A 56,200-nucleotide genomic window follows, 5' to 3' on the forward strand; every position below is an offset into this window, starting at 1 on the left:
CGCTCAGATCGCCCTGGCGTGGCTGCTGGCACAGAAACCGTGGATCGCACCGATTCCGGGGACGACCAAAGTGCATCGTCTCGACGAAAACCTCGGCGCCGACCGAATCGAACTGACCCGCGAGGACCAGCAGCAGATCGAGTCTGCGGTTGCCGAGATCCAGATCCAGGGTGCGCGGTACACGGCGCAGCAGGAAGAAGCCATCAATCGGTAGTGGCCGTTGTCCATCCAAAGAAGTAAGGGAATGTCATGCGCTACAGGGTCCTGGGTAAGTCTGGCGTGCGGATTTCGGAGGTGGCGCTGGGCACGATGACCTTCGGCGACGACTGGGGCTGGGGGGCGTCCCCAGATGTCAGCGCGAGGATGCTGGACTTGTTCTCCGACGCTGGCGGCAATGTCATCGACACCGCCGACGTCTACACCAATGGGACGTCAGAGACCATCCTCGGCGAGCTTCTCAAAGGGCGCCGCGACCGGTTCGTGCTCGCCACCAAGTTCACCAACCAAACCGACCCTGCTGACCCGAATAGTGCCGGCAACCACCGCAAGAAGATAGCCACCTCGATCGAGGCGAGCCTGCGTCGACTGCAGACCGACCATATCGACCTGTATTGGGTGCACGCCCGTGACCTCCTCACTTCAGTCGAGGAGCTTATGCGCGCCCTGGATGACCAGGTCCGCCTCGGCAAGGTCCTCTACCCAGCAGTGTCGGACTGGGCGGCATGGGAGATCGCGGAGGCCAACACCGCCGCTCGGTTGCGTGATTGGTCACCGTTCACCGCGGTCCAGCTGCGGTACAACCTGCTTGACCGTTCCCCGGAGCGCGAACTGTTGCCCATGGCCGACGCATTTGGCCTGCCGGTGTTTGCCTGGGGCCCGCTTGCCGAAGGACGGCTCACCGGCAAATACCTCAGCGGCCACACCGGCCGACTGACCGAGGGTGGAAGGGCCTACAGCCGCGTCGGCAGCGACGACATCGTCCGCGAGGTCCTCGCCATCTCCCAGGAAATCGGCTGCTCACCCGCCCAGGTGGCCATTTCATGGGTGCGCCAGCAGCCCGGCTCGGTCATCCCGCTGATCGCGGCCCGCACCGAAGAACAGTTCCGCGACAACCTTGCCGCCACCGACGTGCACCTCAGCCAGCAGCACCTGGATCGTCTCGATGCACTCAGCCGCCCCACGCTCGGGTTCCCCGCGGATGTCATGCGGGAGGCCTCCGTTGTTGCCGGGGTTTACGGCGCGCAACTACCCGACATCGACGACCCCCGCGCGGAGGCCGTACGCCGCACCACCACCCACGACTAGTGATCTACCTGCACCCTCTGCACCGGACGTGCGGTGCCGGGCCTCGGCATCCCTGGCCAAAGGAGCGACAAGCACCGTGGACTACGTGAAACTGGGCTCAACAGGACTCGATGTCTCGAGGATCTGCCTTGGCGCGATGAGCTTCGGCCTTCCCGGGCCGGGCCACCACGACTGGTATCTCGACGAGGCCGCCTCCCGCCCGCTCATCCGCCGCGCGCTGGAAGCGGGCGTCAACTTCTTCGACACCGCCAACGTCTACTCGGGAGGTACCAGCGAGGAGATCCTCGGCCGCGCCTTGGCGGAGTACGCCGACCGCGCCGATTTCGTGCTGGCGACCAAGGTCAACCACCGGATGCGACCGGGGCCGAACGGAGCCGGCCTGTCGCGCAAGGCCGTCATGACCGAGATCGACGACAGCCTGCGCCGACTCGGGACCGACTACGTCGACCTCTACCAGATCCACTCCTGGGACCCGACCACCCCGATCGAGGTCACCATGGAGGCGCTGCACGACATCGTCAAGGCAGGCAAGGCGCTCCACATCGGCGCGTCGACGATGTGGGCCTGGCAGTTCGCGAAGGCGCAGCACACCGCCGACCTGGGCAACTGGACCCGGTTCTCCACGATGCAGAACCACTACAACCTCCTCTACCGCGAGGAGGAGCGCGAGATGCTCCCACTCTGCGCCGACCAAGACGTCGCGGTCATCCCGTGGAGCCCACTCGCCCGCGGCCGGCTCACCAGGGACTGGGACGCCACCACCGCACGCAGCGAGACCGACATGTGGGGCAACCTCTACCAGGAGACCGACCGCGTCATCGTCGAGCGCGTAGCCGAGGTCGCCGAGAAGCGCAGCGTCCCCCGCGCGCAAGTCGCACTGGCCTGGCTGCTGAGCAACCCAACCGTCACGGCCCCGATCGTCGGCGCCACCAAGATCGGCCACCTCGACGACGCCGTCGCCGCCGTCTACCTGCACCTCGACGACGCCGAGATAGCCCTGCTCGAGGAGCCCTACCAGCCGCACACCGTAGGACGCTACCTTCCCGAACCGCGCCGCTGACGCACATGGTCAGTCCATCGTCGTGTCGACTGCGAACGGATCACCCACCGCCGCCCGACGCTGGCCCGTCGGGACTTCGGGAGTTCACGTCAGCGAAGGACCACTAAGGACAGTGGGAAGCCGCCCGGTACCCGCACGACCCGCTACTCTGCTCCGGCGAACTGTCCTTCCAGGACAACGACTTCCGTACCTGGTGGGCCGCGCAACGAGTGACTGGTACAGTCGGCGCGACCAAGCACTGCCGCCATGCACTGGTGGGCGAGCTCGTCTTGGACTGCGACACCACGGTCAGCCCCGAGGGACCCGGACCAGCGCATCCTCATCCTGGCAGCGAAACCCGGGCCGGACAGTCCAAGAACTAATACTAATACGACATGACATCCTTCAGTTCTGCAATCACAGACGACAGTGCTCGATCTATTTGACTTGCAAGCTCGGTGAATTCCGGGACACCGAGCGGACGCAGCCACACGCGCAACTTCGGCGGGCTCCACAGCGCCTCGGCCGTGTGGTCGACGGTCAGCGTGACCGTTTCGCCCGCGAACCACGGACCGCTCGGCCCGGTTAAGGTCACCTGCTCGACGTCGGCGGGTACCCGGGTCGTGAAGGCACCCTCCATTGTGTACAGCTCGAACAAGGCGCCCGGATCCGCGCGCTTCAGGATGATGTACCCACCCATGATCCGCATCCCCCGAACGGCGAACCCGTCTTGGGGCACCTGAAGCTGGACGTCGGCAGCCTTGCTCATATCGTCGTTGTAGACCGAGACGGTGAACGGGCTCTAGCCGGGTTTCGTCGGGGCTGCGAGGATGTGGACCTTGCCGTCGGGATCGACGTCGTAGGCGTCTCGAAGCTGACCCTGGGGTGTGACACCCGAGAGCGGCCACAGCTGCTTCCCGGTGAGGTCCGCCACCGAGAAGCAGCCCGAGGGCCACGCCGTGTAGATCCGGCCACGGCTCTCCGAGATGCGCATCGTGGCCGCGTCACCGGTATCCCCGCTGCCGGACCCGATACCGGTCGCGCCGAGGCCGGGCAGCGGAATGGCGCCGACGATGCCGGTGCTGTTGAGCCGGACCACCCGCGGCACATGCTGGTCCAGTGCGTAGAAGTCGCTGCTCACGTCACCGACCACGACACTGCACGGCGCGTTGTTCCCGGTGCGTTCGTCCGCCGCCGGGGTGAAGGCATCGACGTGGGTCAGCAAGGTGAAGTCAGAGCGGAGGACATTCACCCGGCAGCCGTGCAGCTTCGGGTGCCCCTCCGCGGTGGCCATGACACCCTTGTCGTTCCCGGTCATGTCCAAGGTCCACGCGGTGACGGGTCCCGAGCTCGGCCCGGTCCCGTCCAGTGCGACCCGCAGCGCGCTGCTACCCGATACCGTGTGGCTGATCAGGTAGACCTCGCCGCGCGCGACCCCGAGATGTGCGCTCTCCACGTCGAATTGCGGGCCACACCGTCGTCGTCCTTGCGATTGTCTGGTCCGGCTCGGTCATCGCGGTCCCCTCCCCTGTCACGTCGACCGATCGTGACAGACCTCCGCGCCCCGGCTCCAGCCCGAAAGGGCGCGCAATGGGGCCGTGCTGCCGGCGGTGGAACTGGTGATGGGGTCAGTCGAAGCACGCTGCCTTCGCCCTTCGCCGACTGGAGCAGAGCCCCGTCGGGAGTGGCGGTGAGGTCGGCGAAGTGGTGTCGGCGTCCTGGTGTGGCGCCTGTGCCTGGGCAGTCGGCCTGCTCGATTCCTGGTGGCAGCGCGGCGACCGCGCCCGGGACGTAGATGCGCAACCGGACATCGGGAGCACCATCCGGGCCGGGCACGATCTCGCGTGGACGGTGACCCCGGTGGTGTCGCACTCGCCGATCTGGGCGGCGCCCAGCTCCGCCATCCGCCGGTGTTGGGCGGGCAGGGCGGAGAGGTCGATCGCGGGGAGCGTGGGTATCGCGGCGGCGAATTCGGGATCGAACGGATAGGTCATAGCCAGACCGATCGCAGCCGGGGTTCGTCACGGCACATCCTGACAAGTTCCCGCATGGCTCACGACGCTGACCTGGGTCGAACGCAACTTCGGCTACGGCATCGCCCGCGCCTACGCAGGACACACTGCCCCTGCCGATGGCGCCAGCCGTAACGACGGCTCGTCGCCCTACCCGTCTTCCTCGGCTGCCCGCGCCAGGTTCCGTTCGATCATGGAGAGACACTCTCTCGCGTGCGATCGCTCGTCGTCGGTGAAACCCCTCGTGCAGAGTTCCTCCAGACGCGGCCAGATCGCCTCGACCTGAACGCGAAGTGCCTGGCTCGCCTGGGTTGGTTCGATGATGATCGCGCGCCGGTCGGTCGGGTACGGGCTGCGGCGGACGAATCCGGCGCGTTCGAGACGCTGCACGGACCGCGTCACGGTCGCCGCGTCCGAGCCGAGTAGCCGGGTCAGGTCGGCGGGACGCTGCGGACCGTCAGCCCACAGCCGCATCATGATCAGCTCCTGGCCGGGGTGCAGGCCGGCCGCGCGCAGCAGTTGCGAGGTGAGCAGGTGGTGCAGCCGCGCCGCCCGGAACAGCGCCTGGCTGACCGAGTTCGCTCCCGCGGCCGGGTCGGGCCAGCAGCCGCAGTCCTCGCCGGGGGGCCCGGAGCGGCCCCGATGGTCGTGCATTACGCGCCTCCTTCACCGTCTACCGAGATACCAGACAGATACCTGTCCGGCCAGCATACTGGCGTATTCCACCAGATCGCTCGACACCCAGACCATCCGCACAGTTCAAACTGTTGTTACCTCAACCACAATCTAACTATCCCTGCATGGTGTGTGCTATTTACTTGTCCGAACAGGTAACTGCATCTGAACGCAGTGATTACCTGACCGTCGCCGTCGACAGAGGAGTGGAGAACATGAAGGCTGTTGTGTACAACGAATTCGGTGGTCCCGAAGTACTGCACGTCGCCGAGGTGGACAAGCCGGTCCCCGGGCCGGGGCAGGTCCTGCTCGCCGTGCGCAGGGCAGGGGTGAACCCCCTCGACTACAAGTTCCGCTCGGGCGAGTTTCAGATCCACTCGCCCCGCCCACTGCCCGCGACACCTGGTCTTGAGGCCGCCGGTGTCATCGAGGCGGTGGGCCCGGACATGCACGGCTTCGCCGTCGGCGACGAGGTGCTCGGCTGGCCCCTGACCGGATCGTATGCCCAGTATGCGCTGGCCAGCTTGCTGATCGCCAAGCCCGCCACGCTCGACTGGGACCGGGCCGCGGCGTTGCCCGTTGTCGGTGAGACCGCGCTGCGTGTGCTCGCCCTGCTCGGCCTGCGCAGCGGCGAAACCCTGCTCATCCACGGCGCGACCGGGGCGACCGGCGCGATCGCCACCCAGTTGGCCGTCGCTCAGGGCGTGACCGTGATCGGCACCGGCAGCGCCACCAACAGCGACTACATCGCCTCCCTCGGCGCGACTCCGACGACCTACGGCGAGGGCTTGGTCGAGCGCGTGCGCGCGCTCGCGCCGAACGGTATCGACGCGGTGCTCGACGCCGTCGGCCACGGCACGCTGCCCGACTCGATCGAGCTGCGCGGCGGCACCGAGCGGATCGTCACCATCGCCGACCCGCCCGCGGCGGCCGCCCTCGGCGTCACCTTCTCCGCCGGCAACGTGCAAGACAGCGACCTTCCTGAACTGGCCAAGCTCGCCGAGCAGGTGGCCAATGGTCAGATCACCATCGCGCTCTCGCGCACCTTCGCGCTCGCCGACGCGGCCGCAGCGCACGAACTGGTCGAATCCGGCCACCCTGGCGGCAAGATCCTCATCGACCCCAACTGACCGGCGAGAACATCAACCGAGAGAGGAAACATCGTCACTGCAGGTCGGCAGGCATCACGACGTCAAGTCCAATGTCGATCGCCGGAGCGGAATGGGTGATAGCCCCGACGGATACGGAGTCCACCCCCGTGCGCGCGACCTGGCGGGCCTCGCCGAGGACAAAGCCGCCGCTAGCCTCGAGTCGCACGTCGCGCGAGCATCTGCGCGCGCGTTCCACGGCGACACGCATGTCGTTCACGGCGAAGTTGTCCAACAGGATCTGACCGGCGCCGTGAGCGAGCGCCTCGTCGAACTGGTCCAGCGAGTCCACCTCGATCTGCACAGGAACTGCACCACGGGGGTGAGCGGCGGCGACGCGATCAAGTGCTCTCCCGATCCCTCCGGCGACAGCGACGTGGTTGTCCTTGACGAGGATCTCGTCGAACAACCCGCGACGATAGTTGGCGCCTCCGCCGCACCGCACTGCGTACTTCTCGAGGTCGCGGAGCAACGGCGTGGTCTTGCGGGTGTCGCGCACCGAGACGCCGGTACCTTCGAGCGCGTCGACCCAGGTTCGGGTCGCGGTCGCGATTCCGCTCAGGTGAGAAAGCAGGTTCAGCGCTGTCCGTTCCACCGCCAACACGGCTCGCGCGGGAGCGCTCAGAGTCGCTAGGTGTTGACCAGGAGCGATTCGGTCTCCGTCCGCCACCAAAGCCCTGAACCTCACTGACGGGCCGATACTGTCCTCGCACAGCAAGGCCACCACCCGAAGTCCACAGGCCACACCGACCTCGCGAGAGGTGAAGCTGACCTCAAGGTCTACGTCGGCGGGAACCACCGCCAACGACGTGAGGTCCCCGGCCTCGGAGAGATCTTCGGTCATTGCCGCTCGAACTAGCCTGAGCACCTCGTCCGGATCTAGGTTCGCGAGCTGCAACGCCTCACGGGCGCTGCCTGCATTATCGAGCGCGCGCACGCTGTCGAAGGTGGGGGCGTTCGGCTCGAGCGGAACTCCAGCGGCGTTCGCAGCGAAGGAGATCGCGTGGTACCAGCCGCAGAGCAGAAGGATGTCGAGCAGCTCCGCCTCGTTGAACTCGACCGAGAGCAGTTCCCACAGCGGCTCTGAGATCGTCGAGTCGTCGTGGAGTGCGTCAGCCGCACGAACCAGGAGGCGGTCCCGCGGCGAGGACCAGCAAGGGTCACTGGGGCTTCCGTGCGTCAGGGATGTGACTTGCTCCGAAGAGAAGCCGACCCGCTGTGCGAAGAAGTTGATGTGAACTCCCCACTCGTACTCGCAACCGCAGCGGGCGCACGTGCGGTCGATGAGGATCTCGCGGTCGCGCATGCTGATGGAGAGCTCGCGGCTCAACTCGTACGAGCCCCAGCCGTGCATCGCCTTGGTCATCGACAGGTTCTTGGCAAACGTGCGGAAGAGCGCGATCGGGGGGGACACCAGGCGGCATCATCGGGGCGAGCGCATCTGCCACCCCCGGGACGAACGGGGCCTCCAGCGGAGTGATTCGCACGGCCAGTTCCTCATTTCGTAAATCGAAATCCTTGATGTGTAAGCTAGCATTTCTGAATCCGAAATCTCCAGGAGGATGTGTGAGGTCACCCACTCCGGCGCCCGGTCATCCGGTTCGTGGTTCGTCGACCGGGCGCCCGGTCATGGCTGCCATGGACCTTCTTGGCCGGAGGTGGGCGTTGCGCGTTCTGTGGGAGCTTTCCCATGAGCCGATGCGGGCGCTCGAGCTCAAGGACCGCTGTGACGACATGTCGTCGAGCGTCCTGTACCAACGGCTGCGGGAGCTGACGGAGGCGGGACTGGTCGTCCAGGACGGCGAGGGCCGGTTTGCCATCACGCCGCTGGGTGGAGACCTGCGCAGCGCGCTCGAACCCCTCGACGCATGGTCGCGTCGCTGGGCCGAGCGCGCCTGATCTCAGGCTCGCGCCGCGATCGTCTGAGCGAGCGTCTCCGTGAACTCGCGCGAGGCGCCCACGCGTGACTCGTGACGGATCTCTGCGCCGCGGATCTCCAGCGTGACGGACCTCTCCAGACACAAGACCCCCGCCATCAAAGCCTGGCTGGCTCAGCATCCCCGCTTCCACATGCACTTCACCCCCACCGGGTCCTCGTGGCTCAACCAGGTCGAGCGCTTCTTCGGGTACCTCACCGACCAGAAGCTGCGCCGCGGAGTCCACAAAAGTGTTGCCGCGCTAGAGAAAGGCATCCGCGAATGGATCGCAGGCTGGAACGAGAACCCCCAGCCGTTCGTCTGGGTCAAGACCGCCGAGGAGATCCTCCACTCCCTCGCCCGATATATCTCACGAATTTCAGACGCAGGACACTAGGCGTCCAGAAGAGGCAGAGGAGCGAAGTCGTGATCGGCCCACAGTCCCAGCGACGTCTTCTCGGGGTAGGGCGTGACGCTGAACGAGCTGTCGAAGAGTGCGACCATGCGTTGTTCGCGGTTGTAGGCCGGCCAGCCCGGGTCCCCGGAGCGGGCGAAAGCCGCCCACGCGGTGCGGAACTGCCGCGAGACCACTTCAGTTTCGGCGGGCGGCTCGGCGCCGAGCAGCACGTCGAGCAGGCCCCCGCGGCTGTTGCCGAACACCAACGGCACGTCCAGGCTGTGGCACGCGCCGAGCACGCCGTCCAGGCCCGGAGCCGGCCAGGTCAGCTCGTACGCGTAGGCGCGGCCGCCGCCGGTCACCTGCGCCTGGGCCAGCCGGTGGCTGGGCATCCGGAACAGCCAGTCGGAATTGACGAGCTCGTACAGACTCTCGGCGGTCGCGTCCGGGTAGGCCCGACGGTAGCGATCCGCGTCCGGCGCGAGGATCCGCAGCGCCGTCGCGGCCTCCTCGTCGGTGATCTTTCCCAGGCGGCCCTCGGTCGCCACGAACAAGCGGCACTCGTCGCGGTTGTGACCGGCGATCAGGTCGATCTCGCGGCCGGCGCCGGCGGCCAGTGCCTCGAACGGCGTGCGGGGCAGCACGTCGCCGTCGACGACAGGCGAGAACGGGATCGCGGTGTGGGCGACCGCGCCCCAGCGCCCGGCATGCGGGAGCATCGCGGCGCTCACCGCGTCGCTCGCGCCGACGATCTCGGCCGTCGAAAGCCCGCGCAGGTCCTCGGCGGTTGGCTTGCGCCCCACGCGGGCGGCGATCTCTGCCATGATGTCGCCGGCAAGCTGCGCCGAGAAGAACGTCCCGGAGGCGCTCTGCGCGATGGCCCGGCGGAACAGGCCGGCCGCCCGGGGCATCGCCAACAGCGAGGCGACCGAGCCGCCGCCCGCCGACTGCCCGAACACCGTGACCTTGGCCGGGTCGCCGCCGAACGCGGCGATGTTCTCGCGCACCCACTCCAGCGCGGCGACCTGGTCGAGCAAGCCCCGGTTGGCCGGGGCTCCTTGCAACAACCCGAATCCGTCGACGCCGGCCCGGTAGTTGAGCGTCACCAGGACGACGCCGGCCTCGCCGGCCAGCCGTGCGCCGTTGTAGGCCGGATCCCCGGCATGCCCGAACTGGAAGGCGCCGCCGTAGATCCACACCATCACCGGGAGTGCGGCGCCGGTCTCGGGCTGCGGCGACCAGACGTTCACCGTCAGCCAGTCGTCGCCGGTCGCCCTGCCCGACGGCGGCCCGGCCAGCAGGGACAACGGCGGCGGCGGTCCGAACGAGACAGTCTCGCGAACGCCGTCCCACGCCTTGACCGGCTGCGGCGCGGCGAACCGCAACTCGCCCACCGGCGGTTGAGCGAACGGGATTCCGCGGAACACCGCCAGACCGTCCTCGGTGCGACCTCGCACCAGTCCGGCGGTCGTGCGGATCTCCGGGGCAACCTCGGTCATCGTCGGCTTCCTTTCCTTGCTGTTCTCGGTCGTTGGTCATCAACGACAGTAGAAAGTCCACTTCCCGTGTTGTGCGGTCCGGGCGACCGATCCGCCCTACGTCAATTGTCTCGAAGGCGGCGGCGTCCGATCGAATGTCGTCATGACGGCACGTTTTGCGCGTTGCGCCACCATTCGCGGATCTGCGAATTCACCTCGTGAGGCAGTTCGATCTGCAGCCAGTGCCCGGCATTCGGCAGTACCACCGCACGAGAGTCGGAATGCCGGAACGTCGCCCGCTCGAACTCAGCGTGCGCCGGGTTCGTGTGCAGCACGAGCACAGGACATGTCCTCCTGGACAAGTAGTCGCCGGCCTGGGGCTGGTAGGCGATCTCCTCGCCGTCCCACAACGACGTGAAATCAGCATGGAGTGCGACGGCGGACAACTTCTCGATCCGGCGGTGGATCAAGGCTCGCATCCAGGCTTGATCACGCGCCGGTGAGATCATGCCCTCGATCAGGGACCACACGGTCCGGCGGGCCTTGTCGTCGTCCCCGTCCAGCGCGGCCTCGCCGAGGGTGGTCAGCATCTGCGCCATCACCGGCCGCACGGCGTCCGGCGCTGCATACGGGGCGTCCAACACGACAATGCCATGGGTGAGCTCGGGGTATTCGACGGCCGTGGCCGAAACGATGACCACGCCCTGCGAGTGTCCGACCAGCAGCGCGGAACCGCCTGCCACGTGGGTGATCACCGCCGCCAGGTCCGCCGCCTGCCGGCTCAGGTCAAGGGCTTGTCCGGTGGAGTCATCCACTATTCGACGGTCGTAGGCGATGACCCGGAAGTTCTCTTCCAGCAACGGCATGAGCCAAACCCAGTCCGTCCAGTCACAGGTCCAGCCGTGCACGAGCACCAGTGGCGGCCCCGATCCGGATTCCGTGTAGAACAAGTCCGATCCGTCGACTTTCAGCTGAGGCAATGGGACCATTTCCTTTTGTTGAGGCGCACATCGTTGGCCATCAACGACAGCACGAGACCGCCATGAGGCCGACAGTCGCTGCGTGCGGTAGGCGAACTCCCGGCCCGCCCACTTCGTCACCTGTTCGCTCGACCCGTCCACGAACAGCCCGACCGGGCCGGTACTGCCCGTGCACGCCAGGACGAAAGGCGCCACAGTGCCCACGATGTCGGTCTCGTCCTTGCCCGAACAACCGTGCGCCGGCCAGGTTGACCTGCACGAACCGCCCGCGGGCATCGACCAGCGCGAGCCCGTCGGGAGCGTCGTCCCACGCGGTCTTGGTTTCCCCGGCGTGCGGACCGGCCATCGCGGAGCCTTCTTTCACGCGGCGGAGCGCTCGGTGACCGTTCGGCGACGCACGCTCACCTCGGTGACGGCCGGCGGCTTGTAGGCGCCATGGTCGGTCTGCAGGCGGCGCAGCGAGTTCTCCACCTCGGTGAGGATCCACCGCCGCGAGTTGCCGCTGTGGTTGGGGCCCTCGCTCATTGGGTAGAACACCTTCGTCGCGAGCACGACGTCGTCCCGGCGGCCTTTGATCGCCTTGCCGACGATCTCCTCAGACTCGCCGGAGGAGTACCCGTCGGCGGTGTCGACGAAGTTGATGCCCGCGTCCAGTGCCCTGTGGATGATCCGGATCGAGGCGTCGTGGTCGGGGTTTCCCATGGCCCCGAACATCATGGCGCCCAGGGCGTACGGGCTGACCTGAATTCCGGTCCGGCCGAGCGTGCGGTACTTCATCTCTGTTTCTCTCCTCGGAAAACGTTCGGTCTGCAACCTGTCGCCGACAAGCCGGTCACGCCATCACCGAGCGCGGTTCGAGACACCCTCGAGGCCGTAGGCGCCGTATTCCCGCCCGATGCCCGACTGCTTGAATCCGCCGAACGGAGACACCCTGTCGTAACCGCCGTTGATCGCCACCCGGCCCGCCTCCAGCCGCGACGCGATGGGCTCGCGCGGAGTCCGACGAGTAGACGTAGGCGTGCAGGCCGTAGTCCGTGGCGAGACATCGTGGTCGTACTCGCAGATCCGCACACCATCGATGGCAGTGGCCGAATCCGGAACCGCATGCCGTGCCAGCAGTTCGCGAAGCTTGTCCAGAGACATATCAGGATCAAAGCACGAGAACCGCACTGAATTGCCGGCGGAGAGAGGATCATGCAACGACTTGAGAGCTTTGTTCAAGCGCCTGCCGAGTGTCGCTGACGAAGCGAGCCCGGGTGCCGTCTTGTCGATCAGCTCTCGGTCGGGATCTCCTTGCTCTGGGCCTGCATCTGGGCGAAGACGCCGTCGCTCTACTGGCCGGCGAAGTACGCCTCGCGGAACGGCTCGATGGCGTCCTGCAGGCCGCGCCGTTGGAAGTCGGGGGGATAGAGGATCTTGTCCTTGAGCATGTCGGTGGACGTCGACAGGTCGATGCCCTGCGCCTTGAGCGCCGCAGGCCGCGGCGTCCATCGAGGCCGGGATCGACCCAAGGAACCACAGAGGGTCAGATTTGAAGAAGCGTTGACAAACGGTGAGGCGCGCGCATGAGGCACCTCCCAGCTTCAGTTCATGGAACTACGTCGCACCGAACCGCCAGGTGGTGTCAACACTTCCCCGTTGGCTCGATCCTCGCCGCCCTGGACTCCGCAGGGCCTCTGCTGGAGCCCTCGAGCCGCGCTACGACCGGGACGTCTCGCCGCTGCCGGGCGCCGCGGTCAAGATCGTCCAGCCGGGCACGGAGGACTTCGCCGCCCACGGGGAGACCGGCGAGCTCTGCACCCGCGGCTACCACGTGATGGCCGGCCATTTCGACGATCCCGGGCAGACGGCCGCCGCCATCGACGAGGACGGCTGGCTGCGCACCGGCGACCTCGCGAGCATGGACGAGCAGGGCTACTGCCGGATCGACGGCAGGCTCAAGGACCTCATCATCCGGGGCGGCGAAAACATCTACCCGCGCGAAATCGAACAGGTGCTGTTCGGTCACCCCGATGTCGCCGAGGCCGTCGTGCTGGGCGTACCCGATCCGAGGTGGGGCGAACAAGTCGCGGCCTTCGTGAAGCTCGTCCCGGGTGCCCCCGTGGACGAGGACGCGCTGTTCGGCCATGTGCGCCGGCACCTGGCCCCGCACAAGGCCCCGCCAGTCTGGCGCTTCGTCGACACGTTCCCGCTGACGGCGTCCGGCAAGATCCGGAAGTTCGTCCTGCGAAACCGGCTCGTGGCGGAGTCTCGGGGAGCAATAGTCGGCACTCCTGTGCCGAAAGCGGTGGCAGCAACACGCTGCTGATCACTCAGCGCCACGCCCTCCGCGCGGTCGGCCTGCACACCGTCGGCATCCCCCCACTCGCCGCGAGCGCCGGACACTACGGCCCGGGTAGCCCGGTCACCCCTGAGCGACAGCCGCGCCGCCGTTGTGCCGCTGGCGGTAGGTCGCGGAGCTGGCCTTCTCGCCGCACGCGGCCATCGCACACCAGCGGCGGGAACCGGGCCGGGACCGATCGACGAAGAACAGCGAGCAGTCGTGGCCGATACAGGCCCGGATCCGGTGCCCGTAGCGGCCGGTGAACAGGTCGATCGCGTCCCTGGCGACGATCGCTAGGACGGAAGCGAGCGAAGCTGCTGTCGGTGGCAGCAGCGTTTCGCCGTCGAGCGCCATCGACGCCGACGGGGTGCCCATCTGCGCGGCGCGGTTGACCCGCTGGATCGCCTTACGCGGCAAGGGACGTTCGTCGACCCTAGCGCGCGTCAACGCGTGGATCGCCTCACGCAGTTCGATCACGCCCAGCACGTCTTCGGCGGAGACCGGTTCATGCACGGCGGGGAGTTCAGCCGCGCGGAGCCAGGTCGCGAACGCGGCCGGGCCGCCGATGAGCTCGCGGTCCCCCATGCCGCGTTTGGCGAGGGTGGCGACGAAGTCCAGGCACGGCGTGCCGGAGCGGAACGGGAATCCCGCCCGCCGCAGGTCCTTGGTCGCGACCAGCGGATCGAGTACCGCGCTCGCACCACCAGCTCGTCGGGTCGTCGCCGGCACCGTCCACCCCTTGTCTTGAGAGTCACTGCCCGACTGCTGTGGGCCAACCATCGATCTGTACCTCACGTGATCCGCGTTGTCCAGGCTCCTCGCTCACTATCCCACCTCGCGTGAGGGGTTTGACAACTCACTTTAGCCCAGCGAGTCTCGAATCCGTCAGGGCGGACCGATGCGCTCTGTTGCTCCCGAAGCCCCTGCACCAGCGGGGAAACACGACCCCCGACGGTAAGAAGGACCCTCCGATGACCACGAACGCCCCGCTCGCCTGGAGCGAACCGGCCGGATTGGCGGCTCGCGGCACCCTGGTCGTGCTGCCCGGCCGCGGGGAACGCCCCGGCCTGTACGAGCGCTTCGGCAGGCGGCTCGCCGCCGATGCCTACCGGGTGCACGTCGTCGAAGACCCGACCGGCGGCGACGAAGGTATCGAGGGCGTGAGCGCGCAGGTCAAATCCCTGCTCGAGGCCCACGAACGGCCGGGCCCGGCCATCCTGGCGGGCTCGGACACCGGCGCCCTCCTCGCCTTGCGGCTGGCGGCGCTCGGCTCGGTGACGGTCGACGCGCTCGTCCTCGCGGGTCTACCCGACACCACGCTGGACACTTCGGTCGATCCGGACTCGGAAGCCGACCAACGCGCTTCCTGCCCCGGCCACCAACGGCTGCTGCGAGACAGCGGGCTCCTGACAGCGGGCGCGTTGACCCGCGAGCGGATCCCCGAGGCCCTGCGGGAGCCGCTCGACCTCGCCGCGGTCACGGTTCCCGTACTCGGCCTGCACGGCGACAACGACTTCATCAGCCCGATCGACCGGATCCGGTCCGTCTACTCCGGACTCCCCCACGCGAAGCTGCTGACCGTCGACGACGGCAGGCACGACGTGCTCAACGCCTCGCACCACCGCAGTGTCGCCGCGAGCGTGGTGCTCTTCCTCGAGCGGCTCCGCCTGGGCTCGGACCTCCCCCTGATCGTCGGGCAGACCAGCGGTAAGGAGCAGCCGGCATGACGAGGTACGTGGTCATCGGCGCCGGCGCTGTCGGCGCCACAGTCGCCGCGGAACTGCACGAGGCCGGCCGCCGCGTGGTCCTGATCGCCCGAGGCGCTCATCTCGACGCCCTGCGCGCACACGGTCTGCGGTACCTCCGCCCGGACGGTGAACGCCGCGTACACGTGCCCGTCGCCGGCGGACCCGACGAGGTCGAACTCGATCACCACGACATCCTCTTGCTGGCGACGAAGTCCCAAGACACTGAAGACGTCCTGCGCAGGTGGGCCTGGCGCCCGGTGAAGACCGCGGACGGCGTGCGTACCGCAGCCACTGCCCTGCCGGTGGTCACGCTGCAGAACGGGCTTGACAACGAGCGCGCGGCCCTGCGCCGCTTCGCGACCGTGTTCGGCGGGGTGGTCTGGATCGCGACGACCTACCTCGATCCGGGCGTGGTCGTTTCGCCCGCGACACCCTCGGTCGGCGCGGTGTGGCTCGGCGCCTACCCCGGCGGACAAGACGCGCGCCTGGCCGAGATCTCCGAACACCTTCGGGCCGCGAACTTCGTCACCAGAGTCGTACCGGACATCGCCGGTTGGAAGGCGGGCAAGCTGCTCGTCAACGTCGCGATCGCGCTCGACGCGCTCTACCCGCCCAGCGAACTGCGGTCCGTCGCCGCGAGCGCCATCCGCGCCGAAGCACGCGAAACACTCGAAGCCGCGGGGTCCTCGATCGCCGAGCTCGACCCGGGTGAGCTGGCCGAACCGTGGTGAGGCGGCCGATTCCCGGCCACGAGCGCGGCGGCAGTTCGACGTGGCAGAGCCTCACGCGGTCGTCTTCACTCGAAACCGACTACCTCTACGGCGAAATCGCGCTGCAGGCGAGACTGCTCGGCCGGACCGCGCCCTGGAACGCAGCGCTCGCCGAACGTGTCCAGCAGGCGGCCGCCGAAGGCATCGAGCCCGGCACGCTGGACGACGCCGACCTCCTGACCACCTTGCCCGAGCTGTCCCGGCGCGCGGTGCTGATCGACGCCACCGGGCTGCACCGGCAGCTCGCGGGCGATCGGCCACCGGTGCTGCTCGACGTGCGCTGGGCGCTCGGCGACACCGGCGGCCGCGAGCACTACCTGGCCGGACACCTCCCGGGCGCGGTCTACGTCGACCTCGACACCGAACTCGCCGCGCCGGCCGAACCGCTATCCGGTCGGCATCCGCTGCCCGAGATCGCCGCCCTGCAGATCTCGGCCCGGCGCTGGGGAATCACCGCCGGACGTCCGGTCGTGGTCTACGACGACAACGGCGGCACCGCGGCGGCCCGGGCCTGGTGGCTCCTGCGGTGGGCCGGGCTCACCGACGTCCGCATCCTCGACGGCGCGCTGGGCGCGTGGCGCGCGCGGGACTTCGCACTGTCCACAGGGGACGAAACCCCACCCGAGGGCGACATCGAACTCGGCGTGGGACACCTGCCGACGCTGACCGCCGACGAAGCCGCCGCGCTCGCCGCCGACGGCGTCCTGCTCGACGCCCGGTCCGGTGAGCGCTACCGCGGTGAGGTCGAACCCGTCGACCCAAGGGCCGGGCACATCCCCGGCGCGTTGTCGGCCCCGACCGGCGACAACCTCGCTTCGGACGGCGTTTTCCGGCCCACCGCGGAACTACGGGAACAGTTCAGTCAGCTGAGCGGCACGAAGGTGGGCGTCTACTGCGGATCAGGCGTCACCGCCGCACACCAAGTCGCCGCGCTCGCCATCGCGGGAATAGACGCGGCACTGTTCCCCGGCTCGTGGTCCGCCTGGTCGTCCGACCCCGCCCGTCCCGCCGCCACCGGCGAGGAGGCCCGATGACCACCACCCAGCAACGAGTCAGCCGCCGCACCGTGTCGAAAACAGTGGCGAAGACGGACCTCGTGACGATCGAGCCGGTCCGGGCGTCCCGTCGCTGGAGCCCGCCCCGCCCGGTGCGCCGGGCCGCGGGACCGGTCGGCACGCTCCTGCTCTGGTACCTCCTCAGCGCCACCGGCGTGCTCTCGCCGGACGTGCTCGCCGGACCGGGTGTCGTCTTCGGCAAGTTGGTGAGCATGATCGGCGACGGCGAGCTGCCGGCCGCGATCGCGGTGTCGGCCCAGCGGGTGCTCTACGGGTTCGTGATCGGCGCGGCCGTCGGACTGGCGCTCGCGCTGGTCGCCGGGCTGTTCCGGATCGGCGAAGACCTTGTCGACTCGACCGTCGGCATGTTCCGGACACTGCCCTGGGTCGGGCTGATCCCGCTGTTCATCATCTGGTTCGGCATCAACGAGGAACCGAAGATCGCCCTGGTCGCGCTGGGAGTCACCTTTCCCATCTACTTCAACGTCTACGCCGGGATCCGGGGCGTCGACGCGCAGCTCGTCGAAGCCGGCCGGGTGCTCGGGCTCGGCCGCTGGGGGCTCATCCGCCACGTCGTCCTGCCGGGTTCGCTGCCCGGAGCGCTCGTCGGGCTGCGGTACGCGCTCGGCACCGCGTGGCTCGCGCTGGTCTGGGCCGAGCAGGTCAACGCGTCGCAGGGCATCGGGTACCTGATGAACAACGCGCAGCAGTTCTTCCAGACCGACGTGATCGTGGTCTGCCTGGTCACCTACGCCGTGCTCGGCCTGGTCTGCGACCTCGTCGTCCGGCTCGGCACGAAGTATCTGCTCGCCTGGCGTTCGTCGTTCGAAGGGGCGTGAGGATGACCACCACCGAGACCTCCGCCGTGCACATCCGGGGCCTGTCCAAGACCTTCGGCGAACGCACGGTCCTCGACCACCTCGACCTCGACGTCCGGCCCGGCGAGTTCGTCGCCCTGCTCGGCCGCAGCGGCTGCGGGAAGAGCACACTGCTGCGGATCCTCGCGGGCCTCGACGCCGAAATCGACGGGCTCGTCACCGTTCCCCGCAGGCACGCGGTGGCGTTCCAGGCGCCGCGGCTGATGCCATGGAAACGTGTGTGGCAGAACGTCGTCCTCGGCCTGCCGGGCCGTCCCGACCGCGAACTCGCACAGCGGTATCTCGACGAGGTCGGGCTGTCGGCGAAGACGAAGGTCTGGCCGAAGACGCTGTCCGGCGGTGAGGCGCAGCGTGTGTCGCTGGCGCGGGCGCTGGTCCGGGAGCCGGACCTGCTGCTGCTCGACGAGCCGTTCGGCGCCCTCGACGCGCTGACCCGCGTCAAGGCGCAACAGCTGGTCGCCGAGCTGTGGACCCGGCACGAATGCGCCGTCCTGCTCGTCACCCACGACGTCGAAGAAGCGCTGCTGCTGGCCGACCGTGTCCTCGTGATGGACAACGGCGTCATCGCGCACGAGGTGTCCGTCGACCTGCCCCGGCCGCGTGAGGTCGGCCATCCGGCGCTCGTCGGGCTGCGCACCGAACTGCTCGGCCGCCTCGGCGTCCACGCCTGAAGACCCAACACCTTCTAGGAGTTCCATGTTCAGCAGACGGATTTCCGCGGTACTCGCCACGGCGGCGGCAGCGGTGCTCCTGGCCGCCTGCGGCAGTTCCGCCACGGCCTCCTCCGGCGGTCAGGTCACGCTCACCCTCGGCGATCAGGCCAACGGCTTGCAAACACTCATGAAAGCCGCCGGCGCCCTCGACGGGACGTCGTACCAGGTGAAATGGGCCGAGTTCCAAGGCGCCGCGCCACTGTTCCAGGCGATGCAGGGCGGCGCGGTGGACACCGGGTCCGCCGCCGACCTGCCCACCCTGGCCGCGATCAGCGGCAAGCTCCCGATCAAGCTCGTCGAGGCTTTGCAGACCTCCGGCGCGGGGACGGTCATCCTGGTGCGCGGGGATTCGGCGGTCAAGACGGTCGCCGACCTCAAGGGCAAGACGGTCGTGGTGTCCTCCGCCCGCGGCAGCATCGCCGAGTACCTGCTCGCGGCGGCGTTGCAACAGGCCGGGTTGAAGTACTCCGACGTCACCGTGCAGTATGTGCTGCCGGCAGCGGCGCAGGCCGCGTTCAACTCGGGCCAGACCCCGATCTGGGCGACCTTCGACCCGTACGGTTCGATCTCGCTGAAGTCCGGCGCGCGCGTCCTCGTCGACGGCCAAAACGGCCGGGTCAGCGGCATCGGCTTCATCTCGGCCGCGGAGTCCTCGCTGAGCGATCCCGGCAAGAAGGCGGCGATCGCGGACTTCCTCAACCGGCTCGCGAAAGCCGAAGCGTGGGCGAGCGCCAACCAAGCCGCGTACGCGAAGGTCTACGCCCAGACCAACAAGGTCGACCCCGAGGTCGCCACACAGGTCGTCGCGCACGGCGCTTCCGTGGCCGGCCCGGTCTCGCCAGACGTAGTGACGAAGGTCCAGGCCGTCTCGGACCTGATGCACCAGATCGGTTCGCTACCCGCTGACGTCCAAGTCGCCTCGGTGACCGACACCAGCGTCTACCAGCCGGGAAAGAGCTGACCATGCCCGTCGAATTCATCAGTGCGGTCAACGCAAATCAGGCTTCGGACGTCAACCCGGCCGGAACGGGCTTCGACGTCGAGTACGCCCGCAAGTACGCCCACGCGCTCGACGACGGCGGTTTCGACTACACGCTCGTCGCCTACCACTCGTCCTGGGTGGACTCCAACCAGCTGGCGCAGTTCGTCGCGGCGAACACCGAGCGGATCAAGCCGATGCTCGCCCACCGGCCCGGCGTGGTCTTCCCGACCAACGCCGCACGCACGTTCGCCACGCTCGACCAGATCAGCGCCGGGCGCTTGGCGATCCACATCATCTCCGGCGGCAACGACAGCGAGCAGCACCGTGAAGGCGACTACCTGACCAAGACCGAGCGCTACGAGCGGTCCGACGAGTACATCCAGATCCTGCGCCGTGCCTGGCACGAGCCGGAACCGTTCTCCCACGAGGGAAAGCACTACCGGTTCGAGGACTTCCGCTCCGACGTCCGCCCGTTCCAGCCGACCATCCCGATCTCCGTCGGCGGCTCGTCCGCGGACGCCTACCGGGTCGGCGGGCAGCAGGGTGACATCTTCGGCCTGTGGGGCGAGCCGCTCGCCGAGACCGCCGAGCAGATCGCCTCGGTCAACACCATCGCCGACGCCGCGGGCCGCCCGCGGCCGAGGATCTGGGTGTCGTTCCGGCCGATCATCGCCGAGACCGACGAGCTCGCCTGGGAAAAGGCCTACCGGACGCTGGACCGGGTCCAAGCCGTCCGGCCCACGCGGGTGCGTTCCTCGCACTACCCGGCGGGCACCCGGCCGGCCAACGTCGGCTCGCAGCGACTGCTCGACGTCGCCGCCCGTGGCGAGCTGCACGACCGTGCACTGTGGACACCGCTGGTCACCGCGACCAACGCGGCGGGCAGCTCGACCGCGTTGGTCGGCAGCTACGAAACCGTCGCGGCGGCCTTGCTGGACTACGTCGACATCGGCTGCGAACTGCTGTCCGTCCGCGGCTACGACCCGCTCAACGACGCCATCGACCTCGGGCGCAACGTCCTGCCGCTGGTCCGCCAGGAACTAGCCCACCGCGCCCAAGCCGCCTAAGAAGAAGGGAGAACCCGATGACGGTCGAATTCGTCGGCATGATCGGCGCCAGCTACTACAGCGAGGACAAGGCGCACAGCGGTCCCGCGATCGATCAGGCCTACCTCAAGAAGTTCGCGCGCGCCTACGACGAGGGCGGCTTCGACTGGACACTGGTCCCCTACGGCTCGGCGTCGCCGGAGTCCAACCAGCTCGCGGCGGCGGTGCTCAGCCGTACCGAGCGCCTGAAGGTGATGCTCGCGCACCGGCCGGGCGTGACGTTCCCGACGAACACCGCCCGCGCGTTCGCGACGCTGGACCAGCTCTCCGAGGGCCGCCTCGGCATCCACTTCCTCGCCGGCGGGAACGACGCTGAGCAACGTCGTGAGGGCGACTACCTGGGCAAGGACGAACGCTACGAGCGGGCCGGCGAGTACATCCGCATCCTGCGTCGCGCGTGGGCCAGCTCGGAGCCCTTCAGCCACGAAGGGAAGTACTACCAGTTCGAGAACTACTCCTCCTCGGTACTCCCGGTCGATCGCGGGCTCACTGTGTCGGTCGGTGGTTCGTCGGACGCCGCGTACCAGTTGGGTGGAGCCGAAGGCGACGTGTTCGGCCTGTGGGGCGAGCCGCTCGCCGAAACCGCCGAGCAGATCGCGTCCGTCAACGGCTACGCCGATACCGCGGGCCGCCCGCGGCCGCGGATCTGGGTGTCGTTCCGGCCGATCATCGCCGCCACCGACGAACTCGCCTGGGAACGTGCCGAGCGGATCCTCGGCGGTATCAAGGACAACTTCACCGCGCGGACGCCGGTGGCCGCGGGACCGCAGAACGTCGGCTCCCAGCGACTTCTCGCCGTCGCCGAGAAAGGCGAACGGCACGACCGTGCATTGTGGACACCTACCGCGTCGGCCACCGGCGGCGCCGGGAGCTCCACGGCACTGGTCGGCAGCTACGAAACCGTCGCGGCGGCGCTGCTCGACTACGTCGACATCGGCTGCGAACTGCTGTCCGTCCGCGGCTACGACCCGCTCAACGACGCCATCGACCTCGGCCGGTACGTCCTGCCGCTGGTCCGCCAAGAACTCGCCCACCGCACCCAAGCCGCCTGAGGGGCCTCCGATGTCCAGAGCTCGCGTCCGTGTCCTGCTCGCCGTCGCCGCGTTGATCGCGACCGCGTCGGCGTGTAGCGCCCAGTCCGACGCGAGCCCGACCACCGGCGATCTCTCGTCCGTCACGCTGCGGGTGGGCGCGACCGGCTGGGCGACCGCGCAGGCCGCTTTGCAGGTCGCCGGTCTGGACAAGACGCCGTACCAGGTCCAGTGGCCGGTGTTCTCCGGCGGTGACAAGCAACTGCAGGCCCTGCAGGGCGGCGCGCTCGACCTCACCGAGAGCAGTGAGATCCCGCCGATCTTCGCCGCCGCGGCCGGCAACGCGAAGTTCAAGGTCGTCGCCGTGCAGCAGGCCAACACCCTGCTGCAGGAGGTCGTCGTCGGCCCCGGTTCGGCGCTCACCTCCGTCGCGCAGCTCAAGGGCAAGAAGGTCGGGTACGTCCAGAACACCACCGCGCAGTACTTCCTCGACAAGCTCCTGATCCAGTCCGGTCTCAAGTGGACGGACATCACCGCGGCGCCGCTGAGCCCGAGCGACGGGGTCACCGCACTGCACAGCGGCGCGATCGACGCTCTGGCCAGCTACGGGAACTCGATCATCGCGGTGCGCCAGAACGGCGGCCGGACCATCGGCGACGGTAAGGACATCCTGTCCGGGAACTTCCCGTGGGAGGCGTCGACCGCGACCATCGCCGACCCGGCGAAACGGGCCGCGACGGTCGATCTGCTGGCTCGGATCAACCAGTCGTACGCCTTCATCCGCAACGGCCACGAGCAGCAGTTCGCCCAGAAAACGGCCACCGCCACCCACGAATCGGTGGACCAGGCGCTGAGCCAGCTTCAGTCAGGCGAGGCGCAACGCCCCACCACGCTGGTGGCGACCAGCCCGTCGGCGATCTCCTCGCAGCAGGCCGTCGCGGACGTGTTCACCGAGCTCAAGGTCCTGCCCGGCAAGCTCGATGTCGCCACGTTCTGGACCGACGCCCTCAACACCGACCTAGCCACCGCGCTGGCGAAGCAGGAGCGCTCATGACACCCGACGACGTGTTCTTCTCAGCGGAGGAGAAATGACCCAGCTCACCGCGCTGCGCCCGCCGCGGCTGGCGTCCTTGGCCGACGTCACGGCGACCCTGGCCAGGACAGCGCCGCACTACGACCGCACCGGGGACTTCCCGGCCGCCGCGATCGCGGCCGTGCACGAGGCCAGCTTGCTCACCGCGTCGATCGGCACCGGGTTCGGGGGCGCGGGAATCGGCATCGCCGACCAGTCCCGCGTGCTCGCGGCACTCGGCGAGGGTGACCCGTCGGTGGCGCTGATCAGCGCGATGACCCTGCTCACTCACGCCAGGCAGGCGCGGAACCCGTCCTGGCCGGCCGAGCTGTACGCCGCTGTGCTCGCGGAGTCCGCGGAGCACCCGACTCTGCTCAACGCGGTCCGAGTGGAACCGGAACTCGGATCGCCCGCCCGAGGCGGACTGCCCGCGACACGGGCTCGCCGCACGTCGACCGGTTGGTCGATCACCGGCCACAAACGGTTCGCCACCGGCGCGGAGGGGCTGAGCTACTTCCTCGTGTGGGCCGCCACCGACGAGCCCGTACCCCGCGTGGGCACCTTCGCCGTGCCAGGTGGGAGCCCGGGCATCGAGGTCCGACGGGCGTGGAACCAGCTGGGCATGCGGGCCAGCGGCAGCCACGACGTGCTCTTCACCGACGTCGAAATCCCCGACACCCACCTCATCGAGGCGACGGAAAAGGGCGCGAAGGCCGAGCAGGACAACCTGGCCATCGGGGCAATCGCGCTGCCGCTGGCGTCGCTGTATCTCGGAGTCGGCCGAGCCGCGCAGAAGTACTTCCACCGCTTCGCCCACGAGCGCGTCCCGGCGAACCTCGGCCGGCCTGTGTCCACCACCGACCGGTTCCAGCAGGCCGCCGGGGAGATCGAGGTGCTCCTTTCCGGCTCCGAGGAGCTGCTGTTCGGCCTGGCCGAACGGTTCGACCGCGGCGAGCCCGTCGGTGCGACGCGGGCGCTCGGCGCTCGAACGCTGTCCGACCGCCACGTGCTCGACGCGGTCCGGATCGCGCTGCGCCTGCTCGGCAATCCCGGGCTGAGCCAGGACAACCCCCTCGAACGCCACTTCCGCGACATCCAGTCCGCCGGGGTCCACGCGCCGCAGGAGGACACCGCGCTGCTGACGATCGGCCGTGCCGTCCTCGGAACCCGCCGATGACCGACGAGCTCGTCGCGCGGCTCGGCCGGGTGCTCGCGGCCGACCAAGTGCGTACGGACCCCGACTTCCTGCGCGGCCATCGGCACGACCGGTCCGGCTGGGAGCCCGACGGCCTCCCGTCGGTAGTGGTGTTCCCCGCGACCACCGCCGAGGTCCAAGCCGTCCTGCGGATCGCGGACGGGCTGAGGGCCCCGGTGGTCGTCCGCGGGGCAGGCACCGGACTCGCCGGAGCGGCGACCGCGACCAGCGGGGAACTCGTGCTGTCCACCACGCGCCTGGACGCCATCACGGACATCTCACCGATCGACCAGACGGCGGTCGTGCAGCCCGGTGTGCTCACCGCGGACCTCGACCGTGCGGCGGCCGCCCACGGGCTTCGCTACGCACCTGACCCGGGCAGCGTCGAGATCTCGACTATCGGCGGGAACATCGCGACCAACGCCGGCGGTCTGCGGTGCGCCAAGTACGGCGTCACCCGGGACTCCGTGTTCGGGCTGGAAGTCGTCCTCGCCGACGGATCGCTGATCACCACGGGACAGCGAACTGTCAAGGGCGTCACCGGGTACGACCTGACCGGGCTGTTCGTCGGCTCGGAAGGCACGCTCGGCGTGGTCACGAGCGCGACCGTGCGGCTGCGCCCGATCCCGGTCGCCACCGCCACCGTCGCCGCCTTCTTCGACTCTGTCGAACTCGCCGCCGAGGCGAGCATCGCGATCACTCGCGCCCGGATCCAGCCCGCGGTGGCCGAACTGCTCGACGCCACCGTGCTCGCCGCCGTCGACGCCGCACAGGGCACCGACCTGCGGGTCCGCGGCGCCGCGCTCCTGTTGACGCAGACCGACGGCACCGGCGCGATGGCCGAGGCCGAAGCGGTCCGTGCGGCCATCGCGGACCTCGCGAGCACGGTGTCGATCACCGACGACCCGGTTGTCGCCGATGAACTGGTGGCGGTGCGGCGGCTCGCCCTGCCGTCGCTGGAGAAGCAGGGCCGGGTGCTCATCGAGGACATCGCCGTACCCCGGTCACGGCTCGCCGAAGCGGTCGCCGCCGTCACCAAGATCGCCGACCGCCACCAAGTCACCGTCGCCACCCTCGCGCACGCCGGAGACGGCAACCTGCACCCGATCTTCGTGTTCGACCGCGCCGAGCGCGCCGTGCCCGCACCCGTGTGGGCCGCCGCCGGTGAGGTGTTCGCCCTGGCCTTGCGCTTGGGCGGCACTCTCACCGGCGAGCACGGTGTCGGCGTCCTCAAGCGGCAGTGGGTCGCCGAGGAACTCGGCGAGGACAACCTGGCGCTACAGCACGGCCTCAAGCGCCTGTTCGACCCGCACGGAACACTCAACCCGGGCAAGGCGCTGTGAAAAATTCCCCACCTAGCCGAGCCGCACGGTGCCCGGGCCGACGACGAGGCGAAGGCAATCGTTCGGTAAAAACTTAGCCTTACCTATCTGAGGCTGCACATCGACACGGCCGAGACCTCGACCACCGCCTACGACACCTGACGATCAACCCGTCCACCGGGCTGATCACCGGAAGCCCGGACGAAGAAGGCGTTGGTATTGCCTGGGTGGCGGTGCTCAGGTACAGCAGGCCCTTGACGTTGGGGTTGTCGGCGGGATTGAGAGTGAACGTGGTGCCATTGGCGATCAAGCTGTGCTTGACCGTACCGAAAGCGCCGTTCAGGACCGGGTTGGTCGCGTCGGAGATGCCGAGCAGTTCGGTCGCCGACGGGTGTACCGGGATGATCCGGAACCCGTGTGCCTGCAATACCGCGGGCACCCCGTGGGCGGCCTTGTCCGGGTCGCGGCTCAGTCCCACGACGGCAATGGTCTTGGCCCCGGCGAGTATCTCTTCGGCGGTCCTGCTCATTCCGTGTCCAACACCTGCGTCAGCGGCGGATACCTGGTGCGCGGGGTGGACGAGCCGCTCGAGCATGTCGCGGCAGGCCGGGGCATCTGGTTCCTGGCCCGTTCGGCGACCGTGTTCTACTCACATCCGGACGTCAGCTATGTGCCCGTCACGGATCTGGCGCCCGCCCAGGTATGCCTCGCGGTGGCGGCATCGCGCACGTCGCCGGTGGTCGACGACTTCCTCTCCGCGGCTCAGGAGACGGCCGAGATCACGGCAGAATGCGGAAACTATAAGATGTGCGCCTCTTGAAGCCGTCAAAGACATTGTCGATCAATTCCGCCATACAATTCCGCTTTTCGATCCGGCTGCACAAATACAACGTCGCCGCACAGACGTTCGTCCGGCAGACCATCCCCTCGGACACAGACTTGACACAAGAGACAGCGGCTACCCTAGCCTCGATCTTTCATGGGGTTGTGGGGTTGGCTGGAAGTTCGCGCTGTGGCTCCGTTGTGGGCGGAAACCGTGGTGTGGGCGTGGTTGTGGGCCGGCTGTCGCGTCGGCGGGCGGGTTCCGAGGGTCCTTGGTCGTGGGGGCAGAAGGTGCGGGTCAGTCTGGCCAGGGCGCTGTGCGCAGCCGGGTGAAGGCGTTCGCGAGGTGTTCGGCCCAGGGCCAGTCGCGGTCGAGGTGCAGGGTGTGTTTGCGTATACCTCAGCCCGATCGATCTGGACCGACTCGGGCAAGTGCTCGCACCCACTCCGCGCCGCCTGACACGCAGGGTGCGCGACGTTGATCGCATCGACCAGAGCAACCCGATCCACTCCCGCCTCGATCGCAGCCTGAAGCCGCCTCACTTCGACTCGGCATCCTTCAACCGCTTCTGCGCCGCCGAGCGACGATCGTCCGAGCGACCGGGCAAAGCCACTCGCGAAGCCTCGGCATCACGACGCCCTCACGCAGATTGACCGTCTTCGAGTGCCCACCCAACAGCGCAGATCGTGACTCCAGTGTCCGCGCGATACACCGGTAATAGACCCCCATCCCCTTTCCGGAAACCTGCCCTTCAGCGAACTACCGCGCGAGCCACAGATTCGCTGTCGGACGCGACCACCGGCCAACGCCGCGATCTCCTTCTAAAGTCGTGCGTTGCCTGACAGGACGCCGTCCATGGCTTGAAAGGTTCCGGTAAGGAACCACCGGTCACGATCTCGCCAGGTGACAAACCCCCAGACACGAAGGACATCATGACGAAACGGATAAGTCCGCTGCGCATGCTCGCTCTGGCAACGGGCGCGGTGGCGATGACGCTGATGGTCGCCGCGTGCGGGTCGGGCTCCACCACGGCCGCCGGCGGAACGCCGGCGGCCATACCCTCCAGCCACGACATGTCCGCCCCGCCGGCCCCGGCGGCGCAACCGCTCCGGCCCGGCGAGCGGTTCCTCAACCTGAGCGTGCCGCAGCCCTACACGCCGTCCGCGCCCAGCGGTGGCACCGACGAGTATCGCTGCCTGATCGTCGATCCACACCTGACCAAGACAGCGTTCCTGACCGGAACCCAGTTCCAGCCCCAGAACGCGCCCATCGTGCACCACGCCATCGTCTTCGCGATCCCGCCCGAGCAGGCGGCAGCGGCCCGCGCGAAAGATGCCGCGTCGCCGGGTCAAGGCTGGACCTGCTTCGGCAACGACGGCTTGGGCGGCAACCAGCGGTCGGCGTGGGTCGACACCTGGACCCCGGGTAACTCCGAGACAATCCTCAGCCAGGACGTCGGATTCCCCTTGCAGCAGGGCAGCCTGCTGATCCTTCAGGTGCACTACAACCTGCTCGCCACCGACGGCCACTCTGCCGGGTCGGACCAGTCCAGTGTCCGGTTGCGCCTGACCGACGGCACACCGGCCACCAAGCCGCTGGACACCTTGCCGTTGCAGGGACCGATCGAACTGCCCTGCGCCAGTGGCGAGACCGGTCCGCTGTGCGACCGCGCCACCGCGGTGGCCGACGTCGCTCATCGCTTCGGCCCCGAAGTCGGCGCCACAGAAGCGAAGCTGGTGAACGAATGTGGAAATGGCACACCGGTGCCCGGAAACACCCAGCACTGCGACGTACCGGTACCGGCACCCATGACGGTGTATGCGGCGATGGGACACATGCACCTGCTCGGACGCTCGATCAAGGTGGAACTCAACCCCGGCACCGCCAAGGCCACCACCCTGCTCGATGTCCCGGCATTCAACTTCGACGATCAGAAGGTCCGGCCGCTGCCCGCCCCCATCGACGTCAATCCCGGAGACATGCTACGGGTCACCTGCACCCACGACGCCACCCTGCGCGGACAACTCCCGGAACTGAAGAAGCTCCCGCCGCGCTACGTGGTCTGGGGAGACGGCACCAGTGACGAAATGTGCCTCGGCCTGTTGACCGTGTCAGCCAGGAAGTAACGCGGGCGATTGCGAGGGCTTCGGGTCGTGTGGAGGCTCGGCGAATGAGCTCGCCGAGCCTCCATCCGGTCCTTTTTCTTTTCGTACCAGGGAAAGGGTGTTCTTCGTGATGTCTTCCACCGCCTTCGGCCGTAGAGTCGCCCAGTTGTGGTCGCCTGCGTTGGCACTGCTGCCGCTACGCGCTTTTCTCGGTATCACCTTTGTGTACGCCGGGCTCTCCAAGATCCTCGATCCGCACTATCTGGACGACGCCTCGCCGCTCGGCGTCCACGCCCAGATGCTGCACGCCGCCTCGACCTCCCCGATCGGCGCTCTGGTGTCGACAAGTGCCGACTATTCGACCGTCACGGGGCTGGCTATCGCCTTCGGTGAGGTGGCGGTCGGGCTGGGCGCGCTGCTGGGACTGTTCACCCGGGTAGCGGCCCTCGGCGGCATCATGCTCGCGCTCAGCTTCTTCCTGACGGTGAGCTGGACGACCAGGCCGTACTACTACGGGGCTGACCTCGGTTTCGCCTTCGCCTGGACCCCGCTGTTGATCGCGGGCGATGGCGGGGTGTTCTCGGTGACGACCCGGCTGCGTGCGGCAGTGCGCCGTCGGCTGGATCTCACGCTCGATGAAGGCGCGACCGGACAGGACGAAGTCGAGCGACGCACCCTGCTTCGGGCGGGCCTCATCTCGGCGGCGGTCGCCGCGGTCGGTGTCGCCGCGGGCAGCGCTCTGGCGCTCGCGCGGCGCCCGAGGAACGCCAGCCACCCGCCGGCTGCCACGCCGGGCGCCGCGACCGTGATCGCTGCCGCCGCCGACGTCGCCGTCGGATCATCAAAAAGCTTCACCGCGCCGAACGGCACCCCCGCCTATCTGCTGCACCCGGCGGCAGACACCTTCATGGCGTTCAACGCCGCCTGCACCCACCAGGGCTGCCCGGTCTCCTACACCGGGCCTGGTTTTCGGTGCCCCTGTCATGGCTCGACCTTTGACCAGAACGGCCAGGTGACCGGAGGGCCGGCGAACGCACCGCTGAAGAAGGTCCCGGTGAAGGTCGTCAACGGACAGGTCACCATCACCTGATTTGCCGGTTCCACCTCGAATACATGCGCTGACCACTTGCGTAAGCGGGGCGAAAGCGGGGTTTTCCTACGCTTCGCGCTGACCTGATGGACAAGGCCTAGGAGAACGCCGTGGAGTTGCTGAATAGATGGGTGGCCAGGCACCGGGTGCTGGTCGGGCTGATGTGGTTGGCGATCACGATCGTGGGGGTGGTGCTGGCGCCATCCGTTTCGGGACGGTTGGTGAGCGGCACCAGCCTCAGCAGTCCGGCATACACGGCCAACCAGCAGATCGCGGCACAATACGGTGGTGCCGCGTCGAATCCGGCCGTGGTGGTGATCGATCTTCCCGCTGGAACGACCGTCGACTCGCCGGGAGTGCATGCTCAACTGCAGGGCCTCGACGCGGGCATCGCGAAGGCCGTGCCCCAGCTGCGGGAGATCTCCTACGCCGCGACAGCCAATCCCGCCCTGATCGGGAAGGGCGGTACGAGCACGATCCTGCTGGCGTATCCGCCGAAAGCAGGCGCTGAGGTCCCGCCAGAGGTACTGGACCAGCTCAACAGTGCCGCCACTACCGCTGTTCCCGGCGCGACGGTGCACAGCACCAGCCTGCAAGCTCTCGCGTCCGGCGGCGCCGCCCAGCACAATTCGAGCGTGCTGGCCGAACTACTGATCGGCGCTCTCGGCGCGTTGCTCGTGCTGGCGTGGGTGTTCGCGTCATTCCTGGCGCTGCTGCCACTGATCATGGCGCTGGTCTCGGTGCTGACCATGCAGTTGTTCATTTACGCGCTGACGTACATCATCCCGTCGAGCCAGCCGTTCAATCCCGCCGTCCAGTACATCGTCGCGTTGCTGGGTCTGGGCCTGTCGATCGACTACGCGCTGCTGATCGTGAATCGCTGGCGTGAGGAACGTGCCGCGGGCAAGTCCAACACCGAGGCGGTGGCGGCCGCGATGAGCCGGGCCGGACACGCGGTCATGTTCAGCGGCATCACCGCGTCACTCGGGCTGTTCGCCTTGATCGCGATTCCGGTGTCGCTCGTGCGCGGTATCGGTATCGCCGGCCTGTTCATTCCGTCCACGGCCATGCTGGTGGCGTTGACGCTGCTGCCGATGGTGCTGTCCGCGGTCGGGCCGGCGCTGGACCGGCCCCGGCGCAAATCCAGTGGGAACGCGAGCCGGTTCTGGACCTGGTGGTCACACCGAGTGATCCGGCACCGGGTCGCCGCCACCCTGCTCGGCCTGGGGATTCTGGGCGGTCTGGCCGGGGTCGCGACGACGATCAACGTGGCGCAGCCGACGGCCTCGGCGGTCGCGAACACCAGCACCTACGCCGACGGGTTGCACGCGCTGGAGGCCGACGGATTCCCGAGCGGCACGCTGACGACCATCCCGGTCGTGGTGCCCTCGGCGGCGAACGCGAACTCAGTGGCCACCTCGCTGGCGGGCTTGTCCAGCGTGCACGGCGCCATCACCGCGGCCGGCCCGGCGTGGCAGCAGGGCGGCGGCGCGCTGGTGATGGTCCTGCCGACCACCGAAACGGCCACCGCACAGGGCGGATCGGCGCTGAACGACGTCCGCCACACCGTGACCGCCGGTGCACAGGTCGGCGGAGACGGCGCGCAGCAGGTTGACGAAGTGAACGCCACCTACGGCGCTTTCCCGCTGATGTTCGGGCTGGTGGCGATCGTGACGTTCCTGTTGCTGGCCCGCGGATTGAAGTCGATCCTGTTGCCCGCCAAGGCAGTACTGCTCAACGCGGTGTCGGTGGCGGCGACGTTCGGCGTCGTGGTCATCATGTGGCAGCACGGTGTCGGCACCAACCTGTTGTGGGGCGTGTCGGCGACCGGCTCGGTCGACACGTTCGTGCCGATGCTGATGTTCGGGTTCCTGTTCGGCATCTCGATGGACTACGAGGTGTTCATCCTGGCCCGGATGCGTGAGGGCTACGACCGCACCGGCTCGACCAGGGAAGGGATCATCGAGGGGGTGTCGCGGACCGGCAGGCTGGTGACCAGCGCCGCGCTGATCCTGTTCTTCGCGCTCGCCTCGCTGACCAGCGCCAGTGACCCGACGGTCCGTCAGCTCGCGTCCGGGATGGCCGCCGGGGTCCTGCTCGACGCGGTCGTGGTGCGGATGTTGCTGCTACCGGCGATGGTGTCACTGTTCGGCAAGGCGAACTGGTGGATGCCGGAGTGGGCTGCACGGTTGCTCCGGTTGCCCACCGACGCGCCGAAGCCGGCCGAACCCGAGAGGATTGCCGTGACAGCCGGAAAGGATTGAGTCCATGCGGGTACTGGTGGTCGAGGACGAGCAGGCGATGGTCGAGGCCCTGACCTGGGGCCTGGAAGCCGAGGGTTACGTGGTGGATGTCGCCACCAACGGCGAGGACGGTCTCTGGAAGGCCGTGGAGACTTCCCCTGCCGTGATCATTCTCGACGTCATGCTGCCCGTCCTCGACGGATACCAGGTCTGCCGCCGGCTGCGGGCACAGGGCGTATGGACGCCGGTGCTTATGCTCACCGCGATGGACGACGACCTGGACATGGCCGAAGGCCTGGACACCGGAGCCGACGACTACCTGGCCAAGCCCTTCGCCTACCCGGTGCTGCTCGCCCGGCTCCGCGCCCTGACCCGGCGCGGGCTGGGGGTGCGGCCGGCGGTGCTCACCGCCGCCGGCCTCACCCTCGACCCGGCCGCGCGCACGGCGTCCCGGGATGGCGTCCCCCTCGACCTGACCAGCCGCGAGGTATCCGTCCTCCAGCACCTCATGCTCCACAAGGGACAAGTCGTGTCCAAGACGGAACTGCTCGAGCACTGCTGGGATCCCGCCTACGAAGGCGGCCCAGCGGTGGTGGAGGTGCTGATCCACCGGTTACGCCGCAAGATCGACCCGCCGGAGGGCCGCCCGGCCATCCAGACGATGCGAGGAGAGGGCTATCGCCTCGGGGACGGCCATGAAATTTAGCCGGCGGACGCTGCGGACCCGCGTCACCCTCACCGCCAGCGTCGCGACCGCCGTCGCCATCACCGGGGGCATCGCACTGCTCTACCTCCAGCAGATCCACACGGTGCGGCAGACGATGGACAGCCAGCTCCGCACCTACGTCACCCAGATCGCGCTCGCCTCGCCGACGGGCGACTGGCCCAGCTCGCTACCGGATTCGACGGTGGCGCCGTCCGCCCAAGCTCAGGTCATCGGCGCCGACGGCACGGTGTTGTCCGCCACCCGCGGACTTACCGGTGTCCCCGCCACCTTCGCGCTCCCACCGGGTTCGGACACGCCGATCCGGCTGAAGGGCGCCGATGGAGTCATCCCCGATGACGTCCAGGTGATCGGGCTGCACGAAACGGTCAACGGGCACCCGGTCACGATCATCGCGGGCGTCCCGACCGGCATTCTCACCAACCTCCGCGCGCAGTTCACCAACGAGCTGCTGTTCGGGTTCCCGATCGTCCTCGTCATCGCGGCCGCCGCCGTGTGGATCCTCGTCGGCCGCACGCTGAAACCGGTGGAGCGGATCCGCCACGCCGTCACCGACATCACCTCCGCGGACCTGTCCCGCCGGGTGCCCGAGCCGGGTACCCCGGACGAGATCGGGCACCTCGCCGAAACCATGAACCGGATGCTCGACCGGCTGGAGGACTCGGCCCGCAGTCAGCGCCGGTTCGTCGCGGACGCCTCCCATGAACTGCGCAGCCCGCTCGCCGCGATCCGCACCACCCTCGAGGTGGCGCTGGCGCATTCCGACCGGGCGGAATGGCCGGTCGTCGCCGGACGGGCTGTCGACCAGACGATCCGGCTGGAACGACTCACCCAGGATCTGTTGCTACTGGCCAAAACCGACGCCGGCGCGATGCTCGGCCGCCGACAGGTGGTGAATGCCGGCGATCTGGTCCGAGAGGTGGTCGCCAGCACGGTGACGGGTGCCGTCACCGTCGGCCTCGACCTCGCCGCGAACCTGCGCGTGCTGGGCAATCAGGCCGATCTCACCCGTTCGTTCCGCAACGTGCTCGACAACGCCGTCCGCTACGCCGAGACCACAGTCGATGTCACGGTCGAATCCGACACCGAAGGGGTCCGCATCGACGTCGTCGACGATGGACCCGGTGTCGCCGCCGAGGATCGCGACCGGGTCTTCGATCGGTTCGTCCGGCTCGATGCCAGCCGTGATCGGGCCAGCGGCAACAGCGGTCTCGGCCTGGCGATCGCGCGCGAGATCGTCTCCGCCCACCATGGCCGGATCTGGTTCGCCGACGTCGACGCCGACCGACCCGGTGCGCACCTGGTCATCCGGCTGCCACGCGCCGAGGCGGAGACTCGCGTTGACAGCGAAGGGAGGCCGTGATGAACTCTGCTATAGCAAACAGCGTGTTCGGCATGTTTTGTAGCTTCACGGCGAAGGAGGGAAACCGCGTGCAGTCGGCTTCGGAATATCCGCTCACGACCGGCCCGTCGCTGGCGGACCAGGCGTACACGGCCCTCCGGAAGAGCATCACCGACGGCGTGTTCGTGCCGGGACAGCGCCTGACCGAGCGTGCGCTGGCCACGCTGCTGGGAGTCAGCCCGACGCCCGTCCGCGAAGCCATCTCTCGCCTGGAACACGAGCGGCTGCTGCACCGCGACGGGCGCGCGCTGACCGTGGCGGCGCCGACCGTGGAGCAACTCCGCGAGCTGGTGTACGTCGAGGCGGCGCTACGCGGGGTCGCCGCGCGCATCGCGGCCGTGCGGGCATCCGACCGCGAGCTGGCCGAGATCGCGGCTCTCCACACCCAGGCCCAGAGCGTACAAAACGAGGGCAGGACCGTGGAGTACATCGCGACGGACACCCTCACCCTGACCCGGCAATTCCACGCGAAGATCGATGAAACCGCCGGCAATCCCATGCTCATCGACATGATCGCCACGGCGAAGGCGTTCGACTGGAGCATTCGACTGCGGGCCGCGACCACGCTCGGCAGCCGATATCCCGCGCAAGCGGGCCATCGCGATCACCAGGAAATCCTCGAGGCGCTCCAGGAACGCGACGCCGATCGGGCTGAGCGGCTCGCGCGCGCCGACGCTATCCGTGGCGGCGAGCGGTTCCTCGCCTTCGCCGAACAAGAAACGTCAACCACGACCTGAGGACCAACCGGTCCCCGACTGGCAATTTTTCCGACCACCAATGCTATAGCAAACACTAAATATCGAAAGGTATCGATCATGAGGTTGCAACGAAGCAAACCTGCCGGAATCGCCCTCGCGGTCGTCGTGGCCGCGACGCTGAGCGCCTGCTCGTCCGTGGGTAGTGGCCCTGCGGCAAACACGTCTTCGGCCGCCGCCGCACCGGTCCCGATCGCCAGCCTCGTGGACCAGGCGAAATCGGAAAAGGGGCTGGTGATGTACACGAACGCGCCGGTCCCGTATCTGCAACCGGTCATCGACGCGTTCACCAAGCAGTACCCGGGAATCTCCGTGCAGCCGACGAATCTGAGCGACAACGTCGTGTTCTCCAAGTACGAGGCCGAAGCCGCACAGGGCGCCCGCACGGCGGATCTGGTGATAGCCAGCGCCCCGGCATCGTGGATGCAGGCGGAACAGAACGGCGTGACGGCCGGCGTCACCCCGCTCGGTCTGGAGAATTTCCCCGCCGCCACCAACCAGGGGCACGGGGTGTACGTGATGTCGCCGGAGCCGATCCTCGAGGCCTACAACACCAAACTGCTCACGCAGGCGCAGGTGCCCACCAGCTACGCGCAGCTCGCGGCGTACGCCAAGGCCGACCCGGCCAAATACCCACTGGTGTCCTACCCGATCGACAACCCGCTGGACTACGCGGCGGTGTACGGGTTGATCCACGTCCTCGGCGCCGACAAGACGTGGAGCTACATCGACGCGATGGCGCCGAACACCAAGACCTACAACGAGGGCCTCGACGGCTTGCAGCAGGTGCTCCAGGGCGGCGCTTCGGTCGGCTACATCGCCTCCGGCCTGAGCCAGGGCGTGATGCCGAAGTACAAGGGCCTCGCCGCCTACCTGTTCATGAAGGACGCTACGCCGCTGGTGCCCAGGGGCATCGCGGTGACGGCGAAGGCGTCCAGCCCCGCCTCGGCCCAGCTGTTCCTGGACTTCCTGTACAGCAAGCCGGGACAGGACGCGCTGTGCGCGGGAGGTTTCGAAGCGTCGATGAACAACTACCAGCCGGCCGCCGGTTGCACGGCGTCGCTTACGCAGCTGACGACTCAGGTCGCGGCGTCAACCGTCTACACCGTGCCGATCAACCAGGACGTACTCGATCAGCAGGCCTCGATCACCAAGCGCTGGAACCAGGCGTTCCACCGCTGAGTCACGTACCCAGTCCAGAGTCGGGAGCAAGTGGATGATCTCGGAAACCCTGTCCACGCCGGCATCGCGCACACGACGGCGATGGTGGCCCGCGAGTGCGGGCCAGGCCGCCGTGTGGATCATCGTCGTCGTGCTGGTCGTCGGACCGCTCGTTCCGCTGATCTACTCGTCGTTGCGGAGCAAGCCCTACTACCTGCCGGGCGGGGTTTTCACCCTCGACGGTTACCGAGTTCTGTTCGCCCAGCCCGCTTTCTGGCGCGCGGTGGGGAACACCCTGCAGTTCGCAGTGGGCACCACCGTACTGGCCGTGATCGCCGGCGCGACTCTGGCTGTCCTATGTGGACGAACGAATATGCCGGGCCGGGGCCTCTACGCGAAGCTGATCATGGCACCGATCGTGATTCCGCCGCTCGGCCTGATCGTCGGCTGGGTGGCGATCTACGGCCAGTCCGGGTACCTGACCAGCCTGCTCGGCCGGAACCTGCACCTGCCGGTGTGGGACCTGTCCTCCATCCCCGGCATGGTCGTGCTCGGCGCGGCGGTGACCGTCCCGATCGCCTTCCTGACCTGCCGGGCCGCGCTCGAGGGCACCGACTCCTCGCTCGAGGACGCCGCCCGCGCCGCGGGAGCGAGTCCTGCGCGGGTCATCACGCGGATCACGCTGCCGTTGCTGCGGCCCGCGATCCTGAACTGCGCGGTGCTGATTTTCGCGTTGTCGCTCGAAGTGCTCGGCATTCCGCTGTTCCTGGGACCGCCGGCCCACATCGACTTCTACGCGAGCTACCTGTACGGCTCTTGGGCCAACAGCATCACCCCCGACCCGCCTTTCGTCAGCGCTGGTGCCGTACTCCTGCTGCTGGTCGTCTCGGCACTGCTGGTGGTGAGGGGTCGCCTGCTGGGGGCCGAACAGAGGTTCATCTCCGCCGGCTCCCGTGGCGGCGGCTCCTACCGGCCGCTGGACCTCCGGCGCTGTCGTCGTCCACTGTCCATTGTAGTCGGAGTGTTCATCGCGATCACCAGTGGAATCCCGCTTCTCGGCCTGCTGTTGATGTCCAGCGTGACGACTCTGACCACACTTCAGCCACCGTGGCAGTTGTTCACCACCGCCAACTGGACCCAGATAGCCACCGACCCCACTTTCCGGCGCGCCATCACCAACAGCCTGCTGATCGCGCTGATCGGCGGCGCCGCGACAGTGCTGCTCGTGGCCGTCGCCACCCTGGTCGCTCACCGGTCCCGGTTCCGACTGCGGGCGACGATCGCCCCGTTGCTCGTCTACCCCCGGGCGATCCCCGGCATCATCCTGGGCATCGGCTTCTTCTGGGCGTATCTGATGCTGAGCCCGGGTTCCTTGGTGCGCAACAACATCTGGGGTGAACTGATCGCGCTGTCGGTTCGCAACATCACCCTCGCCTACGTCGTGATCTACCCCAGCCTGGCCCGGCTCAACACCGACTTCGACCGAGCCGCCCGCGCCACCGGGGCGGGCTGGTGGACCATCGCGCGCGGCATCCTGCTGCCGATCCTGCGGCCGGCGATGATCGCCGCCTTCGTGCTGATGTTCGTCACCCTGCTCAATGACTACGACCCGGTGGTGTTCCTGCAGAAGCCCGGCACCGAAGTCATCGGGGTGACCATGCTCCAGGAATGGCAGCGAGGTGTGGTCGGTCCTGTCGCGGCACTGGCTGTCGTCCAGGTCGCCATCGTCGCCGCTGTGCTCGCCGTCGGCGGGCGAGCGCTAAGGAGATCCCGTCATGCCTGAAATCCAGGTCGCAAATCTTGTCAAGTCGTTTGGTACCACCATGGTTCTCGACGATATCACCTTTACCGTGCGAGACAAGGAGTTCGTGACCTTGCTCGGCCCGTCCGGCTGCGGAAAGACCACGACCTTGATGTCCATCGCCGGGTTCCAGTCGCCCGACTCCGGGGTGATCCGCTGCGGCGATGACACCTTCGTCGACACCCTCGCCCACGTCGACCGGCCCGCCGAGCAACGCAATCTCGGCATCGTTTTCCAGTCGTACGCGATCTGGCCGCATCTCACCGTGGCGGGCAATGTCGCATTCCCGCTCAAAGTCCGCAGGCAGCCCAAACGCACCATTGCCGCCCGGGTGGCCGAGGTGCTGGATCTGGTCGAGCTGAGCGCGTACGCCGACCGCTATCCCTACCAGCTCTCCGGCGGACAGCAGCAACGCGTGGCGCTCGCCCGCGCCCTCGCGTACTCCCCCGGTGTGCTGCTACTGGACGAGCCGTTCTCCAACCTGGACGCGAAACTGCGCGAGCGGGCCCGTGCCTGGTTGAAGAACCTGCAGACCAGCCTCGGCCTGACCACCGTGTTCGTCACCCATGACCAGGACGAGGCGCTGTCGATGAGCGACCGCATTCTGGTGATGAACGACGGTCACATCCTGTGCGACGGGACCCCGGAGGCAGTCTACCGCGAGCCCGCCGACCGGTTCGCCGCCGAGTTCCTCGGCCAGTGCAACTTCCTCACCGGGGTCGTCGGCACCAGCCCGCTCGGCGAATGCCTTGTGCGTACTCCGGAATTCCCCAACGGCATCGCGATCCGTGGTCAACGGCCCGCGCCCGACGGCGAGAAAGCCACCGTCGCGGTGCGACCGGAGGACATCGCCCTGACGCACAAACCGTCCACTGGCGGCGGTCCGGACGCGACCGTCGTCGACACCTCTTATCTCGGCGACCACTACCAGTGCCGGATCGCGCTCGGTGGCATCGAGCTGATCGTCCACAGCAGAACCCGACCGGCCACGGACACCGCACTGTGGGTGGACATCCCGCCCGCCGTCGCCACCGTCGTGACCTGATTCCCCGAACCCCGAAGGACTTCACGTGACCGCTCCCCTAGCCCCGGCCGAAACGCAGGTCCGGGTGATCTTCCCGGCAGGCATGCTCGGCGCCGGCTTCCCGCCCGAGACGATCGACCGCGGTGTCGCGCTCGGCGCGGACGCCATCGCCGTCGACGGCGGCTCGACCGACTCGGGCCCTTACTACCTCGGGACCGGGACCGCCAAAACCGCCCGCGCCGCCGTCGAGCGCGACCTGCGTATCCTGCTCGTGGCAGCCAGGAAAGCCGATATTCCCCTGATCGTGACGTCGTGCGGAACGGCAGGCACCGACAGCGGGGTCGACTGGGTGGCCGACATCGTCCGCGCCATCGCCAAGCAGGAACGCCTCGCATTCCGGCTCGCAACGATCTACAGCGAACTGACCCAGGAAGCTATGCTCGCCGCTCTCGAAGCGGACCGGATCAAGCCACTGCCTCCGCTCGGCCCACTTCAACCGGACACTCTTCGGTCCTGCGCGCACATCGTCGGACTCATGGGCCACGAACCGATCGCCGACGCACTCGCCGCCGGTGCGCATGTCGTGCTCACCGGGCGGGCGACCGACACCTCGTCGGTCGCCGCCGTCGCCTTGAGGCGCGGTCTGCCGGCCGGCCCGGCCTGGCATGCCGCCAAGACCGTCGAATGCGGCGGGCAATGCAGCACCGATCCCCGCAGTGGCGGTGTCCTGGTCGAGATCGACCAGGATGGCTTCACGGTGGAGTCTCTCGATCCGCACGCCGCGTGCACCCCGACTTCCGTTGCCGCGCACATGATCTACGAGAACGTCGACCCGTTCCGGATGCGCGAGCCGTCCGGAACCCTCGACACGGGCGACGCCACGTATGTCGCGCTCGACGACCGTCGCGTCCGCGTCGAGTCCTCCCGGTTCCACCCCGCCGAGCAGCACACCATCAAACTGGAGGGCGCCGCGCTCGCCGGCTACGAAACCATGTCGTTCGTCGGCATCCGCGACCCAGCCATCCTGCGCGATCTGCCGACCTGGCTGGACACCCTCGACACGGTCCTCGTCGAACGAGTGCGTGCACTACTCGACCTGGAGGCGTCCGCCTACAGCATCCAAGTGCGTTGCTACGGCGACAATGCGGTCCTCGGCTCGCTGGAACCGGACGTCACGCCGCCTCGGGAAGTCGGCGTGATGCTGCTGGTTCGCGCCGGGGAGCAGGCCCTCGCCACCGCGATCGCGAAGATCGCCAACCCGCTGCTGCTGCATTTGCCGTTGCCAGGAATGGATCACCTGCCCAGCTTCGCCTTCCTGACGTCACCCGCCGAAACGGAGCGAGGAGCGGTCTACGAGTTCACTCTCAACCACGCCGTGGATACGACCAGCCCAACCGAATTGTTCCGCACCGAGTACAGCGAGGTCACCCTTGATTGAGCGCAACCACACCGTCGGCGACCAGGCCGCACTGATCCGCACGAAGAACGCCGGGCCGTTCTGGATGACCATCGACATCTTCTTCGCCACCGACGCCGCGTACCAGTACGTCGCCGAGTCCGGCGCGCTGACCGAAAACGCCGTCGCGCGCCTGTACCAGACAGACCCCGCCGCTGTCCTGCTCTACCGGCTACCCGCGATCCGGGTGATCAAGGCGTCGTTCCCCCGGCCGGTCGTGCAAGGCAGCTTCGCCGATCGGGACATGCACTCGGGCCAGCAGCACGTCCCTGTCGCCGGCCTCGTCGTCCCGGCACCGCGGGCTCAACCGGCATAAGCCCCCAAAGCTTCGGTCCGCGCTCCAACCTGCTCCGCGCTGACAGGTCGTTAGCTGCGCACAAACGCCGCAGAAGCTGTACCTCCGTGAACCCCTCGACCGAAACGATCGCCGGGGTCTCCTGCTGTTCAAGGTCTCGGTCGACGGACGTTCGAGGGCCCGTTGCCGCTGCGTAGGTGTCCGCGGCCGGGCGAGCTTCGAGGTCCTAGCCCAACATCTCTGCCCAGGCCCACGCGTTGGAGGTGTACTCCTCGCGCAGGCGCTCGTGCAGGTACCGGAGGTCGGGGGCGCTACTGGCTGAACGGGCTGGATGCCGTGCGGCGTCCCATCCGGACGACGCTAATTAGCCCGAATCGAACCATCCGAGCCGCATCGGCCCAGCTGATCTTGAGCGCCATCAGCATCTCGGAAAGCGATCGCGGAGTCAGTCACCTTCGCGACACCCTCCCACTGCTGCCCCAGGCTATTGAGCAACAAGGCGATCCCAGCCCGCTGATCGGGGGAACAGCCTTCCAGCAACGCCTGGTCGAGCGCCCGGGCGCGACGGTTCACCTCGAGGTGCGCTGCCTTGCCTGCCTCGGTAAGTGAGATCAGCTTGCGGCGAGCGTCGCGCGAAGACGGCGCGCGGGCGATGAGCCCGCGCCGCTCCATGCGGCGACAGACGTCGGCCATCGTCGAGGTGTCGAGAGCGACAGCAGAAGCCAGTGACGTCTGGTCGGCATCCGGATAGGTGAGGACCGCACAGAGCACCGCGAACTGGGGCCCCGTCAGCACGGCGTCGACATACCGCGACCAGGCGGCCAGGTACGCCTGGTAAAGACGTCGGACGCCGTAGCCGGGCGCGGCAACCAGGTCCGGAGGTACCGCCAACTGGGCAGGTCGCCTGGCCGAGTCCTTTGCCGCCCGAGCTCCCGCCATGTCGTTCACAGCCTGCAGCCGACCGGGGTCATCGATGAAGAATACGTTACCGGTCTTGGGTGCCCGGATCATACGTGCTCGAATGAATTTCTCAAGGCGATCGGGTTCATCCAGCAGGCCGGCGGCTGAGGGGTCGAGCTCCTTGTGTTCCCCGAGGTCTTCGTTCCCGGCTACCCGTACTGGATCGAGTGCTTCCCACGCTTGGAGCAGGTCGCGGCCAACGCGCAGTACACCCGCGCCTCGGTCGAGGTCCCCGGCCCGGAGATCGATCGAGTCCGGGCCGCTTGCGCCAGCGGCGGCGTTCAGGTCGCCCCGAACTTCGCGCACCGGGCGTCTGCGGCCGCATGACAACGTCGATCCCCACGGATTGGGACAGTCCGGTGAGCGAGCTGCAGCACGGCTGACCACGCCACAACAGATGCTCGGCACAGGGCGGCGCGGACTGCGCGGCGATTGAAGTGCGACTCGCACTCCCAGTTCCCCTGATTCAGGTCGATCTGTGGACGCTCGGTCATCGGTGGACACCCCGGCCGCCCTCTCTGTCAGAGCTGGCAGCGGGTGACAAGCCTGATGCGGGCCATCAGGCAAAAGTGACTTCCGGGAGTTCCGGGAGTTCCAACCCGGACGGGCCGAAGGTTGACAAGCGCTCGCCCATCGACCCTCCTGGCTCCGGCCTGCGGAGGTGAATCCGGCTCTTGACAAGAGATCGCACGGGAGTGAGGCTGTTCACATCCATCCAGTCAAACGTTTGACTGGAGTGCCGTCTTGCAAAAGTCAAACGATTGACCTCTTGAAAGGAGACCCATGCGAGGGCGACTCCGGCGGCCTGCAGTGTTGCGGGCCATCGCTGGTGCGGTGGCATGCCTGATCACGTCTGTGCTGGTTGGGCAGGTCCAGGCGGCCGAGGCCGCTCAGCTGGCAGGTGGCGACGGCACGATCCACATCGCGCCCAGCAGCCACGGCGACCAGTGCTCCATTTCGAGACCCTGCGGGATCGACGACGCACAGAAGAAGGTGCGCCAGCTTCGGGGAAAGACTCCGGGTGACATCGTTGTGCGGCTGGCCGGCGGCACCTACCGGCTCGACAAGCCTCTCGACTTCAGCGATCAGGACTCCGGTTCACCCGGCCATCAGGTCGTCTGGGAGCCGGAGCCCGGTGCGAAGCCCGTGCTCAGCGGCGGTCAGCAGATAACCGGCTGGGCGCGCGCGGACGCGGCCCACGGTGTCTGGGCGGCCAAGGTCCCGGCTTCCTTGCAGACCCGCCAGCTCTACGTCGACGGAAACCGGGCACCGATCGCCCAAGGCCCGGCGCCCGTCGCTCTCACCCGATCCAACGGGGGCTACGTCGCCGCCGATGCCGGCTACGCACAGTGGCGTAACCCGTCCGATGTCGAGTTTGTCTTCACCCGTGGCAACGGGGATTGGACCGAGTCGCGCTGCCGGGTGGCGGGGATCAACGGCACGAACATCGCCATGCAGCAGCCGTGTTGGGACAACGTCACCAACCGGCCCAAGCCGGCGATCCAGGCTCCGTACTACTTCCCGGATCTCGCCGCGAACGCCACCCCGACCCGGGTCGAGAACGCCTACGAACTCCTGCATCCGGGGCAGTGGTACCTTGACGCCGCAACGCACGTCCTCTACTACATTCCCGTCGGTGGAGCCGATCCCAACCGGTCGGTCATCGAAGCTCCCACGCTGCAGACGCTGGTCTCCGGGAACGGCACGCTGGACAAACCGGTGCACGACATCGTGCTGAGGGGCCTGCAGTTCTCCTACGCGACCTGGCTCGACCCGAGCGGGCCCGATGGCTTTTCGGAGATCCAGGCCAACCTCCGCATCACCGGTGACCAGCGGGTGAAACCTCAGGGCACCTGCAACTTCACGCAGCCAGCCGGGACATGCCCCTTCGGCGCCAACGCACAGGAGCCCGCCAACGTCACCTGGCGAGCGGCGAAGAACGTGACCGTCGAGAACAACACGTTCACCCATCTCGGCGCCGCGGGCCTGGCCTTCACCTATGGCAGCACGCAGAACCTGGTACGGGGCAATACCTTCACCGACATTTCCGGTATCGGTGTCATGCTCGGCAGCTCCAACGACCCGCATCCCTCCGACGTGGGCGCTGATGACCGCGAGATCAACTTCGGCAATCGCATCGAGAACAACTACATCCATCACATTGGCGTGGAGTATCCAGGGGCGGACGGGATATTCCTCTTCTACACCAGGCAGACCACGGTCGCCCACAACGAGATCGCGAACGTGCCGTGGGATGGGATCGACAGCGGCGCGAACGCTGGTCACCTCGACACCGCGGATCACCCCGACGTCACCACGAACATCAATGCCGACAACGTCATCGCCGACAACCTGGTACACGATTTCCACTCCGTGCTCGCCGACGGAGGCGCAATCTACCTGGAAGGGCACCAGGGCGAGACACTGCGGAAACCCGACGGCAGCATCGACGAGGAGGCCAGCTTCCAGCACGGCACACACGTGACCGGGAACGTGGTCTACAACGACCTCCACAGTGGACTGACTCTGTACAACGATATCGGGAGCCAGTGGATCACCTGGAACCGCAACGTGGAGTTCAACAACAGTGCGGGCAACGGTGGCTGCGCACCCAACGGGCACCTGCGGTTCATCGGCAACTATCACTCCGACCAGATTTCGGTGTACCCCTGCGGGCCGCCCGCGGTCGATTTGCAGTACTCGGCCAACGTCGAAATGCCGTTGAAACCGGGGGCGGCCGATCTGCCGCAAGACATCGTCTCGACTGCCGGTCTAACGCCGTCATACCGCTTTCTGGCCACCACACAAGCACCTCGGGTGGCGTCGGTCACCCCTCGTAAGGGGGTCGCCGCCGCCGCGGTCGACGTACTGATCACCGGTTCGGGCTTCACTCCGGGTTCGGCGGTTTCGTGGACCGGCGCACAGTCCACGGCGGTCAAGGTGCTCTCGCCAAGCTTCATCGTCGCCACGGCTCCGGCCGGGGCGTCGCTCGCAGAAGCGACCGTGACCACGTCGGCGGGTAACTACTCCGGTCCGTCCGGGCTGCCTCTCGCGGGAGTGACCGCCGATTCGATGGACGACGAAGTGTTCTGGCGTAGCAGCTTCGATGCCTACAACGTGGTGGATCTCAATGAGAGCAGTTTCTGGTCCTCGGCGGGAACGGCGATGCCACATTGGATCCAGGTGCAGTTCACCCACCCGGTGAAACTGGGCAAGGTTGTGGTCAGGGTGCGCCGGCTCGGCGGTATCGCGATACCCGGGTTGACGGTCAGCGCCTCGGCCGGCGGGGCCCCCGCGCAGGTCGTGGGCACGGTGTCCGGGAATGCGGCGCAGGATGTCCCGTTCACCTTTTCGACTCCGGTCAGCGCCGACACCATCCGGGTCCAGGTCGACAGCGAGACCTATCAAGGGTCGCCGCGGAACAACGCCGACCTGGCGGAAATCGAGTTCTACGACGAGGCCGGAAACCGGCTCGGCCACTGAGATCGTGCGTCCGGTGGGCGAAGCAGGGACCTGTTCGCCCACCGGAACCGGATGCGCACACGTAAGACGAACGGGATCACGCGACGCTAAAGGACGTTCTCCAGCGCTCGGATCACCTGCGCCACATGACGTCGCGTGGCCTGCTCGGCGGCCGAGGTGTCCCCGGCGAGCACCGCGTCCACGATCTCCCGATGCTCGTCCAGGCTCGCCTGCGGCCGGCCCGGGACAGTGATCGTGACGTTCTGCCCCAGCCGCAGCTGCGCGCCCAGCAGGTCGGCGATGGCGTGCAGCCTGCGGTTGCGCGACCCGCTCCAGATGAGCGCGTGGAACTCGCGGTCAAGCTCCGCGTACGCCTCGGTGTCGTCGTTGGCGAGCGCTTCGTATTGCCCGGCCAGGAGTTGCGGCAGCCGATCGAGCAGTTCCGCGGGCCGGGTTCGCGCGACATCGCGGGCGGCGAGCGCGTCGACCGCCGAGCGAAGTTCGTAGATGTCCCGCATGTCGGCGAGGGTGAGCTCGGCGACGAAGAAGCCGGAATTCTGCTTCGCCACCAGGAAACCCTCACGCTCCAGGATGGCGAGGGCCGCCTTCACCGGAGTGGGCGAGATTCCGAGGCTCTCGGTGAACGGGCGCACGGTGACGCGTTCGCCGGGTTTCAGAACTCGGCTCAGGACGGCCTCGCGCACCGTTTCGTAGGCGAGCTGAACCCGGCTGCCGGACTCGTCGGACAGATCAGGCAAGACCGGGCTCCCGTGCTTCTGGACTCTTCGGATGCATGGGCACCAGCAGGTGGCGAGCCCAGATGCCTAGCTGATCAGCATAATGCGCGCTGTCCGGATCGCCGGACGCCCCTCCGGGCACGACCCATCCGGAGCGGGTCAGGTCGGCGAAATCGAGGACCTGGCGGTACACGGACAAGTTCGTGATCGGGTACGGCGAGCCCTCTACCCAGCCGTAGGCGCCGTTCTGGATGGTCTCGTTGTCCCCGCCGATGCCGGCGTCCGGCGGGTCGAACGCGGTTCCGGTCACCGGATGCAACGGATGCCGGGCGGCGGTCCGGTGTACGTCGGCCCAGTTCGACGGTTGGCCGTCGACGCTCAGCCACGCGGACTCCAACGCCTCGGCCAGCAGCTCGTCGTCCAGCTCCTCCGCAGGCCAGGCACCGGACTCGCGAGGCCAGGTGAGCCCGGCGAACCAACGCCGCAGCACGACCGGTAGCCCGGGTAGTCCGGCACGCAACACCCAGCTCGTGGTCTCCTCGCCGATTTTCCGTTCGAGCAGCCGCCGGGCGACGGCACGCCGGAAACCCGCGTGGATCAGCCCGGTTGCGGTGTCGCCGCGAAGATCACCGGCGCCCGAGACAAGAACCGTGCGCGCGATTTCGGCGGCCCCGGTGAACGGGCCGCGCTTGGCCAGCAACTCGGACCAACGCCGAGCGGCGACGGACGTCGTGTCCCCTTGCCAGGCGGTCACGTCTTCCGCGCTGATGTGGCTCGTCCGCCCGGCGAGTTCGTGGATCCGCTCTACGCGGTATGCGTCGTTCATCGAGTGCGAAACGAAGGGACGCTCGTCGGGCGTGACGGTGTTGTTGGCCGTCACGAGGATGTTCTCGACCGGGTCCTCGGTCCGGGGCATCAGCGCGAACGACACCCGGCCGCGCCATTTCGACGACCCTGCCCAGCCGGGCACCGGCACCTGCGTCGCGGCCAGGTCCGCCCGGTCGGGCAGCAGACCTCGCAGCAGGTAACCGATATGACCGTCGACGTCGGCGACGAGCAGGTTGTTGAGTGGGTCGACCCACTCTTCCTGCGCGTCCAGCATCGCCCGCGCGCTCCCGGCGAGCAGCATCCGGCGCAGTACCCCGAACTGGCCGCAGGGTTCGGCGGTGGCGGTCCAGCGCAACGACAGCGCCGCGCCCGAAGCCGGATCACCGTGCACGATCGGCCCGTTAGGACTCCGCCAGCAGGTCTCGACGTGGTCCTCTCCCCCGCGCACGCCGATGCGCTCGTCCTGGGGAAGCGCCGGGACCCAGCCTTCGGCGGTACGGATCTCGAGGCCTTCACCTGCCGAACGGAACTGCTCGACGTAGAGATCCTGCGCGTCGCCGGCGGCGTTGGTGATCGCCCAGCCGACGCGCCCGTTATGGCCGAAGTGCGGAAACCCGGGCACGCCGGGGAAGGTCGCGCCGCTGACGCTGAACTCCGGACAGCGGAGGTGCGCCTGCCAGTAGGTGTTCGGCGCCTCCAGCGCGCGGTGGGAGTCGTTGGCGAGAATCGGGAACCCGGTGGTGCTGCGCTCGGGCCCGATCACCCATGCGTTGGATCCACCTTCAGCTTCGGCGAGGAAGCCGAGGTGTTCCGCGGCGCGCTCGACGTCGTCGCGTGCCTGGTCGAGAAGTGCCGCGCGCGGGTCCTCGTCCGGGATCCGGCCCAGCGGCGGGACGGTGACTCGCATCCCCGGCAGCGGGCGGGGATCCAGAACCGCCGCGGCCGCGTCACCGGCTTTGGCCCGAAGCATCGCGCGGGCGATCTTGTACTGCCACACGCCCATCATGATGTGCCGGATCTTGAAGGCCAACAAGGAATCCCGCGGGGTCCACGGTTCCCAGCAGATCCCGGCGAGGTCGTATCCCGAGGGCAACCCATGGTCGGCGACATAACTGTTGACGCCGTCCGCGTAAGCCTCGAAGGTCTCGGCGGTGACCGCATCCAGCACGGCCAGATCGTTGTCCGCCGCCTCGGCGAGCTGGAGACGGCGGGCCAGCTTGTCGGCCGGAAGCGCCGACAAGCCAACGACTTCAGCCCAGCGCCCGCGCGCCCGGCGCCGATCGTATTCGAGCTGCCAGAGCCGGTCCTGCGCGGCCGCCCAGCCGAGCCCGAACCACGCGAGATGTTCCGTTTCGGCTTCGATACGGGGAATCCCGTACGTGTCGCGGTGAATCGTCACACCTTCCGCGGGCTGCGTCATGCCGCGCCCACCTGTGCCGTCTCGGCGTAGTGACAGGCTGCGGCACGCCCGTCCGGCAACACACGCAAAGCCGGGGTCTCCTCTCGGCAACGATCGGTCGCCAGCGGGCAGCGTGAGGAGAACGCGCACCCGGACGGCTTCGACAGCGGGCTGGGAAGCTCACCCATCGAGCGCACAGTCGCGGCGACCTTGTCCCGCGCACGGACACGCGGGCGGGGCGCGGCCGCGAGCAGGAGCTGGGTGTACGGATGCCGAGGGTCGGCAAAGACCAGCGCGGTAGGCCCTTCCTCGACGATCCGGCCCAGGTACATCACCGCGGTCCGCTGCGCGAGGTACCGCACGAGCGCAAGATCGTGGCTGATGAACAGATAGGTGAGCCCACGCTCGGCCTGCAACCCCCGCAGCAGGTTCACCACCTGTGCCTGCACGGAGACGTCGAGTGCGGACACCGGTTCGTCGCAGACGATGAACTCCGGGTCGAGCGCGATGGCCCTGGCGATCGCGACCCGCTGGCGCTGCCCGCCGGACAGCTCGTGCGGGAATCGTCGGGCCAGTGCGGAGGCGAGGTTCACCGCGTCGAGCAACTCCCCGACCTTGCCCGCGAGATCGCCGGCGAAACCGTGGACCCGCAACGGTTCGGCGATGATCTGCTCGACGGTCATGCGGCCGTTGATCGAGTCGTACGGGTCCTGGAAGACCGGCTGCATCTTGCGCCGCAGCGCGCGGAGTTCCCGCTTTCCGAGGCCGTGCACGGAATCACCGTCGATGGTGACCTTGCCCGCACTCAGCCGTTCCAGCGCGAGCAGCAGTCGCCCGGTGGTCGACTTCCCGCAGCCCGACTCGCCGACCAGCGCGAGGGTGGTGCCCTTTTCGATGCGCAGATCAACGCCGTCGACAGCGGTGAGCGTGCCGCGCCCGCGCACGTCGTAGCGTTTGGTGAGACCTTCGGCCACCACGAGATCCTGACCGGTCATCGGGCCACCTCACTGAGCAGATCGGTACGCGGATTCCAGCAGGCGACGGCACTTTCGCCGGTCGTCATCAGCGCGGGCGCGGTCGCACACTGGTCGGTGGCGCTCGCGCACCGCGGCCGGAACGGACACCCTTCGATGTGCTCGCCGACCGACGGCACCTGCCCGGGGATGGTGGGCAGATCGCCGGTGGCCGGCCGGTCCGGGTCGGGCACCGAGCGCAGCAAAGCGGCGGTGTACGGATGCTCGGGCGCCTCCAGCACCTTCGCCACCGGACCCGATTCGACGACCGATCCGGCGTACATCACCGCGACCCGGTCCGCGATCTCCGCGACCACGCCCATGTCGTGGGTGATGAAGAGCAGCGCGGTGTCCCTGGTGCGTTCGCGCAGCAGTGCCAGCACCTGCGCCTGCACGGTGACGTCGAGCGCGGTGGTCGGCTCGTCGGCAATGAGCAGTTCCGGCGCGCCCGCCAGCGCGATCGAGATCATCACCCGCTGCCGCATCCCGCCGGACAGTTCGTGCGGCATCTGTTTCGCACGCACCGCCGGATCCGGGATCCCCACCGACTCCAGCAGTTCCAGCGCCCGGCGCCATCGCTCGCGCCGCTTCATCGACGTATGAATAGCGAGCACCTCGGCGATCTGCGTGCCGACGGTGGCCGTCGGGTTCAGCGCGCTCATCGGGTCCTGGAAGATCATGGCGATCCGGTCGCCACGGATCCGCCGCATGGTCCGTTCGTCACGGCCGATCAGTTCGGTGCCGCCGAGACGCGCGGACCCCGAAGCGTAGGCACCGTGCGGCAGGAGATCCATCAACGCCAGCGCGGTGAGGCTCTTCCCGCAGCCGGACTCCCCCACCAACGCCACAGTTTCCCCGCGCGCGACGGTCAGATCGACCCCGCGCACCGCCTCGCGGCCTTCGCCGAAGTCCACCCTTAGGCCACGGGCATCCAGCAGTTGCTCAGTCATGGAACGGCCGCCTCAACTTCGCCAGGGACACCTTCCGGCCACCAGTGTGGTGCGCGGCGATCTCTCCCGCCGTCGGGCACCACAGTTCGGTGTCTTCGACCACCGGGGCGAGCAGTTCTTCGAGCGCGTCGACCCGAGCGGGCCTGCCCGACAGCCACGGGTGAACGGTGATCATGCACAACGTGCCGTGCTTCTTCGCGGCGGCGATCTCCGCGCGCCAGCCCTGCCGAACCTCGGGCACTGTGGCAGGCGGACGCGGATCCCCTGCCACGTAACGGTAGTAGGGCGCGTCGTCGGTCACCCAGTCCACCGGCACCTCGACCACACCGTCCACTTCGTACGGACGGTCGTCGCCCATCAGCGAACTGTCGTAGGTCACGCCCAGTGACCGCAGCACCGGGAAGACGGCAACGGACATGTCCCAGCTCGGGGAGCGGTACCCCACCGGACGGGTGCCGGAGATCCCGGCGAGCTCATCCGCTGCCCGATCGAGGGTCCGGCGCAGATCGTCGACCGGCAGGTGGGTGGGTGGCTCGTGGCACCAGCCGTGCAGCGCGAGCTCGTGTCCCTGGTGGGCGATCGACGTCACCTGATCCGGGTATTCGTGGGCGATCCAGCCCGGGATGAACGCCGTCGCGGTCAACTTCAGATTGTCCAACATGGACAGCAGGTTCGAGACCCCGCGGTTCGGCCCGTACCTGCGCTGTTCCAGTTCCCCTACCGCCTGGCCGTGGGAATCCCTGCTGCGCCACAGATACGGCGATTCACCGTCGAAGTCGAAGGTGAAGCAGACAGCGGCACGCTTGCCATCCGGCCATGGATAGGTCATCACGAACTCCTCGGAGTCGGAGTGAAGTCGCCGGCCGTGCGGCCACCGTCGACGGTGAGCGTCGTCCCGGTCACGAACGACGCCGCGCTCGAACACAGCCACAGGATCGCCGACGACGCGTCGCGTGGGCCGGAGGTCCGGCCGAGCGGGATCGTCCGCCGCATCTTGTCGACGTGCTCGGGTGGGAGGTCGCTGACCTCGCTGCCCGGGGCGAACCCGGGCGCCACCGCGTTGACCCTGATTCCCGCCTCGGCGGATTCGAGCGCGAGCGCCTTGGTGAGCATCTCCAACGCGGACTTGCTCGCGGCGTAGATCCCGCCGGTGCGCGTGGTCCGCTGCGCCGCACCGGAGCTCAGGTTGATCACGTTGCCCTCGACGCCCGCCTCGGTCATCGTCGCGATCACATGCTGTGCCAGCTGGAAGGGGGCGATCACGTTGACGTCGAAGATCGACTCGATCAGGCCGCGGTCGGTCGTGGCGACCGGGGTGCGTGGATAGATCCCGGCGTTGTTGACCAGGATGTCGGCAGTGGGCCACAGCCGGTCGAGCGCGACGAGCACCTCCTCGATCCCGGATTCGGTGCTCAGGTCCGAAATCACGCTGTGCGCGCCGAGCCGCCCGCCGAGTTCCTTCAGCGGTTCGACCCGGTTGTCGCACAACAGCAGCTCGGCCCCGGCGGCACTGAACGCCTCGGCGATCCAGGTGCCGATGATCCCGGACGCACCGGTGAGCACGACCCGTTTGCCGTCGAATTCCTCGCCGTAGTTGGGAATCGTCACGCCCTGGCCCCCTCCTTCTTGAAGATCCGGCTGCGCCGGACGTCGGTCCGCCTGGCCGGATCCAGCCGGTCCCTGGCCGCGTCACCGAGCAGGTTCACCGCCAGCACCAACACGAACAGCGCAAGTCCCGGGAAGGTGGCGAGCCACCACGCGGAGCCGAGGTACTGCTGTCCGTCAGAGAGGATCGAGCCCCAAGACGAGGTGGGCGGCTGCACGCCGAGCCCGAGAAACGACAGCGAAGCCTCGTAGACGACCATCAGGCCCAGTTCGAGGGTCGCCACGACGATCGTCACCGGCAGGACCTCTGGGAGCACGTGCCGCAGCACGATCCACCATGCCGGGGCGCCCGTGGCTGTCGCGGCGCGGACGAACCCGCGGTCGCGGGTCTGCAAGGTCGTCGAATACGCGATACGGGCGTAGCGCGGCCAGCGGACGAGCGCGAGGCACAGCACGACGTTGACCAGGCTCGGGCCGAGCACCGCGACCACCAGGATCGCGAGCAGGAAGAACGGTACGGACAGGACGACGTCGACGAGCCGCATGATCACCGCGCCGAGCCAGCCCCGGCGCCATCCGGCGATCACGCCCAGCGCGACGCCGAAGATCCCGGAGGCGAGCACCGCGACCACCGCGACGAGCAGCGAGACGCGGGTGCCGTACATCGTGCGGGACAGGACGTCCCGGCCGAGCGCGTCAGTGCCCATGAGGTGCTGGGCGTTCGGACTCATCAGCCGCTGGGCGAGTGTGGTGGTGTCCGGGTCGTAGGGCGCGAAGAGCGGCGCGAAGAGCGCCACCAGTACGTAGAGGACAAGAATCGCCAGTGGCAGCCGGACCCCGGCCACCGCGCGCAGTCGCTTCATCATGCTGGTTCTCCCTTGCCACCGGTCGAAACCCGGGGATCGATCACGCCGTACAACAGGTCGGTGCACAGGTTGATCACGACGTAGACCCCGGAGGCCAGGATCACGATCGCCTGCACCACGGGGAAATCGCGGGCGGAGACCGATTGGATGGTCAGCTGGCCCAGCCCCGGCCAGGCGAAGATGACCTCCGTGACGACAGCGCCGCCCAGCAGGTTGGCCAGCTCGAGCCCCGCCACCGTCAGCACGGGGATCGCGACGTTGCGGGCGAGATGCCTGCTGACCAACCGAAATCCCCCCGCGCCTTTCGCGCGGGCCGTGCGCATGTAGTCCATCGGCAGCTGTTCGAGCACCGCGCCGCGCGTCACTCTCGCGATGGCCGCGGCTGAGAGCGACGCGAGCGTGATACTGGGCAGCAGTAAGGAAAGCGGGCCGTCATATCCGGTCGACGGCAGCCAGCGGAGGCCGACCGAGAACACCAAGACGAGCAGCAGTCCGGTCCAGAACGCCGGCATCGCCTGCCCGGCGAGGACGATCGGCATCAGCACCCGTTCCTGCCATTTGCCCCGGTTGAGCGCGGTGATCACCCCGACGGTGACCCCGAACAGCAGCGACAGCAGCAGCGCGGCCACCGCGAGGTTCGCGGTGTACGGGAGACGCTCGGTGATCAGGTCGATCGCGGGCCGGTTCTGCACGTAGGAATAGCCCAGATCACCGTGCAGCGCATTGCCCAGGAAGTGGCGATATTGGTCCCAGAGCGAGGCGTTGAGCCCGAGTTTGTCCCGCAGGCGGTCGATGTCGGCCGCGGTCGCGCCGTCGGGCACCAGCAGGCGCGCCGGGTCACCCGACAGGCGCAGCGCGAAGAACACGATGGTGACCACGCCGAACAACGCCAGCAGCGCCTGCCCGAGCCGTCCGGCGACATATCTGGTGGTGCCCGACGAAAGCATCCGCGACGGCGAGCGCCGCACCGAAATCGTGGCCATGGTCAGCTCACCTTCATATCGGTCAGGAAGAAGCTCTCCTGCGCGTCCGGTGTCCAACCGACTCGGGAGTTCGCGCCGTAGATCGCGTAGTCCTGGAACAGCCCGATGCCGGGGAGGGCTGCGGCGAGGATCTCGAACGACGCGTTGTACAACTCGACGCGTTTCGCCGGATCGGTGACCGTCCGGGCGCGCTCGACGAGCTTGTCGAACGCGGGATTCGAGTAGGAACTCCAGATGGTGCCGGTGTGGAAGAGCGGGTAGATCACGCCGTCGGCGTCGAGGCACGAGCACGACCAGCGGCCGAACCGCACCGCGCCCCAGTCGTGCGCGGGGGCCTGGACCTTCTTGAGGTAGGTGGCCTGGTCGGTGTTCCGGATCTCGACCTGGAGCCCGACCGCGGCGAGGTCGGCCTGGATGGCCTGCACGATCTGCGGATTGAACGACGGCGAGGTCGCCATCACGACGGTCGCGCCGCGCACGCCGGCTTCGTCGATCAGCCTGTTCGCGGTGGCCGGGTCGTACCGGTTGTCCGGCAGGCTGGTGTCGTAGCCGAACGCGAGCGGGCTGAGCAGGGAGTTGATCGGTTTCGCGTACCCTCGCTGGAGGTTCTTGATCAACGCGTCGTAGTTGATCGCGGCCGCGATCGCGCGCCGGACGCGCGGATCGTTGACGGCACCACCATTGATGGTGTTGAAAGCGACATACGCGACGCGTTCGGTCGGCGTCGAGAGGACGGAGAGCTTGGGGTCGCGGGTGATCTGGTCGGCGGCGTCCGGAGTGAGCGTGGTGACGAGGTCGGCCTTCCGGGACTGCAGGTCCGCGACCCGGCTCGCGACGTTGGGCACCGCGCGGAACACCGCGCTGCGCACCTGCGGCGCCGGTCCCCACCACGTCGGGTTCACCCGCAGCACGATCTCCGAGCCTGCCGTCGCCGACACGACCACGTACGGTCCGGAGCCGATCGGCTTGGCCGCGAACTCCTTGTCCCCCACCTTCTTCACATACGCCTCGGGAACCACGGACAGCGTCGTCAGATAGCTGAGCAGGGTCGGCGAAGGCACCGAAGTCCGCACGATCAGATCCGGGCCTTCGGCCAGCGCCTGACTGACGACGGAGAAATTCGCGTACTGCTGACTGCCGAAGCTCTTGTCAAGGATGCGGTTGAGGCTGAAGGCCGCGTCCGCCGCCGTCAGTGGTGAGCCGTCGCTGAAGGTGACCCCGGGCCGGATGGCGAACTTCCATGTTTTCGGATCGAGCTGCGACCACGAGGTCGCGATCGACGGCTTCAGCTCGTTCGTCTTCGGGTCCCGGCGCAGCAGCGGGTCGAAGATGTTGCGGTACACCGAATAGCTGTCGGTGTCGTACTGCTGGCCGGGGTCCAGCGTGGAAGGATAGTTCGTGGTGTCGATGACCAGGGTGGACGCGTCCCGCCCCTCGGTGGCCGGCGCGATCCCACAGGCGGCCGTGGCCAGGGAAACCGCGACCGCCATCGTGGCCAGCGCCTTGCGTGTCGTCCTGCCTGTCCGATCCCGTGTCATCGGTTGATCCCGTCCGTCAGCACTGCCCAGATCACTGCTTCACCACATTGGATCAGATCTAATCCATTTTGACCCCCGGATCCGCCGGGTTTAACCGGCCCGCAACACCCCCGCGACGGTGTTTACCTCGCCGGAATACGACCGTCCTTCGCCAGCGTCGGCACGTCGACCGACACCGTCTCCGGGTACTTCACGCCGGTACCGGTGTTGAGGACGACCACTTCGTCGTCTTCGCCGAGCCACCCGCCCTCGCGCAGCTGCCGGGCGGCGACGAAACAGGCCGCGCCCTCCGGGCAGATGAACGTGCCTTCTGCGGTGGCCAGCTCGACCTGGGCGGCGAGGAGTTCCTCGTCGGTGACCGCGATCGCGGTGCCGCCGGTGTCGTAGACCGCCTCCAGCACCAGGAAGTCGCCGAGCGCCTTGGGCACGGTGATGCCGAAGGCCACGGTCTTGGCGTCCGGGAAGGGTTCACTCTCCCGGGCTCCACGATTGAAGGCTTCGACGATCGGGGCGCAGCCCGTCGCCTGCACCGCGACCAGCCGGGGCAGCGGGCCGGCCACCCAGCCGAGCTCCAGCATCTCCCGGAGGGCCTTGTAGATCCCGATGATCCCCACGCCGCCGCCGGTCGGGTACAGGATGACGTCCGGCAACCGCCAGCCGAGCTGCTCGGCGATCTCGTAGCCCATCGTCTTCTTGCCTTCGAGCCGGTAAGGCTCCTTCAGGGTCGACACGTCCTGGTAGCCGTCACGCTCGGCCACCGCCGCCCCGATGAGCTTTCCCGCGTCCCCGATCAAGCCGTCGACGAGATACAACTCGGAACCGGCGGCATGACACTCCGCCCTGGTGATCGCGGGCGCGTCGACCGGCATCGCGATGAGACTCGCCATCCCGGCGCGCGCGGCGTAGAGCGCCCAAGCCGCGCCGGCGTTGCCGTTGGTCGGCATCGCGACACCGCGGACCCCGAGCTCAGCGGCCCTGGACACCCCGACGGCAGCTCCTCGGGCCTTGAAGGTGCCCGTCGGTACGAGCCCTTCGTCCTTCATGAGCAGCCGCGATAGCCCGATCTGCTTGGCATAAGTGGGGAGGTTCAGCAGCGGCGTCATGCCCTCTCCGAGACTGACGATCTGCTCGCTCGAGCGCACTGGCAACAACTCGTGGTACCGCCACAGATCCGGCGCCCGCCCGGCAATCTCCTCCCGGCTCACCGTTTCGCGAACCACCTCCAGGTCGTACCTCGCCAGCAGTGGCGCACCGGCCGCTGAGGTGCCCTGCACCTGGTCGGCGTCGTACCGCTCCCCGGTCCGCGAGCACTCCAGGTGGGTGAGGGCTGAAAAGGCCACGGATTCTCCTCCGGACGGCGACAGTTTCCCGACATATTGGATCCAAAACCTGATCCCGTCAAGACCTGCCCGGGACAAACGACCCGACCACTCGCCGAAAGACCCACTTGAACTCAAAACGATCATGCCCCGACAGGACCGCGCCGGCGGATTCGCTCGGCCGGTCCTGCGCGATCTGCTCGCGGGCTGCACCGAGGTGCGATGCGCGGGGCGGCGGCCGGACAGGCTAGTTTGCTCGGGTGAGTCTCCTCGATGATGTGGCCGAGCGCGACGGCTGGCGATGCTGGGTGTGCGACGAACCGGTCGACCCCGACATGTCGGTGAACGACCCGCGGGGACCCAGCGTCGACAGCCGGACCGCCGACCGCAAGGCCAAGGTCGCCGAGCGGCTCGCGCACCGCGGATGCAACACCCGCAAGGGCGCGGTCAAGGTGGTCATCGCCTGGCCGGACCGCCTGTACGTGGTCGAACCCGCGCCGCTGATCACCGTTGCCG

At 68.0% G+C, this 56,200-nt stretch carries 54 protein-coding genes and 4 pseudogenes; 34 read left to right on the forward strand and 24 right to left on the reverse strand.

The features are described from left to right. From JWQ81_RS38030 to JWQ81_RS45180, 4 genes are all read left to right on the forward strand, one after another. Positions 1–214, forward strand: a 214-nt coding sequence (locus tag JWQ81_RS38030; RefSeq protein WP_297549467.1) for an aldo/keto reductase, incomplete at its 5' end; no start/stop codon positions are given. Between the two features lie 35 nt (positions 215–249). Beyond that, entirely contained in the window at positions 250–1,305 is a 1,056-nt protein-coding gene (locus JWQ81_RS38035) for an aldo/keto reductase (RefSeq protein WP_297549469.1), read from the forward strand. Between the two features lie 76 nt (positions 1,306–1,381). Beyond that, entirely contained in the window at positions 1,382–2,365 is a 984-nt protein-coding gene (locus JWQ81_RS38040) for an aldo/keto reductase (protein ID WP_297549471.1), read from the forward strand. Between the two features lie 161 nt (positions 2,366–2,526). Further along, on the forward strand, positions 2,527–2,727 hold the full coding sequence (locus JWQ81_RS45180) for a hypothetical protein (protein ID WP_366942373.1): 201 nt from the start codon (positions 2,527–2,529) through the stop codon (positions 2,725–2,727). A 2-nt stretch (positions 2,728–2,729) separates the two neighbouring features. Here the strand turns inward: JWQ81_RS45180 and JWQ81_RS38045 are convergent, their stop codons facing one another. The 4 genes from JWQ81_RS38045 to JWQ81_RS38060 all read right to left on the reverse strand — a co-directional run bounded on the left by JWQ81_RS38045 (position 2,730) and on the right by JWQ81_RS38060 (position 5,010). Continuing rightward, positions 2,730–3,113 (reverse strand): hypothetical protein, encoded by a 384-nt coding sequence (locus tag JWQ81_RS38045; RefSeq protein ID WP_297549472.1) that lies wholly within the window; start codon positions 3,111–3,113, stop codon positions 2,730–2,732. Positions 3,114–3,146: 33 nt separating this feature from the next. Continuing rightward, the gene (locus JWQ81_RS38050) at positions 3,147–3,800 is read right to left on the reverse strand and encodes a hypothetical protein (protein ID WP_297549474.1); all 654 of its coding nucleotides are present in this window, start codon (positions 3,798–3,800) and stop codon (positions 3,147–3,149) included. A 172-nt stretch (positions 3,801–3,972) separates the two neighbouring features. Continuing rightward, positions 3,973–4,338, reverse strand: coding sequence for a hypothetical protein (locus tag JWQ81_RS38055; protein WP_297549476.1), 366 nt, complete (start codon positions 4,336–4,338; stop codon positions 3,973–3,975). A gap of 168 nt (positions 4,339–4,506) precedes the next feature. Continuing rightward, positions 4,507–5,010 carry a MarR family winged helix-turn-helix transcriptional regulator gene (locus JWQ81_RS38060; protein WP_297549478.1) on the reverse strand — a complete coding sequence of 168 codons (504 nt, stop codon included), beginning with the start codon at positions 5,008–5,010 and terminating at the stop codon, positions 4,507–4,509. 236 nt (positions 5,011–5,246) lie between these two features. On the opposite strand from JWQ81_RS38060, the gene JWQ81_RS38065 reads away from it, so the two are divergent. Next, positions 5,247–6,161 (forward strand): NADP-dependent oxidoreductase, encoded by a 915-nt coding sequence (locus tag JWQ81_RS38065; protein ID WP_297549480.1) that lies wholly within the window; start codon positions 5,247–5,249, stop codon positions 6,159–6,161. 34 nt (positions 6,162–6,195) lie between these two features. Here JWQ81_RS38065 and nadC read toward each other — a convergent pair whose 3' ends face one another. Further along, positions 6,196–7,485, reverse strand: coding sequence for a carboxylating nicotinate-nucleotide diphosphorylase (gene nadC / locus JWQ81_RS38070; RefSeq protein ID WP_297549481.1), 1,290 nt, complete (start codon positions 7,483–7,485; stop codon positions 6,196–6,198). Positions 7,486–7,808: 323 nt separating this feature from the next. On the opposite strand from nadC, the gene JWQ81_RS38075 reads away from it, so the two are divergent. Both JWQ81_RS38075 and JWQ81_RS38080 read left to right on the forward strand, forming a co-directional pair. Further along, on the forward strand, positions 7,809–8,078 hold the full coding sequence (locus tag JWQ81_RS38075) for a helix-turn-helix domain-containing protein (RefSeq protein ID WP_297549483.1): 270 nt from the start codon (positions 7,809–7,811) through the stop codon (positions 8,076–8,078). A gap of 114 nt (positions 8,079–8,192) precedes the next feature. Next, positions 8,193–8,492: pseudogene (locus JWQ81_RS38080) on the forward strand (transposase); the annotation flags it as partial. Here the strand turns inward: JWQ81_RS38080 and JWQ81_RS38085 are convergent. The 6 genes and pseudogenes from JWQ81_RS38085 to JWQ81_RS38105 all read right to left on the reverse strand — a co-directional run bounded on the left by JWQ81_RS38085 (position 8,489) and on the right by JWQ81_RS38105 (position 12,461). Further along, positions 8,489–9,991, reverse strand: a complete 1,503-nt coding sequence (locus JWQ81_RS38085) for a carboxylesterase family protein (RefSeq protein WP_297549485.1) — start codon at positions 9,989–9,991, stop codon at positions 8,489–8,491. The pseudogene JWQ81_RS38080 and the gene JWQ81_RS38085 overlap by 4 nt on opposite strands. Before the next feature lie 140 nt (positions 9,992–10,131). Continuing rightward, a complete protein-coding gene (locus JWQ81_RS38090; RefSeq protein WP_297549487.1) occupies positions 10,132–10,950 on the reverse strand; it encodes an alpha/beta hydrolase in 819 nt (272 codons plus the stop codon). 40 nt (positions 10,951–10,990) lie between these two features. Beyond that, positions 10,991–11,296 carry a PAS domain-containing protein gene (locus tag JWQ81_RS45185; protein WP_366942371.1) on the reverse strand — a complete coding sequence of 102 codons (306 nt, stop codon included), beginning with the start codon at positions 11,294–11,296 and terminating at the stop codon, positions 10,991–10,993. Positions 11,297–11,385: 89 nt separating this feature from the next. Next, positions 11,386–11,727, reverse strand: a pseudogene (locus tag JWQ81_RS38095) (aldo/keto reductase); the annotation flags it as partial. Between the two features lie 63 nt (positions 11,728–11,790). Beyond that, positions 11,791–12,093 (reverse strand): aldehyde dehydrogenase family protein, encoded by a 303-nt coding sequence (locus tag JWQ81_RS38100; RefSeq protein WP_297549488.1) that lies wholly within the window; start codon positions 12,091–12,093, stop codon positions 11,791–11,793. A 188-nt stretch (positions 12,094–12,281) separates the two neighbouring features. Then, on the reverse strand, positions 12,282–12,461 hold the full coding sequence (locus tag JWQ81_RS38105) for a hypothetical protein (protein WP_297549490.1): 180 nt from the start codon (positions 12,459–12,461) through the stop codon (positions 12,282–12,284). A 110-nt stretch (positions 12,462–12,571) separates the two neighbouring features. Here JWQ81_RS38105 and JWQ81_RS38110 point away from each other — a divergent pair, with 110 nt between their 5' ends. After that, entirely contained in the window at positions 12,572–13,258 is a 687-nt protein-coding gene (locus JWQ81_RS38110; protein WP_297549491.1) for an AMP-binding protein, read from the forward strand. 96 nt (positions 13,259–13,354) lie between these two features. On the opposite strand, the gene JWQ81_RS38115 is transcribed toward JWQ81_RS38110, so the two are convergent. Next, entirely contained in the window at positions 13,355–14,002 is a 648-nt protein-coding gene (locus JWQ81_RS38115; protein ID WP_297549493.1) for an ABATE domain-containing protein, read from the reverse strand. 242 nt (positions 14,003–14,244) lie between these two features. Between JWQ81_RS38115 and JWQ81_RS38120 the strand changes: the two genes are divergently transcribed. From JWQ81_RS38120 to JWQ81_RS38170, 11 genes are read left to right on the forward strand one after another with little or no spacing between them, the layout of a single operon-like run. Next, positions 14,245–15,000, forward strand: coding sequence for a lysophospholipase (locus tag JWQ81_RS38120; protein ID WP_297549495.1), 756 nt, complete (start codon positions 14,245–14,247; stop codon positions 14,998–15,000). Beyond that, positions 14,997–15,752 (forward strand): ketopantoate reductase family protein, encoded by a 756-nt coding sequence (locus JWQ81_RS38125; protein ID WP_297549496.1) that lies wholly within the window; start codon positions 14,997–14,999, stop codon positions 15,750–15,752. Before JWQ81_RS38120 ends, JWQ81_RS38125 begins: the two co-directional genes overlap by 4 nt. Next, entirely contained in the window at positions 15,746–16,825 is a 1,080-nt protein-coding gene (locus tag JWQ81_RS38130) for a rhodanese-like domain-containing protein (protein WP_366942372.1), read from the forward strand. The genes JWQ81_RS38125 and JWQ81_RS38130 overlap by 7 nt, the downstream gene beginning before the upstream one ends. Beyond that, positions 16,822–17,685 (forward strand): ABC transporter permease, encoded by an 864-nt coding sequence (locus JWQ81_RS38135; protein ID WP_297549498.1) that lies wholly within the window; start codon positions 16,822–16,824, stop codon positions 17,683–17,685. Before JWQ81_RS38130 ends, JWQ81_RS38135 begins: the two co-directional genes overlap by 4 nt. 2 nt (positions 17,686–17,687) lie before the next feature. After that, complete coding sequence (locus JWQ81_RS38140; protein WP_297549500.1) at positions 17,688–18,395, forward strand: ABC transporter ATP-binding protein; 708 nt, start codon at positions 17,688–17,690, stop codon at positions 18,393–18,395. A 25-nt stretch (positions 18,396–18,420) separates the two neighbouring features. Then, positions 18,421–19,398 (forward strand): ABC transporter substrate-binding protein, encoded by a 978-nt coding sequence (locus tag JWQ81_RS38145; protein ID WP_297549502.1) that lies wholly within the window; start codon positions 18,421–18,423, stop codon positions 19,396–19,398. A 2-nt stretch (positions 19,399–19,400) separates the two neighbouring features. Next, the gene (locus JWQ81_RS38150; protein WP_297549504.1) at positions 19,401–20,486 is read left to right on the forward strand and encodes an LLM class flavin-dependent oxidoreductase; all 1,086 of its coding nucleotides are present in this window, start codon (positions 19,401–19,403) and stop codon (positions 20,484–20,486) included. A gap of 17 nt (positions 20,487–20,503) precedes the next feature. Continuing rightward, positions 20,504–21,577, forward strand: a complete 1,074-nt coding sequence (locus tag JWQ81_RS38155; RefSeq protein WP_297549506.1) for an LLM class flavin-dependent oxidoreductase — start codon at positions 20,504–20,506, stop codon at positions 21,575–21,577. A gap of 10 nt (positions 21,578–21,587) precedes the next feature. Next, positions 21,588–22,610, forward strand: coding sequence for an ABC transporter substrate-binding protein (locus tag JWQ81_RS38160; RefSeq protein ID WP_297549508.1), 1,023 nt, complete (start codon positions 21,588–21,590; stop codon positions 22,608–22,610). Between the two features lie 34 nt (positions 22,611–22,644). Further along, positions 22,645–23,805, forward strand: coding sequence for an acyl-CoA dehydrogenase family protein (locus JWQ81_RS38165; RefSeq protein WP_297549510.1), 1,161 nt, complete (start codon positions 22,645–22,647; stop codon positions 23,803–23,805). Beyond that, positions 23,802–25,166: an FAD-linked oxidase C-terminal domain-containing protein gene (locus JWQ81_RS38170; RefSeq protein WP_297549512.1), complete on the forward strand. Its 1,365-nt coding sequence runs from the start codon at positions 23,802–23,804 to the stop codon at positions 25,164–25,166. The genes JWQ81_RS38165 and JWQ81_RS38170 overlap by 4 nt, the downstream gene beginning before the upstream one ends. Positions 25,167–25,245: 79 nt before the next feature. Here the strand turns inward: JWQ81_RS38170 and JWQ81_RS38175 are convergent, their stop codons facing one another. After that, positions 25,246–25,674, reverse strand: coding sequence for a CoA-binding protein (locus tag JWQ81_RS38175; protein ID WP_297549514.1), 429 nt, complete (start codon positions 25,672–25,674; stop codon positions 25,246–25,248). A 3-nt stretch (positions 25,675–25,677) separates the two neighbouring features. Between JWQ81_RS38175 and JWQ81_RS38180 the strand changes: the two genes are divergently transcribed. The 12 genes from JWQ81_RS38180 to JWQ81_RS38235 all read left to right on the forward strand — a co-directional run bounded on the left by JWQ81_RS38180 (position 25,678) and on the right by JWQ81_RS38235 (position 40,045). After that, positions 25,678–25,965 carry a hypothetical protein gene (locus JWQ81_RS38180; RefSeq protein ID WP_297549516.1) on the forward strand — a complete coding sequence of 96 codons (288 nt, stop codon included), beginning with the start codon at positions 25,678–25,680 and terminating at the stop codon, positions 25,963–25,965. Positions 25,966–26,900: 935 nt separating this feature from the next. After that, positions 26,901–28,094, forward strand: coding sequence for a hypothetical protein (locus tag JWQ81_RS38185; protein WP_297549518.1), 1,194 nt, complete (start codon positions 26,901–26,903; stop codon positions 28,092–28,094). Between the two features lie 109 nt (positions 28,095–28,203). Then, on the forward strand, positions 28,204–29,163 hold the full coding sequence (locus tag JWQ81_RS38190) for a Rieske 2Fe-2S domain-containing protein (RefSeq protein WP_297549520.1): 960 nt from the start codon (positions 28,204–28,206) through the stop codon (positions 29,161–29,163). A 110-nt stretch (positions 29,164–29,273) separates the two neighbouring features. Beyond that, the gene (locus JWQ81_RS38195; RefSeq protein ID WP_297549522.1) at positions 29,274–31,427 is read left to right on the forward strand and encodes an MMPL family transporter; all 2,154 of its coding nucleotides are present in this window, start codon (positions 29,274–29,276) and stop codon (positions 31,425–31,427) included. Between the two features lie 4 nt (positions 31,428–31,431). Then, entirely contained in the window at positions 31,432–32,112 is a 681-nt protein-coding gene (locus tag JWQ81_RS38200; RefSeq protein WP_297549524.1) for a response regulator transcription factor, read from the forward strand. After that, on the forward strand, positions 32,102–33,493 hold the full coding sequence (locus JWQ81_RS38205) for an ATP-binding protein (protein WP_297549526.1): 1,392 nt from the start codon (positions 32,102–32,104) through the stop codon (positions 33,491–33,493). Before JWQ81_RS38200 ends, JWQ81_RS38205 begins: the two co-directional genes overlap by 11 nt. Before the next feature lie 32 nt (positions 33,494–33,525). After that, on the forward strand, positions 33,526–34,269 hold the full coding sequence (locus tag JWQ81_RS38210; RefSeq protein WP_297549558.1) for a GntR family transcriptional regulator: 744 nt from the start codon (positions 33,526–33,528) through the stop codon (positions 34,267–34,269). 78 nt (positions 34,270–34,347) lie between these two features. Then, entirely contained in the window at positions 34,348–35,469 is a 1,122-nt protein-coding gene (locus JWQ81_RS38215) for an ABC transporter substrate-binding protein (protein WP_297549528.1), read from the forward strand. 34 nt (positions 35,470–35,503) lie between these two features. Further along, on the forward strand, positions 35,504–37,231 hold the full coding sequence (locus JWQ81_RS38220) for an iron ABC transporter permease (protein WP_297549530.1): 1,728 nt from the start codon (positions 35,504–35,506) through the stop codon (positions 37,229–37,231). Then, on the forward strand, positions 37,224–38,294 hold the full coding sequence (locus JWQ81_RS38225) for an ABC transporter ATP-binding protein (RefSeq protein WP_297549532.1): 1,071 nt from the start codon (positions 37,224–37,226) through the stop codon (positions 38,292–38,294). The genes JWQ81_RS38220 and JWQ81_RS38225 overlap by 8 nt, the downstream gene beginning before the upstream one ends. A gap of 25 nt (positions 38,295–38,319) precedes the next feature. Next, positions 38,320–39,711, forward strand: coding sequence for an acyclic terpene utilization AtuA family protein (locus JWQ81_RS38230; RefSeq protein WP_297549534.1), 1,392 nt, complete (start codon positions 38,320–38,322; stop codon positions 39,709–39,711). Continuing rightward, complete coding sequence (locus tag JWQ81_RS38235; RefSeq protein ID WP_297549535.1) at positions 39,704–40,045, forward strand: DUF4387 domain-containing protein; 342 nt, start codon at positions 39,704–39,706, stop codon at positions 40,043–40,045. The genes JWQ81_RS38230 and JWQ81_RS38235 overlap by 8 nt, the downstream gene beginning before the upstream one ends. A gap of 339 nt (positions 40,046–40,384) precedes the next feature. Here the strand turns inward: JWQ81_RS38235 and JWQ81_RS38240 are convergent, their stop codons facing one another. Beyond that, complete coding sequence (locus JWQ81_RS38240; RefSeq protein ID WP_297549560.1) at positions 40,385–40,963, reverse strand: MarR family winged helix-turn-helix transcriptional regulator; 579 nt, start codon at positions 40,961–40,963, stop codon at positions 40,385–40,387. Between the two features lie 141 nt (positions 40,964–41,104). Between JWQ81_RS38240 and JWQ81_RS38245 the strand changes: the two are divergent. Together JWQ81_RS38245 and JWQ81_RS38250 are read left to right on the forward strand one after the other, a co-directional pair. Then, a pseudogene (locus JWQ81_RS38245) lies at positions 41,105–41,311 on the forward strand (hypothetical protein); the annotation flags it as partial. Positions 41,312–41,767: 456 nt separating this feature from the next. Next, on the forward strand, positions 41,768–44,467 hold the full coding sequence (locus tag JWQ81_RS38250; RefSeq protein WP_297549537.1) for a right-handed parallel beta-helix repeat-containing protein: 2,700 nt from the start codon (positions 41,768–41,770) through the stop codon (positions 44,465–44,467). Positions 44,468–44,553: 86 nt separating this feature from the next. Here the strand turns inward: JWQ81_RS38250 and JWQ81_RS38255 are convergent, their stop codons facing one another. From JWQ81_RS38255 to JWQ81_RS38300, 10 genes are all read right to left on the reverse strand, one after another. Further along, the gene (locus JWQ81_RS38255; protein WP_297549539.1) at positions 44,554–45,204 is read right to left on the reverse strand and encodes a GntR family transcriptional regulator; all 651 of its coding nucleotides are present in this window, start codon (positions 45,202–45,204) and stop codon (positions 44,554–44,556) included. Beyond that, positions 45,197–47,431 carry a penicillin acylase family protein gene (locus tag JWQ81_RS38260; protein ID WP_297549541.1) on the reverse strand — a complete coding sequence of 745 codons (2,235 nt, stop codon included), beginning with the start codon at positions 47,429–47,431 and terminating at the stop codon, positions 45,197–45,199. The genes JWQ81_RS38255 and JWQ81_RS38260 overlap by 8 nt, the downstream gene beginning before the upstream one ends. Beyond that, positions 47,428–48,405, reverse strand: coding sequence for an oligopeptide/dipeptide ABC transporter ATP-binding protein (locus JWQ81_RS38265; RefSeq protein WP_297549543.1), 978 nt, complete (start codon positions 48,403–48,405; stop codon positions 47,428–47,430). Before JWQ81_RS38265 ends, JWQ81_RS38260 begins: the two co-directional genes overlap by 4 nt. Beyond that, positions 48,402–49,373, reverse strand: a complete 972-nt coding sequence (locus JWQ81_RS38270; protein WP_297549545.1) for an ABC transporter ATP-binding protein — start codon at positions 49,371–49,373, stop codon at positions 48,402–48,404. The genes JWQ81_RS38265 and JWQ81_RS38270 overlap by 4 nt, the downstream gene beginning before the upstream one ends. Next, positions 49,366–50,202, reverse strand: coding sequence for a polysaccharide deacetylase family protein (locus tag JWQ81_RS38275; protein ID WP_297549547.1), 837 nt, complete (start codon positions 50,200–50,202; stop codon positions 49,366–49,368). The genes JWQ81_RS38270 and JWQ81_RS38275 overlap by 8 nt, the downstream gene beginning before the upstream one ends. Then, on the reverse strand, positions 50,202–50,981 hold the full coding sequence (locus JWQ81_RS38280) for an SDR family oxidoreductase (protein ID WP_297549549.1): 780 nt from the start codon (positions 50,979–50,981) through the stop codon (positions 50,202–50,204). The genes JWQ81_RS38275 and JWQ81_RS38280 overlap by 1 nt, the downstream gene beginning before the upstream one ends. Then, on the reverse strand, positions 50,978–51,844 hold the full coding sequence (locus tag JWQ81_RS38285) for an ABC transporter permease (RefSeq protein WP_297549550.1): 867 nt from the start codon (positions 51,842–51,844) through the stop codon (positions 50,978–50,980). The genes JWQ81_RS38280 and JWQ81_RS38285 overlap by 4 nt, the downstream gene beginning before the upstream one ends. Next, on the reverse strand, positions 51,841–52,827 hold the full coding sequence (locus tag JWQ81_RS38290) for an ABC transporter permease (protein ID WP_297549552.1): 987 nt from the start codon (positions 52,825–52,827) through the stop codon (positions 51,841–51,843). The genes JWQ81_RS38285 and JWQ81_RS38290 overlap by 4 nt, the downstream gene beginning before the upstream one ends. A gap of 2 nt (positions 52,828–52,829) precedes the next feature. Next, complete coding sequence (locus JWQ81_RS38295; RefSeq protein ID WP_297549554.1) at positions 52,830–54,365, reverse strand: ABC transporter substrate-binding protein; 1,536 nt, start codon at positions 54,363–54,365, stop codon at positions 52,830–52,832. A 122-nt stretch (positions 54,366–54,487) separates the two neighbouring features. Beyond that, on the reverse strand, positions 54,488–55,705 hold the full coding sequence (locus tag JWQ81_RS38300) for a threonine synthase (RefSeq protein ID WP_297549555.1): 1,218 nt from the start codon (positions 55,703–55,705) through the stop codon (positions 54,488–54,490). A gap of 239 nt (positions 55,706–55,944) precedes the next feature. Between JWQ81_RS38300 and JWQ81_RS38305 the strand changes: the two are divergent. After that, a pseudogene (locus JWQ81_RS38305) lies at positions 55,945–56,200 on the forward strand (hypothetical protein); the annotation flags it as partial.

Source organism: Amycolatopsis sp. (genome assembly GCF_025464955.1).
In the GTDB taxonomy this organism is placed as follows: Bacteria; Actinomycetota; Actinomycetes; order Mycobacteriales; family Pseudonocardiaceae; genus Amycolatopsis.

Coding starts and splice junctions, on each gene's coding strand:
- JWQ81_RS38035 (WP_297549469.1), top strand. CDS start 250: ATGCGCTACAGGGTCCTGGGTAAGTCTGGCGTGCGGATTTCGGAGGTG.
- JWQ81_RS38045 (WP_297549472.1), bottom strand. CDS start 3,113: ATGAGCAAGGCTGCCGACGTCCAGCTTCAGGTGCCCCAAGACGGGTTC.
- JWQ81_RS38055 (WP_297549476.1), bottom strand. CDS start 4,338: ATGACCTATCCGTTCGATCCCGAATTCGCCGCCGCGATACCCACGCTC.
- JWQ81_RS38060 (WP_297549478.1), bottom strand. CDS start 5,010: ATGCACGACCATCGGGGCCGCTCCGGGCCCCCCGGCGAGGACTGCGGC.
- JWQ81_RS38065 (WP_297549480.1), top strand. CDS start 5,247: ATGAAGGCTGTTGTGTACAACGAATTCGGTGGTCCCGAAGTACTGCAC.
- nadC (WP_297549481.1), bottom strand. CDS start 7,485: ATGCGCGACCGCGAGATCCTCATCGACCGCACGTGCGCCCGCTGCGGT.
- JWQ81_RS38075 (WP_297549483.1), top strand. CDS start 7,809: ATGGCTGCCATGGACCTTCTTGGCCGGAGGTGGGCGTTGCGCGTTCTG.
- JWQ81_RS38085 (WP_297549485.1), bottom strand. CDS start 9,991: ATGACCGAGGTTGCCCCGGAGATCCGCACGACCGCCGGACTGGTGCGA.
- JWQ81_RS45185 (WP_366942371.1), bottom strand. CDS start 11,296: ATGGCCGGTCCGCACGCCGGGGAAACCAAGACCGCGTGGGACGACGCT.
- JWQ81_RS38100 (WP_297549488.1), bottom strand. CDS start 12,093: ATGTCTCTGGACAAGCTTCGCGAACTGCTGGCACGGCATGCGGTTCCG.
- JWQ81_RS38120 (WP_297549495.1), top strand. CDS start 14,245: ATGACCACGAACGCCCCGCTCGCCTGGAGCGAACCGGCCGGATTGGCG.
- JWQ81_RS38125 (WP_297549496.1), top strand. CDS start 14,997: ATGACGAGGTACGTGGTCATCGGCGCCGGCGCTGTCGGCGCCACAGTC.
- JWQ81_RS38135 (WP_297549498.1), top strand. CDS start 16,822: ATGACCACCACCCAGCAACGAGTCAGCCGCCGCACCGTGTCGAAAACA.
- JWQ81_RS38140 (WP_297549500.1), top strand. CDS start 17,688: ATGACCACCACCGAGACCTCCGCCGTGCACATCCGGGGCCTGTCCAAG.
- JWQ81_RS38145 (WP_297549502.1), top strand. CDS start 18,421: ATGTTCAGCAGACGGATTTCCGCGGTACTCGCCACGGCGGCGGCAGCG.
- JWQ81_RS38150 (WP_297549504.1), top strand. CDS start 19,401: ATGCCCGTCGAATTCATCAGTGCGGTCAACGCAAATCAGGCTTCGGAC.
- JWQ81_RS38155 (WP_297549506.1), top strand. CDS start 20,504: ATGACGGTCGAATTCGTCGGCATGATCGGCGCCAGCTACTACAGCGAG.
- JWQ81_RS38160 (WP_297549508.1), top strand. CDS start 21,588: ATGTCCAGAGCTCGCGTCCGTGTCCTGCTCGCCGTCGCCGCGTTGATC.
- JWQ81_RS38165 (WP_297549510.1), top strand. CDS start 22,645: ATGACCCAGCTCACCGCGCTGCGCCCGCCGCGGCTGGCGTCCTTGGCC.
- JWQ81_RS38170 (WP_297549512.1), top strand. CDS start 23,802: ATGACCGACGAGCTCGTCGCGCGGCTCGGCCGGGTGCTCGCGGCCGAC.
- JWQ81_RS38175 (WP_297549514.1), bottom strand. CDS start 25,674: ATGAGCAGGACCGCCGAAGAGATACTCGCCGGGGCCAAGACCATTGCC.
- JWQ81_RS38185 (WP_297549518.1), top strand. CDS start 26,901: ATGACGAAACGGATAAGTCCGCTGCGCATGCTCGCTCTGGCAACGGGC.
- JWQ81_RS38190 (WP_297549520.1), top strand. CDS start 28,204: ATGTCTTCCACCGCCTTCGGCCGTAGAGTCGCCCAGTTGTGGTCGCCT.
- JWQ81_RS38200 (WP_297549524.1), top strand. CDS start 31,432: ATGCGGGTACTGGTGGTCGAGGACGAGCAGGCGATGGTCGAGGCCCTG.
- JWQ81_RS38205 (WP_297549526.1), top strand. CDS start 32,102: ATGAAATTTAGCCGGCGGACGCTGCGGACCCGCGTCACCCTCACCGCC.
- JWQ81_RS38210 (WP_297549558.1), top strand. CDS start 33,526: ATGTTTTGTAGCTTCACGGCGAAGGAGGGAAACCGCGTGCAGTCGGCT.
- JWQ81_RS38215 (WP_297549528.1), top strand. CDS start 34,348: ATGAGGTTGCAACGAAGCAAACCTGCCGGAATCGCCCTCGCGGTCGTC.
- JWQ81_RS38220 (WP_297549530.1), top strand. CDS start 35,504: ATGATCTCGGAAACCCTGTCCACGCCGGCATCGCGCACACGACGGCGA.
- JWQ81_RS38225 (WP_297549532.1), top strand. CDS start 37,224: ATGCCTGAAATCCAGGTCGCAAATCTTGTCAAGTCGTTTGGTACCACC.
- JWQ81_RS38240 (WP_297549560.1), bottom strand. CDS start 40,963: ATGGCGGGAGCTCGGGCGGCAAAGGACTCGGCCAGGCGACCTGCCCAG.
- JWQ81_RS38250 (WP_297549537.1), top strand. CDS start 41,768: ATGCGAGGGCGACTCCGGCGGCCTGCAGTGTTGCGGGCCATCGCTGGT.
- JWQ81_RS38260 (WP_297549541.1), bottom strand. CDS start 47,431: ATGACGCAGCCCGCGGAAGGTGTGACGATTCACCGCGACACGTACGGG.
- JWQ81_RS38265 (WP_297549543.1), bottom strand. CDS start 48,405: ATGACCGGTCAGGATCTCGTGGTGGCCGAAGGTCTCACCAAACGCTAC.
- JWQ81_RS38270 (WP_297549545.1), bottom strand. CDS start 49,373: ATGACTGAGCAACTGCTGGATGCCCGTGGCCTAAGGGTGGACTTCGGC.
- JWQ81_RS38275 (WP_297549547.1), bottom strand. CDS start 50,202: ATGACCTATCCATGGCCGGATGGCAAGCGTGCCGCTGTCTGCTTCACC.
- JWQ81_RS38285 (WP_297549550.1), bottom strand. CDS start 51,844: ATGATGAAGCGACTGCGCGCGGTGGCCGGGGTCCGGCTGCCACTGGCG.
- JWQ81_RS38290 (WP_297549552.1), bottom strand. CDS start 52,827: ATGGCCACGATTTCGGTGCGGCGCTCGCCGTCGCGGATGCTTTCGTCG.
- JWQ81_RS38295 (WP_297549554.1), bottom strand. CDS start 54,365: ATGACACGGGATCGGACAGGCAGGACGACACGCAAGGCGCTGGCCACG.